The organism is Enterocloster sp. HCN-30185, assembly GCF_037890305.1.
Taxonomy (GTDB): Bacteria; Bacillota; Clostridia; order Lachnospirales; family Lachnospiraceae; genus Enterocloster.
This window is the reverse complement of sequence record NZ_JBBKBT010000018.1, coordinates 1-53,445: the sequence shown is the minus strand read 5'-3', so window position 1 is coordinate 53,445 and position 53,445 is coordinate 1. Positions and strand designations below refer to the sequence as shown.

The window sequence follows — 53,445 nt, the reverse complement described above, 5'->3', positions numbered from 1 at the left end:
CAGGATAAATATAAAGAAGTTAAACAACTTCCAGAAACAAGAATGGTTTTTGATTATATTGATTTATCAAAGAAAGCGATCCTCATAAGGTTCGTTCCAGAAGATGAACAGTCAGCTGCAAATTTAAAAAATTTTAGAGATGAGGTTTCTGATAAATTAGGTGTGCGTTTTCCGGATCATGACAGCTATGGATTTCATATCAGTATTGCATATCAGTTGTGGGAAATGACACAGGATGAGAAAGAGAATATTCAAATAGTCTGCGAAACATTATCACAGGAAATGAAAAATAATAAAGCTTCTTTTACTCTCCGACAGCCGGAAATGACATATTTTTATAATATGTATAAATTTCATTCTACTCGGATTTTAAGAGAGGATTGATTCCATGCAGGAGCTTCGGGAACTGACATATGCCAGCATGAGTGCTAGGATTTTGCTTCGATCATTATAGGATTTCTGTATTTCTCACATTAAAGAGTATTCAAAAGTATGAGCATGCAGAGCTGATTCAAAAACTGTCGAATACAGATGGGATTCAATATATAGGGGAAGTTTGATATTGGTGGTATAATGGTTCAATAAAGTATAAAGGAGACTTAGCCAATGGAACTTCAGAAAATAAATATCCAAAAGCAGCTTCTGCGCAGGCAGATAAAGGAGAAAATCGTCTACCTTGATCCGGCTTACTGTCATCAGGCAGATAAACAGATCCGACAGTGGATTTTAAACTGGAAATATTTTCAAAAGGCAGAAACGATATTCTGCTTTGTGGGAACTGCCGGGGAGATTCATACCAAACCGCTGATTCAGGCTGCTTTGGATCAGGGAAAGCGGGTGGCTGTGCCAAAATGCATTTCAAAGGGGATCATGGAGGCACGGCAGATCCGTTCTCTTGGCGAATTGTATCCCGGAAGCTATGGCATTGAGGAGCCGGAGAAAGCTGCCGAGATCATAGAGCCGGAAGAAATTTCGCTGGCACTTGTTCCGTGTCTGACCTGCTCTGAGGACGGCCGGCGTCTGGGATATGGAGGCGGTTTTTACGATAGGTTTCTGCGATCCGTTCCTGGCCCTTGGGCCGTGCTTTGCAGAGGGCGTCTGATGGAGGCGGAAATCCCCTGGGAAGCCCATGATCTTTTAATGGATGTCGTCATCTGGGAAGAAGGAATCTTGGAGTTGAAATGAGGACAGGACAGAAAAAACAGAGCGGTTTTTCTTATTTGAAGTCATAATCAGGAAAAATTTGCTTATATTGTAAGTAAGCAAGGATTTTTTGAGGTTTCAAATGGTAAAAGCTCAGGAAACAAATTCCAGAGGTTTCTTACAGGTCAATGTAGTCAATATTCAGAACAACTTTCCAATTAAAAATGCAACTATAAGTATCAGCACAAAGGGAGAGCCGGATCGGGTGATGGAGGAAGTAAGCACCAATTCCTCCGGACAGACAGAACAGCTCTCCCTTCCTGCGCCTCCGGTGGAATACAGCCTGAATCCAGGAATCATCCAGCCCTATTCAGAGTACGATCTCATCGTCCGCGCAGAGGGATTTGAGCCTCTGGCGATTTCCGGCACAGAGATTTTAGCAGATTCCAATGCGATCCAGCCTGCGGCTATGACACCCTTGGCGCAGGAGCAGCCTCCCGAAGATCCGGTAGTGATTCCGGATCATACCCTTTACGGTAATTATCCGCCCAAGATTGCGGAGGATGAGGTCAAACCGGTCAATGAAAGCGGAGAAATCGTATTAAGCCGTGTGGTAATTCCCCAGACCATAGTGGTTCATGATGGCGTTCCCACTGACTCTACCGCTAAAAACTATTACGTTCCCTATCGGGACTATATTAAAAATGTAGCCTGCAGTGAAATTTACTCTACCTGGCCGGAAAGCTCCATTACCGCTAATGTACTGGCGATCATGTCCTTTACCTTAAACCGTGTGTACACTGAATGGTACAGAAATCAGGGCTATGATTTTACCATCACCTCATCTACAGCTTTTGACCATAAATGGATTTACGGCAGAAATATTTTCCAGAGCATTTCTCAGGTAGTGGATGAAATTTTTGACGCCTATCTGTCCCGTCCCGGCGTCCGTCAGCCGATTCTGACCCAGTACTGCGACGGAAGGCAGGTCAGCTGTGAAGGCTGGATGACGCAATGGGGATCCTGTGATCTGGGAAAGCAGGGCTACAGTCCTATAGAGATTTTACGGTATTTCTATGGAGACTCTATTTATATCAATACTGCCGAGCAGATTTCAGGCATTCCTGCCTCATGGCCCGGTTCTGATCTAAGCCAGGGAAGCTCCGGCTCCAAGGTGCGTCAGCTTCAGGAACAGCTGGACGCCATAGCCACTGTTTATACAGCGATTCCCAGAGTAGCGCCCGACGGCATCTACGGCCCGCGCACAGCGGCTGCGGTGCGGGAATTCCAGAGCATCTTCGGCCTTCCCCAGACAGGAGCGGTGGATTTTGCTACCTGGTACCGGATTTCCCATATCTATGTGGGGATTACAAGGATGGCGGAGCTTATATAGGGGCAGTGAGCCAGATCATACAAAATAATCTCCAAATCTGTTTTTCAGATAGGATACCATTTCCGCCTCTGTTTTTCCGGCCAGATCAAGAGCGAGAGAATTGGCGTTAAAACGATGTGTCTGGGCAGAAAATCCCAGCTTAAGCAGCCGGTCAATATCTTTGTTTTCCAGAAAAAAGTTCACCCTGATTACCGGAAGTTCCCGACTGTTGAGAATATTGAAAATTCGGGTAGAAAAGCAGAAAATACAGTCATATGACAGATCATTTAATCGGTGTATTTCGTTCAGGTTCAGGGTTTCTACCCACTGAAATGCAATGTATTCTCTTAACTGCTCCAGAAAAAAACTGATTCGTTCAAAGTTAATGCTGGTCATAATAATGATTCGCTTTCTTCTGCGGTCGGCAGTCCGGTTTTTTATAATATGTTTTTCCACCATAAGGGTCAGGGTGGACAAATGCTCATCCAGAAGGGAAAAATTATATGCAGCCTGAAAATATATTCCGTATCTGCGGATCTGTTCGTAGAGTACGGGAAATTTTCCGGCTGTATTTTCTACTGTTTTATCTACAAACGTACAATGAAAATAGTCCAGGGTGATTTCTCTGTAAAAATATTCGTAAAGTTCTGTCAGAAAATCCTCGCTGATGGAAAAAGGATGTGCCAATCCGTTTACAACATCTTCTGCAAAACGCTCTGTAATCTGCCAAAGGCGGGCATCAAAGGGAAGTGTGGGATTTTTTGAAAAGTTCTGCATACTTAAAGCTACATTATAGAGCTTATTTTCCATGGGTGAGTCTGTGAAATGGAGATCCAGAGGTTTAAAAGGCAGACGGCAGGAAAATGTTGTGTCCGGTTTTAAGGGACGGGTTTCCATGATACAGATAAAAAGCAGAAGGAATTTTTTAGATGGATAATTCAATGCCAGGTGGTTTTCTTCAAGAAAATGAGTCAGTTTTTCAGCGGCAGGGGAAAATCCTTTTTCCAGATATATCATAGCCGTTTCGAAACTTTGACGTTCAATGGGAGTATTGGCAAAACGGGCATGAACCCGGTTTTCCGGTGTGAATTCCAGCAATGGGTGGAGAATATCGATCACAAGAAAACAGAGCTGAAGCTCGTCTCCGGTTATGGTAAGTCCCTTTTTGTGGAGGGTTGTCAGAAACAGTCTGTATTTTTTCAGAAAAGATCGCAGCTGCCCTGTATCCTGTTTTTTTGTTGTCAGAGACAAGCCCCACTTTTCATACAGTTCCGAGGCATTTACGTAGCCGCAGAAGAAAATAGTGACAATCATAACCATAATTCGCTCACTGGATGAGCTGGCGTAGTCAGAGGGACTCATACTGCGGATGAGAGATACAAGCTCTTCGTAGCTTAAACGGCTGGAGCAGATTCCCTTTTCGATTTCAATGACTGGAGAGGGAAAGGAAAGGTTGATTTGTTCTACTGCCCGCCGGATTGAGGTTTCATTTTTTCCAAATTGAAGGGCAGCCTTGGCAAGGGGAATGGAGTGGCGCTTTTGTATAAAGCGAAGGAGTGTAAGATCATTGTAATTAAAGCCCATATAGATACCTCTTTTTATATACTGAATCAGATAAATATATTATAAAAATAAAGGTAACTAAATGCAAGAAATTTCTATACGTTTTCTGCCTTGAAGCTTCCGCATTCCTCTGGCATAATGGACACAGTTCACAAGCGCGCTATGGGTGAAAAAAGGCAGATGTAAGGCCTGCGTCTGTATTATGCAAATGAAATCACATCTATGGAGGAGAACGGTATGAACAAGAAAAATTCAAGCTGGAAAGAGGGAATACAGACCTTTGGACGTTCCCTGCTTCTTCCGATTGCTCTGCTGGCACCGATCGGTATGGTAATGGGTATCTGCAGTGCTATGGGACAGTCGTATATGATCGATAAATTTCCTTTTTTGGGAAATGAAATCGTAAGGCTTATTTTTTCCAGTCTTCAGTCAATTACCAGTATTATTTTTAACAATATTCCACTTTTGTTTGCTATGGGTGTAGCTCAGGGAATGGCAAAACAGGAAAAGGGAATTGCAGTATTTGCATCTACGGTTGGATATCTGGCATTAAACATAGTAATGAATGTTTATTTAAAAGCCACAGGAACTCTGGCAGATCCTGCAGTTGCTGCTCAGGTGGGACAGGGTACTGTACTTGGAATTCAGACATTAAAGATTGAGGCTCTGGGAGGCCTGATTGCCGGTCTTGTAGCGGCAAAAGTGGCAGACCGTTTTTACCGTCTGGAACTTCCTCTGGCATTTGCCTTTTTTGGAGGAAAGAAATCCATTCCGATTATTACGTTTGTATGTATGATCCCTATTGGTCTGGTTCTTCCTGTAATCTGGAATGCACTGACAAATTTTTTAATCAGTATTTCATTTATTTTTACAGCACCTTATATCGGAAGCTCTGTTTATTATACTTTAAACCGTGCGCTGATTCCTTTTGGCCTTCATCATGTTCTGGCTTCTCTGGTACGTTTTACAGAGGCAGGCGGTACCTATATGCTTAATGGACAGGAATATGTTGGTATTTTAAATGCAACCAATGAGATTCTGTTCAACCTGGGTCCTACAAGCGAATACTGGACACAGCTGATGCCAAAGCTCACCAGCTATCTGGGTGGTGCACAGATGCTTACAACTCTGTTCCGTGTTCCGGCGATCGGACTGGCTATGTACCATACATCCTATCTGAAGAACCGCAAGATTGCGAAGGGCGTAATCCTGACCTGCTGCCTGACAGCATTTCTTGGAAATATTACAGAACCGCTTGAGTTTTCCTTCCTGTTTATTTCACCGGCGTTGTTTATCCTTTATTGCGTAATGTGTGGAATCGGACTTCTTCCATATCAGTTATTAAAGATCAGTATTGGTTACATCCGCGGAACTATTTTTGACTTTGGTATTTTTGGTCTTCTGTATGAGAATACACACTGGATTGGTCTGGTTGTTTTAGGAATTTTTAACTTTATTGTATTTTATTTTGTATTTAAATGGTTTATCTTAAAGTTTGAACTGGAAACACCGGGAAGAGAGTCCTTTGAGGTAGAGGAGTCAGCAAGCATTCTCTTAAAAGAAAAGAACTGGCCGGCTATTGCTGAGATTGTAATCGATGGTCTGGGCGGAAAAGAAAATATTTTAAATGTGGAAAACTGTATTTCACGTCTGAGAGTCGACCTTTCTGATCCCAAGAAGGTAGATCAGGTGAAATTAAAGGATTCCGGCTGTGCGGGAATTTTCTTCCCGTCAGAGAAGCACATCCATGTTGTTTTTGGACCTCATGTGGAATTTGTGCGCCATGCAGTGGATGATAAGTTAAAACAATAAGGGGTGGAGACCATGAGAGCTTTATATGATTCAAAAAGTAAGCTGGATGACAGGGGAATTAAGAAGCTTTTGAGTGAGGAAAATAAATACCGTACATGGCTGAAGATTGAGCAGGCTCTGGCATATTCACAGGCAGAAGAGGGCTTTATTCCGAAAGCAGCAGCAGAGGATATAGGAAGTGTAGCTTTTGCAGATCTGGATATGGAAGAAATGAGCCGGATTAAAGAAAAGGTGGGACATGGATTTGTGCCCTTTGTAAAAGTGCTTGTAAGGGCCTGCAGGGGAGAAGGAAAAAAATATGTTCATTACGGTGTGACTACTCAGAATATTCAGCAGACCTCCCAACTGTATACAGCAAAGGAAGTGACAGAGATCTATAAAAGCTTTCTGGCAGATATATTAGAGCACCTGGCAGCTCTTGCCAGGGAAAATGCCCATACGGTTATGGCGGGAAGAACCCATGGAAAACATGCTATTCCTATTACATATGGTTATAAAGTATCTGTCTGGATCAGTGAGCTATTAACCCATCTGGAGCGCTTTGAAGAAGCAGAGAAGCGGATCTTTACGGTGATGATGGGAGGAGCTGTAGGAGGCTTCAATGCCACAGGACTTGTGGGAAGAAGAGTTCAGGAGCAGGTAGCCGAACGGTTAAACATGTCTTCCATGGAGGTTCCCAGTCGTAATATGAGTCAGATGAAGGTTGAATATCTGATGAATCTGTGTCTTCTGTGCAATACATTTCACAAGATGGCAGAGGAAGTGTATTATACGGGAATTGAAGAATTTTCTGAGGTGTGCGAAGGTTTTACGCCTGGAACGATTGGGAGTTCCACCATGCCTCAGAAGATCAATCCCAAGCTGGCAAAGGGAATCATAGCGAATTCCCAGAAGCTGTATTCTCTTCCGGCAACGGGACTTTATTCGGCTGTGCGGATGTTTGAGGGTGACAGCAGTTCCTATATGCTTTTTGATGGTCTTATGGAAGAAGCGATGGAGCTTACTGCTGAGGTACTGATCCGTGCTGAGGAGCTTACAAGAACTTTGAATGTCAATAAGGAGCGAATGCTTGAAAATGCCAATATTAATCATGGACTGGATAACAGCGAGTATGTGATGATGAAGGCAGCAGAACGTCTCGGGAAAGATAAAGCTCATGAACTTCTTTATGATAAGGCTATGAAGGCAGAACTGGAAAACAAGGACTATTTTACTGTTTTGACAGAAGATGAAACACTTTCATCCATGTTTACAAAAGAGGAATTAAAGCAGTTGATTGACCCGGCCAGCTATACAGGCTTGTGCAGTGTTCTGGCTGTGGAAATGGCAGATAAAGCTGAAAAGGCAGCTGCAATCATAAAAGAAGAGCATAAAAATCAGGACTCTTGGGAGGAATTGAAATGAGAGAATCACATATTATTACCATTGCAGGAGCAGGGAGCGGACGTGTACCGGCGCTGGTAGGTACTTTGGTACAGTATAAGGAACGATTTCCATTAAAGAAGATTATTTTTTATGATATAGATGAAGAACGTATGGGAAAGATGGAAGCTTATGACCGTCTGGTGTTAAAATGCTACTACCCGGAGTGTGAGGTAGTATTTACCACAGATGAAGATGAAGCTTACAGGGAAACAGATTTTGTGTTCTGTCAGATGCGTGTAGGAAAAACCCGGATGCGCTCCTATGATGAAAAGCTTCCGCTTAAGTATGGTCTGGTAGGTCAGGAAACCTGTGGGCCGGGCGGATTTGCCTATGGTATGCGGTCTCTTGGAGCCATGAAGAAAATGGTGGAAAAGGTTCGTTCCTATTCAAAAGACACATGGATTTTAAATTATACGAATCCCGCTGCCATTGTAGCTTTGGGACTGGATCAGATGTTCCCGGACGATAAGCGGATTTTAAACCTTTGTGATCAGCCATTTTCCATGATGAAGAGCTTTGCGAAGATTCTGGGCGTTCCGCAGGAGAGTCTGAGGGCCAGATATTTCGGTCTGAATCATTTCGGCTGGTTTACAGAATTAAAAGATACGGAGGGGAAGGATCATTTTGAAGAGCTTCGTACCTATTTAAGAGATCATGATTTTAAACCTTTTAATGCGGAGCAGCGTTCCAAATCGTGGCTGGATACTTATATGCGTGTAAACCAGTATATGAAATATTTTGACGAGTATATACCAACCACCTATATGCAGTATTATATGTTCCCTCAGGAGATTGCTGCTGAAAGTGATCCAAATTATACAAGAGCAGATGAGGCCCGGGATTCCAGAGAAAAGCAGGTATTTGATGCGTGCGCTCTGGCAGAGGGACGGGAAAATATGGATGGAATAGAGATGCTGACCAACAGTGTATTTGGAAACCTGATGGTAGAGGTGGCAGAGTCCATTGCATACGATCTTAATAGAGAATTTATTGTTCTTGTACGAAATGAAGAAATTATTCCGAATTTTGAAAAAAATGCTATTATTGAAGTGGCAGGAACCATTGGAAAGGATGGAGCCAAGGGTTATCCTTATGGAGAGATTCCTCTGTTTTACAAGGGATTGATGGAAGGGCAGTATGCTTATGAGCAGCTGACCGTGGATGCATTCAGGGAAAAGAACTATGAGAAGGCTTTGATGGCTCTCACAGTCAATCGTACGGTGGTAGATCCCGGTAAGGCAAAGGCTGTTTTGGATGACCTGATGGAGGTTAACCGAGAATACTGGTATCTTCAGTAACAGGAGGAAAGACAGATGGTTCTGTATTCAAAACACATTATTTTGGAAAGTGAAGAATTTGATGGTTTTTTAGAGCTGGAGCATGGGAAGATTCAGGGAATCCATAAAAGCTGGGAAGGTTCTTATGAAGATTACAGTAACTGTGTGATTCTTCCGGGATTTATTGATATCCATGTTCATGGCTGGGCTACCGGTTCTTTCTGGTATGAAAAAACAGAGGAGTCGTTGCGGAAAATGTGCCATACTCTTCCATTCTCAGGAGTTACATCTTATCTTGGAACAACGGGAGCGGACAGTGTTGAGGAGATTAAGAGATGTATTCATGCAGCAGATCAGGTATATGAGGAAAATGAAGAGGGGGCAGAACTTCTTGGCGTTCATCTGGAGGGACCGTTTATTAATCCCAAGTACAGAGGAATGCAGAAAGAGGAATGCTGTCTGAATCCGGATATACAGGTAATGAAAGAACTGTATAATACATTTCGTCATAAAGAACTCTGCCGACACATGACTCTGGCAGTTGAACTGCCCGGAGCCAGGGAGGTTTTGGAATTTTGCCGGGAACACAGAATACAGACAGCTATTGGCCATAGTGCAGCTACATTTCAGGAAATCAGGGATATAAAAGATGTGGGAATCGGCGGTTTTACACATACGTTCAGCGGAATGAAAGGCTTTCATCACAGAGAGCTGGGAGTAGCGGGTGCTGCGCTGTATTTCGATGACATGTTCTGTGAATTTGCAAAACAGACAGGTTTGACAGTATCCCATGAGGCCTTTGATATTGCTTTTCGTATTAAGGGAAGTGAGCGTATTATACTGACAACAGACTGTACAGGACTGGCACAGACCCAGACTGAATTTGAGCATTATGTGAGAAAGCTGCGTTTTGTGAAGGATGGAAATAAGGTTCGTATCGAACATTTTGACGGACGAACGGAATGGCTTGATCCGGAGGACTACAGTGCAGTGAAAAATGTGGAAATGGGTTATGCTGAGTCTGTGAAAAACATGGCTGCCCATACAAAAGCAGACTGGTTTGATATTATGCGGATGACAAGTTTAAATCCAGCTAGATATATCCATGTAGATGATAGAAAAGGAAAAATTGCTCCCGGAATGGATGCGGATCTTACTATTATGGATCAGGATAAAAATCTGATCTGCGTGTACTGCAGAGGAAGGGAGATCCGGGAAGCATGAAATGTGCGGTAAGTGATTTTGACCGGACTCTCTATGTGAACGGAGCAGTCAGTGAAAGAAATATAGAGGCTGTAAAGCAATGGCAGAGGAAGGGAAATCTGTTTTTTATCGCGACAGGAAGAAATCTGGCATCTATTAAAGAGCAATTGGGATTTTTTGATCTGGAACCGGATGGGCTGATTCTGAATAATGGAGCAGCTATTATGGATAAAGAGGGGAAGCTTCTGCTGTGCCGTATCATAGAGAAAAAAACAGCTCTTAAAATACTCAGGTTTCTTCATGAATTAAATGAGGATGGAAGCGGCGTTTCCATGACAGATAAAAAAATCAATGTACTGTCTTCTTCTGGAACAACGACTCAGAAAGCCTGTGATGGAGTATGCAGGATTGATCAGATTGAAGGCCTTGAATCAATTCTCCAGATTCATCGGCGGAATAAAGATGAAGCATATATCCGGAGGCTTTGCAAGGTAATTAATGAGAGATTTGACCAGGTAAGTGCATTTGCGAATGTATGGAATGCAGATATTGTAGCAAAGGGAGTGGATAAGGCAGCTGCAGTGCACTGGATTTTAAACCGCAGACCGGATATTGATGAAGTTCGGGTAATGGGAGACAGTGCCAACGATGCAGGAATGATACGTGAATTTCACGGTGCAGCGCCGGTATGGGCTTCCGCAGAAGTGCGTCAGACGGCAGCAGGAGTACTTAATGATGCAGCAGAGCTGCTTGAAGATTCATGTCCATCAGCAGTATGTTTTGAGTTTAGGAAAAATTAACTACCCATTCCTCCCAAAATGAGTTATACTGTTAAGGAACGAATAAAGGGAAATGATTCCTGCAGGGTGCGCTGCATCCGTTGGAGCAGGAGATCAGGAAAGGGAGCAATATGGGATTTTTATTTGGAAAAAAGAAATCGGAGTTTGTATCACCGGCAGGAGGAACACTGATGGATATCACAGCAGTGGCAGATCCGGCATTTTCTTCCAAGATGATGGGAGACGGCTTTGCCATTGATCTGACAGAGGGCGAGGTAGTTGCACCCTTTGACGCAGAGGTAACGGCAGCTTTTCCAACCGGTCATGCATATGGCCTCAGAAGAAAGGACGGGGTAGAGTGCCTGATCCATATCGGTATGGATACAGTAGAGTTAAACGGCGAGGGCTTTGACGTAAAGGTAGAGCAGGGCGCCAAGGTAAAGCAGGGCCAGACTCTGGTAGTGGTAGATTTAGAGGCAGTAAAGGCAAAGGGCAAATCTCTGGTGACTCCGGTGATCTTCCCAAGCGGAGCCGCATTTACTATGAACAAAAAGGATGGAATCGTTGCAAAGGCTGAGGAGAATATTCTGAAATTTTCATAAGAAATCCAAAACAGGGCAGAGACGTTAAAACAGTGCGTTCTGCCCTGTTTTTCTGCCTTGATCTGTACAAGCAAGTTTCATGCCAAAAAAGATTAGATTACCACAAAAAAATTTAGGATTCCAAGCCATTGAAAAATAAAATGAAATAAAGTATAATCTTTACAATTTGGGCTGACGCAGAAATACGGTCCCTGGAGATGCTTAACACATTTCCAATCCCCAACAAACACACATAAGAAAGGACAGGTACCCCCATATGAAAGCATACCTTATATTGGAAGACGGCACTGTGTTCACCGGCACCAGCATTGGAGCAGAGCGTGAAGTGATCAGTGAGATCGTGTTCAACACTTCTATGACCGGTTATCTGGAAGTGCTCACTGACCCGTCTTACGCAGGCCAGGCAGTAGTTATGACCTATCCACTTATTGGAAACTACGGAATCTGCCGTGAAGACATGGAATCAGAGAGAGCATGGCCGGACGCTTACATTGTCCGGGAATTATCCAGGATCCCAAGTAACTTCCGCAGCGAAGACACCATTCAGAATTTCTTAAAGGAGCAGGATATCCCAGGTATCAGCGGCATTGATACAAGAGCACTTACAAAGCTTTTGAGAGAAAAAGGAACCATGAACGGCATGATCACGACTAAAGAGTATACAGACCACTCTGAGGTTTTAAAGCGGATCAGAAATTACTCCGTAGAAGGTGTTGTTTTAAAGACTACCACAAAGGAAAAATACGTTCTTCCCGGAACCGGAAAAAAAGTGGCTCTCATGGATTTTGGAGCAAAGAAAAATATTGCCCGTTCCTTAAATGAGAGAGGCTGTGAGGTAACGGTTTACCCGGCGGACACACCGGCAGAGGAGGTGCTGGCAGCAAACCCGGATGGCATCATGCTTTCCAACGGCCCCGGCGATCCAAAGGAAAATACGGCTATTATTAAGGAAGTAAAGAAACTTTATGACTCCAATGTGCCGATTTTTGCCATCTGTCTGGGACATCAGCTCATGGCCCTTGCAAACGGCATGGACACCTATAAGTTAAAATACGGCCACAGAGGCGGAAACCATCCGGTGAAGGATTTGGAGACAGGACGAGTTTACATTTCTTCCCAGAATCACGGCTATGCGGTTGATAATGCAACTATTTCCCCTGAAATCGCAGAACCTGCATTTATCAATGTCAATGACGGAACAAACGAAGGCTTAAAATACACAGGAAAGAACATTTTCACCGTGCAGTACCATCCGGAGGCCTGCCCAGGCCCCCTGGATTCCGGATACCTGTTCGACCGTTTCCTGAAAATGATGGAGGTAAATGACTGATGCCAAAGAATCCTGAGATCAAAAAAGTTCTGGTGCTGGGCTCCGGCCCTATCGTAATCGGCCAGGCGGCTGAATTTGACTACGCAGGCACACAGGCCTGCCGCTCTTTAAAAGAAGAGGGCATTGAGGTTGTGCTCTTAAACTCCAATCCCGCGACTATTATGACAGATAAGGATATTGCAGATCGGGTATATATTGAACCCCTGACTGTAGAGGTGGTAGAGCAGTTAATCTTAAAGGAGCAGCCGGACAGTATTCTTCCTACTCTGGGTGGCCAGGCAGGCTTAAATCTTGCCATGGAGCTGGAAGACGCAGGCTTCCTTAGAGAGCACAATGTGCGCCTGATCGGAACTACAGCCCTGACCATCAAAAAGGCCGAGGACCGTGAGATGTTTAAGGAAACCATGGAAAAGATCGGTGAGCCGGTGGCTCCTTCTGATATCGTGGAGGATGTAAAGACAGGTCTTGAGATCGCAGCAAAGATCGGCTATCCGGTAGTGCTTCGTCCGGCTTATACCCTGGGCGGATCCGGCGGCGGTATTGCCCACAATCCGGAGCAATGTGCGGAAATCCTTGAAAACGGCCTCCGCCTTTCCCGCGTGGGACAGGTGCTGGTAGAGCGCTGCATCGCAGGCTGGAAGGAAATCGAGTATGAGGTTATGCGCGACGGAGCCGGAAATGTGATTACTGTCTGCAACATGGAAAACATTGACCCGGTAGGCGTACACACCGGAGACAGTATCGTTGTGGCTCCTTCCCAGACACTGGGAGATAAGGAGTACCAGATGCTTCGTACCTCTGCTTTAAACATCATCAGCGAGCTGGGGATCACCGGCGGCTGTAATGTACAGTATGCCTTAAATCCCGACAGCTTTGAATACTGCGTCATCGAGGTAAATCCCCGTGTGAGCCGTTCTTCTGCCCTGGCTTCCAAGGCGACCGGATATCCCATCGCAAAGGTGGCTGCAAAGATAGCTCTGGGTTATACTCTGGATGAGATCAAAAATGCCGTTACAAAGAAAACCTACGCAAGCTTTGAACCTATGCTGGACTACTGCGTAGTAAAGATGCCGAGACTTCCATTTGATAAGTTTATCAGCGCTAAGCGTGCTCTGGGAACCCAGATGAAGGCAACGGGCGAGGTTATGAGTATCTGCACCAACTTTGAGGGCGCCCTGATGAAGGCCATCCGCTCCCTGGAGCAGCATGTAGACTGCCTTCTGTCCTATGATTTTACAGAGCTTTCCTATACGGAGCTGGTAAATGACCTCTATAAAGTGGATGATATGCGGATCTGGCGAATTGCCGAGGCGCTGCGCCGTGGCTTCCCATACGGCCTGATCCATGAGATCACCCGCATTGACTTCTGGTTTATTGACAAGCTGGCGATCCTGGTAGAGATGGAGAAGGAGCTTCAGGCAGTAGGAGAAAGAAAGAAGGAGCTGACTCCTGAGCTGCTTGCTGAGGCAAAGCGCATTGAGTATCCTGACAATGTGATTGCCAGACTAACAAAGATGGAGCAGAGCGCTGTCAAGAAGCTGCGCTATGACAATAATATCCGTGCTGCCTATAAGATGGTAGATACCTGTGCCGCAGAGTTTGCCGCAGAAACTCCATACTACTATTCCTGCTTTGGAAGCTTCAATGAGGCAGAGAGAACAGAGGGCAGAAAAAAGGTTCTCGTTTTAGGCTCCGGTCCCATCCGTATCGGACAGGGAATCGAGTTCGACTTCTGTTCCGTACACAGCACCTGGGCGTTCAGCAAAGAAGGCTATGAGACCATCATTATCAACAATAACCCTGAAACCGTAAGTACGGACTTTGATATTGCGGATAAGCTGTATTTTGAGCCTCTGACACCGGAAGATGTGGAGAGCATTGTTGATATCGAAAAGCCAGACGGAGCAGTGGTTCAGTTTGGCGGACAGACAGCCATCAAGCTCACAGAAGCCCTGATGAAAATGGGCGTTCCGATCCTTGGAACAGCGGCTGAGGATGTAGACGCGGCTGAGGATAGAGAACGCTTTGACGCCATCCTGGAGCAGTGCGGTATCCCGAGACCTGCTGGCCATACGGTATTTACTGCCGAGGAGGCAAAAGAGGCTGCTCATAAGCTGGGGTATCCAGTTCTGGTCCGTCCCTCCTATGTGCTTGGCGGACAGGGAATGCAGATTGCCATCAATGATGAGGATATTGATGAATTTATCGGCATCATCAACCAGATTGCTCAGGAGCATCCGATCCTGGTAGACAAATATATCATGGGTAAGGAGATTGAGGTAGACGCTATCTGTGACGGTACAGACATCCTGATCCCCGGCATCATGCAGCATATCGAGCGTACCGGTATCCATTCCGGCGACAGTATCTCTGTTTACCCGGCACAGGATATTACAGAGAAAAATGTGGAAACCATTGTGGACTACACAGCCAAGCTGGCAAGAGCCCTTCATGTAAAGGGAATGATCAATATCCAGTTTATTGTAGACGGCGAGGATGTATATATCATCGAGGTAAATCCACGTTCCTCCCGTACGGTGCCTTATATCAGTAAGGTAACAGGTATCCCCATTGTTCCTCTGGCAACCCAGATCATCTGCGGACATACCATTAGAGAACTGGGCTATACGCCGGGCCTGCAGCCTGCAGCTGATTATATCGCCATCAAGATGCCTGTATTCTCCTTTGAGAAGATCCGGGGCGCAGATATCAGCCTGGGACCTGAGATGAAGTCCACCGGAGAGTGCCTCGGTATTGCAAAGACCTTTAACGAGGCTCTGTATAAGGCATTTGAGGGTGCAGGAATCCGCCTGCCTAAGTATAAGAAGATGATCATGACTATCCGTGAGAGCGAGCAGGAAGAGGCTGTAGAGATTGCACGCCGCTTTATTGCAGTGGGATATCAGATTTTCGCTACCAGAGGCACCGCCCGCACCTTAAATGCCCACGGAGTAAAGGCATATGAGATCCGCAAGCTGGAGCAGGAATCTCCGAACATCCTGGATCTTGTACTGGGCCATCAGATCGACCTGATCGTGGATATCCCGGCTCAGGGAGCAGAGCGCAGCCATGACGGCTTTATCATCCGCCGCAATGCCATTGAGACAGGCGTAAATGTCCTGACTGCCCTGGATACGGCAAGAGCACTTGTGACCAGTCTGGAGAACCGGGCCAAGGATCTGACACTGATTGATATTGCAACAGTGAAGAACGCTTAAAATTTTCAAAGGATGCTGCAGAAACAGAACATATAAGTTTTGTTTTGCAGCATCCTTTTGTTGTATGGTAAAATTCTAAAGCAGAAAATAAAGGGAGCCCTATGGGCTCCCTCAGAATTGACAGTATATCCAGTTATCCGTTTATAGTCGTTCCTGCCTCGCCCTTCAAAGCCTCTTCGGCCTTGTCAAGAGAGGTGATAATTGCCTTGCGTCCCTTTCCGCACTCTAAAAAGTCTACGGATGCGGAGATTTTTGGAAGCATGGAGGCAAATTCAAACTGTCCCTGGCTGATGTAATCCTTCGCCTGGTCGATGGTCATGTTTTTGATGGGCTCTTCATGGTCTGTACCGTAATTTAAGGTAACATTGTCCACGCTGGTAAGGATCATCATTACATCGGCATCGGTTTCCTTTGCCAGAAGGCCTGTTGCCAGATCTTTTTCAATGATCGCGCTGGCACCCCGGAGATTGTACCCCTGTTCCATAACCGGAATACCGCCGCCGCCGCAGGCGATGACAATCTGATCAGCATCTAAAAGAGCCTTGATGGCGTCGATCTCTACAATGGCTACAGGATGGGGAGATGCCACGATACGGCGGAAGCCTCCTTCCACCTCCTTCACATGATTTCCCTTTGCCTCTTCCTCATCTGCCTCTTCACGGTTCATCACTCTTCCGATCACCTTTACAGGAGTATAGAAGGCTTCATCATAAGGATCTACCGTTACCTGAGTTAAAACAGTGCTTACAGGCTTATAGATGCCCCGGCGGATCAGCTCGGCGCGGATGCCGTTCTGCAGATCATAGCCGATATAGCCCTGGCTCATGGCGGAGCAGACAGACATGGGGGCAGAACTGTAGCCGTCATGCTGGCGTCCGAACTCGTTCATCGCAGTGTGGATCATGCCGACCTGCGGGGCGTTGCTGTGCACGATAGCGACCTGCCAGCCCTCCTGGATAAAGTCGGCGATCACCTTTGCAGTGCGCTGTACTGCTTCCTTCTGTTCCGGAAGATTAGTTCCCATATCCTTGTGGCCAATAGCCATTACAATGCGTTTTTTTGCCATATTCAGTCCCTCTCTTTGTATGCGGTGTTGTTATATCTATTTTAATTTATTATCTCTGAAAATGCAACGAAAAAAGATACTGGAAAAAGAAATGCACCCGTGATATACTGGCATCATGCAGCAAAATACAGACATACTGAGGAATACACAGATGGTGGAAAAGAAATCATTTCTCCCTCCGGGGTGGCAGAGGCTGCTCCTTGGGACGGTGCTTGCTGCTTTGGCAGGAAATATACTGGTACGCCTGATCCCCTGGCCTGAGAGCTGGCTGATTTCTTATGGGGAAGTACAGACAGCAGAGCGTATGAGCCAGTCGTATTATCTGGCGCTTACCCTGGCGGCGGCACCGGTGATGGAGGAGGCGGTATTCCGGCTGGGCATTTATGGACTTCTAAGAAGAAAGCTTAGGCCGAAAGCAGCAGCTTTTCTTTCAGCTTTGGCCTTTGGCTTTTACCACGGAAACATGATTCAGGGCCTTTACGCTTTTTTACTGGGCTTTGTTTTGGCATGGGGATATGAGAAATGTCCCTGGGGAAAATACAGGATGGCGGTGCTGATGCACGCGGCTGCCAATGGGGCAGCCCTGCTGGCCTTCGGCTAAAGCTGCCTGCCGTCCTTATCTGCATACATGCAAGGAGGAAAAAACGTGAAATTACTTTCAGTAGCGATACCCTGTTATAATTCAGAAGCTTATATGGAGCACTGCATCCGTTCTCTTCTCACTGGAGGGGATGAGGTGGAGATTCTGATCGTAGATGACGGTTCCACAAAGGACCGGACGGCTGAGATCGCAGATGAATATGAAAAGCGCTATCCCGGTATCTGCCGCGCGATCCATCAGGAAAATGGCGGTCATGGCGAAGCTGTCAATGCGGGATTGAGAAATGCAACGGGCGTATTTTTCAAAGTCGTAGACAGCGACGACTGGGTAAATGAGGAAGCATATCAGAAGGTTCTGGAAACCCTGCGTCGGTTCGTTTACCGGGGGGAAGCTCTGGATATGTTGGTGACCAATTTCGTATACGAAAAAGAGGGAGCAAGACGTAAAAAGGTGATGAAATACCATACCGCCTTTCCAAAGGACTGCGTCTTTGGATGGAAGGATGTAAAATTTTTCATGATCGGTCAGTACATACTCATGCATTCCGTAATTTACCGGACACAGCTTTTAAAGGAATGCGGGCTGGAGCTTCCCAAGCATACCTTTTATGTAGACAATATTTTCGTCTACCAGCCCCTTCCCCATGTAAAAAATATGTACTATCTGGATGTGAATTTTTACCGCTATTTTATCGGAAGAACGGATCAGTCTGTCAATGAATCTGTGATGATCGGCCGCATTGACCAGCAGCTCAGGGTTACGAGGCTCATGCTCGGTTACTATGATGCCACTAAAATATCCAATCCAAAGCTGCGCCATTACATGATCCAGTATCTGGAAATTATGATGACTGTCTGCTCCGTTTTGGCGATCAAGTCAGGGACTGCGGAGAATCTGGCTAAAAAGAAGGAGTTGTGGAATGAGCTCAAAAAGCAGAATTTCCCTCTGTGGCTGCGTCTGCGCTGGGGATTTCTGGGACAGGGCTGTAACCTGCCGGGAAAGGGCGGAAGAGAGCTGCTGATCCTGGGATACAAGATCACACAGAAGTTTTATGGATTTAACTAACTAAAGTAAAAGAGCCGCCGGGGAAGCGAAATGATATGCTTTCCCGGCGGCTTATTTGGTTTATTTGCAGCCATGATCCTTATTCTAAAATTTTTTCCACAATCTTTTTTTCTTCTTCCACAGGGCTGCAGGCATAAACAAGATGATACATCATAGCAGCCATAATTCCTGCGCCGACTCCGTCGATCACGGAATGTTGCTTTAAAAATACAGTAGAAAGACAGATCGCTGCGGTTAAAATGGCTGCGCCTGCCTTTAAGGCAGTTTTTCCCTGAAACAGAGGGCTTTTATGGATGGCAATATAGGTACCGATGGAATTGTATACATGGATGCTCGGAAATACGTTTGTACAGGTATCGGTACGGTACAGAGCAGCCACGGCAGCAGTAAAAATATTTTTATCGGGGTCAAGAATCGGACGCAGACTGGTACCATTTTCAAAAAAGGTACAGATGATCAGGCTGATGGTCATGCCTGAAAACAGAAAGGTGCACATCCGGTAATAATCCTCTTTGCTTTTAATAAGGAAGTAAATCAGCGTCACTCCTACAAAAGCAAACCAGAGAAGATAGGGAATGATAAAATATTCATTAAAAGGAATCAGATCATCCAGAGGGGCGTGCATGAGATGATAATCGCGTGTCACTGTTTTTTCCAGATAACAGAACCAGGGAATATAGATAAAAAAATAACTTAAAAGCCATATATGGCTGTATTTGCGGAAGAAATCACAAACTCGTTTCATAGAACTGTTTCCCTTTCTAAGAGTTTAAAACGAATGTAAAGGAACTGTTAAAATTTGTAGATGTGCAAAATTATAGCACGGTAAAAATGGAAAAACAAGAGCTGGACAGAAATCTTAATAAAGTTTCGACAGCTTTAAGAAGTTGCCCTGCAAACTGCGTCTTTTCATTTTATGTATCTTGTGTTATCATTATTATATGAAATAAATTTACATGTAAATGAAAGGACATGGCATGAGTGAAGCACGAAGCGTATTAGGCGTGATCTGTTCTTTCTATGACAGCTTTTTTGAGGCGGAAAAGAAGATTGCGGATTATATCATGGAGCACAAGGCCCAGGCAGTAGATATGACGGTGGGGGAGCTGGCAAGAGCCAGCGGCACAAGCGACGCTACGGTATCCAGATTTTGTCGCAGATGCGGGTTTAAGGGATTCCAGAGCCTAAAGCTGGCTTTGGCCAGAGAGGTGCTCAGGGAAGAACAGGACAGCCGGAAGGTGACAAATGATATTGACCGGGAGAATCTGTCCCAGTCACTTAACAATATTCTGGCAAATAAGGTTGCGGAGCTGACAGAAACGGTCCGTATGATGGATATACACAGCCTGGAAGAAATCCTTAAAAAGCTGGAAAAGGCCCGTATGGTTCAGCTGGCTGCAGTGGGAAATACGATCCCTGTGGCTCTGGACGGCGCTTTTAAGTTTAATCAGCTGGGGATTCCGTCTGTGGCCGGAGACATCTGGGAAACGCAGGCAGCTTATACCTTTAATCTGGGGCCGGAGGATGTGGTGCTCCTTATTTCCAATTCCGGTTTTTCCAGGCGGTTAAACACACTGGCTCAGGGAGCAAAAGAAAATGGGAGCACGCTGGTGCTGATCACGAATAACCCGGATTCGCCTCTGGCTTCGATCTGTGATCATAAAATTATTACGGCCACCAGAGAAAAGCTTCTTACAGAAGAATTCTGGTTTTCACGGGTCACAGCCACGGCGGTGATTGAAATTTTATATCTTCTTTTGCGGGCGGGAAAGAAGGATGCTATGGAACATATCCGCCGCCATGAGGAAGCTATTTCCTCGGATAAAAACGAAATATAGGTAAAATGTACAAAAAAGAGACGGTATCTGACAGGCAGAGACCGTCTTTTTGTTTGAAGTGATGAAAATATAAGAGAAACAAAATTTCATAAGAAATAATATTGACGAAAAACAAATATCGTACTATAGTATAGGTGTGAAATTAAATTTCTTATAAATAAGGGGAGATGACATATGATTTACACAGTTACCTTTAATCCGGCTCTGGACTATGTGATCGCTGTGGATCATTTTGCTCAGGGAAAGGTCAACCGTACAGTAAAGGAAGATATTTTCTGTGGAGGAAAAGGAATCAATGTTTCTGTGCTGCTGGCAAATCTGGGAGTTGAGAGCACAGCGCTGGGGTTTGTGGCCGGATTTACGGGAAAAGAAATTGAAAGGGGGTTAAAAGCATTTGGGATCTCATCCGATTTTATCCATGTAAAAAGTGGAATGTCACGTATCAATGTGAAACTGAAATCGGAGGAAGAAACGGAGATTAACGGGATGGGCCCGGATATCCGGCCTGAGGATGTGGAAGCGCTGTTTGAAAAGCTGAACCGTTTAGGGAGTGGGGATGTGCTGGTGCTTTCCGGAAGCATACCGGCTGCTGTGGGAAATGATATTTACCGTAGGATCATAGAACAGTTAAAGGATCGGGGCGTGTGCATTGCTGTAGACGCAGAACGGGATCTGCTGACAGAGGTACTTCCATTAAAGCCTTTTTTGATCAAACCTAATAACCATGAGCTGGGGCAGATCTTTGGAAAGGAACTAAAGACGGAGAAGGAGATCATCGATGGCGCCATGAGCCTAAAAGACCGGGGAGCGGTCAATGTGCTGGTGTCCATGGCAAAGGACGGAGCAATCCTGGTCGATGAAAATGGAAAAGTCCACAGACTGGGAGTGTGCCGCGGAACGGTGAAAAATTCCGTAGGAGCAGGCGATTCCATGGTGGCGGGATTTCTGGCAGGATATTTAAAAACAGGAGATTACGATTATGCGCTGCGTCTGGGAACGGCCAGCGGAGGAGCGACGGCATTTTCAGATGGTATGGGAAGCAGAAAAATGATCATGGAGCTGTTTGCACAGCTTACAGAAAATGGAGGGAAGTAGAGGATGCGGATCACAGAATTGTTGAAAAAGCAAAGCATTGAACTGGGAGTGAAGGCAGCTTCCAAGGAGGAGGCTATTGATCGTCTCATCGCCCTTATGGATGCAGGGGGGAGGCTGAATGACAGAGTCGGTTATAAGGAAGGGATTCTTGCAAGAGAAAGCCTGGGGAGCACAGCAATCGGGGAAGGGATTGCCATTCCCCACGCAAAGGTAGAAGCAGTAAAGGAACCGGGGCTGGCAGCTATAACAGTGCCTGAGGGTGTGGATTATGAGGCGTTTGACGGCTCTCTGTCCAATTTGATTTTTATGATCGCAGCTCCGGCAGGAGGAGAAGACGTACATCTGGAGGCATTATCCCGGCTTTCCACCCTGCTGATGAATCCCGGTTTTAAGGAAGCTCTGATCCATGCAGGATCAAAGGAGGAGTTCCTGGAGGTTATCGATCAGGCGGAAACGGAGCGGTTTGGGAAGAAAGAAGAAATGGATGAACCGGAAAAGGCAGCAGAACCGGAAAAAACAGGCTTTCGCGTGCTGGCAGTCACTGCTTGTCCCACAGGAATTGCCCATACCTATATGGCTGCTGAAAATCTGGAAAATACAGGGAAAAAACTGGGGATTTCCCTGAAAGCAGAAACGGATGGTTCCGGCGGCGCTCAGAATATTCTTACGAAAGAGGAAATCAGGGAGGCAGAAGCAATCATTGTTGCGGCAGATAAGAATGTGGAAATGGCGCGTTTTGACGGAAAGCCCGTTATCATGGTTCCGGTGGCAGACGGCATCCACAAGGCAGAAGAGCTGATCCGGAGAGCAGTCAGCGGTACAGTGCCGGTATATCACCATGAGGGCGGAACCTCCGAGGCAGAAGCGGAAGGAGATAAAAGTATTGGAAGAACCATTTACAAGCATCTGATGAACGGCGTATCCCATATGCTTCCCTTTGTGATCGGTGGCGGCATCCTCATTGCGTTAGCGTTTCTGCTTGACGATTATTCCATTGATCCGTCCAATTTTGGAAAAAATACCCCTCTGGCTGCATATTTAAAGACCATCGGCGAACAGGCCTTTGGAATGATGCTCCCGATCCTTGCAGGCTTCATTGCCATGAGTATCGCAGACCGTCCGGGACTTGCAGTAGGAATGGTAGCTGGTATGGTGGCGAAAATGGGCTGTACCTTTGCAAATCCTGCGGGTGGTGATGTAAATGCAGGCTTTCTCGGAGCTCTCTTTGCAGGCTTTGCGGGCGGTTATCTGGTGTTGGGGCTTAAAAAGATTTTTTCCAGACTGCCCAAATCCTTAGAAGGTATCAAGCCGGTGCTTCTTTATCCGGTGCTTGGGATTTTTGTGGCTGCTGTAATGACTACACTGATCAACCCATATATGGGTATGATCAATGATGGACTGACACATTTCTTAAATGGAATGGGCGGTGCCAGCCGTATTGTGCTTGGAATGGTACTGGGGGCTATGATGTCTATTGATATGGGAGGCCCCTTTAATAAAGCGGCCTATGTATTTGGTACTGCCCAGCTGGCAGAGGGGAATTTTGAGGTAATGGCTGCAGTGATGGCCGGTGGTATGGTTCCGCCGATCGCGATTGCCCTGTGCACCACATTTTTTAAGAAGAAGTTTACAGAAAAAGAACGCCAGTCCGGCATTGTAAATTATATTATGGGACTATCCTTTATCACAGAGGGAGCGATTCCCTTTGCAGCACAGGATCCCCTTCGCGTGATTCCTGCCTGTGGGATCGGAGCGGCGGCTGCAGGAGGCCTTTCCATGGCATTCGGCTGTACCTTAAGGGCGCCTCACGGCGGCATCTTCGTACTCCCTACCATTGGAAATCCTCTTATGTATCTGGCTGCTGTGATGGGAGGAGCTGTCGCAGGATGCCTGATTCTTGGGATTCTTAAGAAAAATACAGAAGAATAACAGATAGAAACAAGCCCGGCTGATCAGGTATGGCCGGGCTTTTGCTGTGCAAAAATTCAGTTAGATGCGGTCGGCGCTGTCGCGCATATACTTGTACTCTGCCACAGAACGGTCAAAGCCTTTGATGTGGTAGTAGAGCCAGTCTCTTACATTTTCTGCCACCTTGGAAACAAAGGCGTCAGAAGGGCCTTCTTCGTCTGTAAGCATATCGTGAAGCTCCTGTACGGTACGGCGCAGCTCCTCATGCTTTTCAAGGTGCTCCTTCAGGCCCGGATATCCGATTTCCTTCTGGAATGCCTCTTCCTCTTTGAAATGGAAATCCGTATAGTCTGCCAGATAATTTAATAATCTGGCAGCTCCGCTCTGGTTGGAACGGTTCTCACAGCTGACTAAGAGGTCATTGATCCGGCTGATCAGCTCTCTGTGCTGGCTGTCGATCATTTCATTTCCTGTGATCAGGTCATCTGTAAATTCTGCATACATGGCTTAAATCCTCCTGCTTTCATGGTATAGCAAAAGTATACCACGGGGAGGCGGGAAAGTCTACGAATGATTTGAGGTACTTAAAGGTACTCAAACCAAAAACAAAGAAACCCTTGATTCTTCAAGGGTTTCAGAGTAGCGGAAGGGAGATTCGAACTCTCGACACCACGGGTATGAACCGTGTGCTCTAGCCAGCTGAGCTATTCCGCCATATTTAATTGAAATGGATGGGGCCTACAGGGCTCGAACCTGTGACCCTCTGCTTGTAAGGCAGATGCTCTCCCAGCTGAGCTAAGACCCCGTATCCAGTGTGTCGCTTGTTTGTTTTTGTCTCACTCGCGACTGCTTGTACAGTATATGATAAATTGTGGTAATTGTCAACACTTTTTTGAATTTTTTTTAAAAAAGTTTTTTTGCCCTTATTTTTGCTGGTTTTCCGGCATTTTCAGAGCTGGGAGAGCATTTATTTTTTCGATATTTTATAGAAAATTTTTTAATGGTTTATATTCATTTGGGGGCGGGCGTGGTATACTTATTCCAGAGTAGATGCTGCCATCGGCGGACGGGCGCAGGCTTGTGCTTTCCGCTGTGTGGACGAAAGGAAAGGACCCTACGCCCCTATGTACTATTTTATTGTAAATCCCAGTGCAGGCTCCGGCAGAGGCAGGAGAGTGTGGAAAGCCATTGCCTGCTATATGGATCTGCACAATATTGAATATGAAGCGGTACTTACCGGCAGCGTCGGTGATGCGAGGATTGCTGCCAGAGAACTGACGGAGAAGAAACGCCAGCCAGGCCTGTTGATCGTGGTCGGCGGAAGCGGAACGGTCAATGAGGTTCTTGATGGAGCTGTCCTTCATGGGATTTTTGATCTGGGTTATATTCCGGCAGGCACGGGAAATGATTTATCCCGCTGTCTCCACATTCCCAAACGTACCGTACGCTGTCTGAAAAAACAGCTGTATCCCAGACATTTTTCAATGGTAGATTACGGGGTGCTCTCTCTTGGTTCCAGTGAGATTTCTCATCGGAGATTTATGGTAAGCGCCGGTATGGGATTTGATGCTGCTGTGTGTTGTGCGGCATCCGCTTCCAGGCTGCGGGGCATTATGGGGCGGCTGGGTCTTGGAAAACTTTTTTGTTTTCTTCTTGGACTCTGCCAGGCGGCAGGATGCCGGTCCAGCCGGGGATATATCCTTTTGGATGGTGTAAAAAAAGTGGAATTTAATCATATCCTGTTTATATCCTGTCACATTCAGCCATCAGAGGGAGGCGGTTTTGTTTTTGCTCCCAGAGCAGACGGAAGCGACGGCAGGATGAATGTCTGTGTGGTAAGCCATTCTTCCAGAAAACGGCTGATCCCTGTGATGCTGCAGGCTTTGACCGGCCGTTTTAAGAAGCATAAGGGAGCACGGATGTTTGAATGCAGAGAGGTTTCCATTCACACAGACGCCCCTCTTCCCATTCATGTGGATGGAGAATTCTGCGGTACTCAGACAGACCTGCGGGCAGAGTGCATTTCGCGGCAGATCCGAATGGGGATATAATACGGCTGTTCCGGCCGGTAATATGAACTGTTAAAAAGAATTGTGATCAAAAGAACGAAATAGAGGAGACAGAAACATGAGAATCGGACAAGGCTATGATGTTCACAGGCTCACAGAGGGCCGTAAGCTTATTCTGGGAGGCGTGGAGATACCTTATGAAAAGGGGCTTTTAGGCCATTCGGATGCAGATGTGCTGATCCATGCCGTGATGGATGCGCTCTTAGGGGCAGCGGCTCTGGGAGATATCGGACAGCATTTTCCGGATACAGATCCTGCTTATAAGGGGATTTCCAGCATAGAGCTTCTGGGTAAGGTAGGTGCACTTTTGGAGGAAAAGGGCTATGTGATTGAAAATATTGATGCTACGATCATCGCTCAGAGGCCAAAGCTGGCCTCCTACCGTCCTCAGATGGAAGAGAATATTGCAGAGGCCCTTCATCTGGATCCGTCCAGAGTCAGCGTAAAAGCCACTACAGAGGAGGGGCTGGGATTTACGGGAAGCGGAGAGGGAATTGCTTCTCAGGCAATTACATTATTGACGGAAACAGCGGATTACTGCTATGATAATAAAATAATGACAGAAGGCTGTCCGGGCTGCTCAGGCTGCGGCTGCGAGCAGAAGTGAACAGTGTTTCTGAATGATCATAAGCGAGGAGAAATCGTATGAAAATATTTAATACATTAACCAGGAGAAAAGAAGAATTTAAGCCGATTACACCGGGAGAGGTGAAAATGTATGTGTGCGGCCCTACGGTATACAATCTGATCCATATCGGAAATGCCCGTCCCATGATCATGTTTGACACTGTGCGCCGGTATTTTGAATACAAGGGATATAAGGTGAAATTTGTTTCCAACTTTACGGATGTGGACGACAAAATCATCAAAAAGGCCAATGAAGAAGGCGTAGATGCCCATATTATTTCCGAGCGCTATATTGCAGAGTGCAAAAAGGATATGAAGGATATGAATGTGGAGCCTGCTACGGTACATCCGCAGGCAACTCAGGAGATTCAGGGAATGATCAATATGATCCAGACCCTGATCGACAAGGGACACGCCTATGTGGCAGAGGACGGCACGGTGTACTTTAAGACGCGTTCCTTTGCAGAATACGGCAAGCTGTCCCACAAAAACCTAGATGAGCTTCAGTCTGGCTTTCGTGAGATTAAGGTAACGGGTGAAGAAGGCAAGGAAGACCCTAATGATTTTGTGCTCTGGAAGCCCAAGAAAGAGGGAGAGCCTTACTGGGAGTCTCCATGGTGCCAGGGCCGTCCGGGCTGGCATATTGAGTGCTCTGTGATGGCAAAGCGCTATCTGGGAGATTCCATTGATATCCATGCAGGGGGCGAGGATCTGATCTTCCCTCACCATGAAAATGAAATTGCACAGAGTGAGTGCGCCAATGATAAGCCCTTTGCCGCATACTGGATGCACAACGGCTTTTTAAATATTGATAATAAGAAGATGTCCAAATCCCTTGGGAATTTCTTCACTGTCCGGGATATTGCGGAGAAATATGATTTGCAGGTACTGCGTTTCTTCATGCTCAGCGCCCATTACCGCAGTCCTCTTAATTTCAGTGCCGAGCTGATGGAGGCTTCCAAAAACGGCCTGGAACGCATTATGACCTGCATGGATAAGCTGCGGGAACTGAAGGCAAAGGCTCAGGCCGGTGATATGACAGCAGCCGAGACAGAGAAAATGGCAGAGGCTGACAGGCTCAGAGAGAAATTTGAGGCTGCCATGGAGGATGATTTTAATACGGCGGATGCGGTTTCCGCTGTGTTTGAGCTGGTAAAGCTTGCTAACTCTACAGCAGATGCTGATTCCACCGCAGCTTATGTAAAGGGCCTTGAAGATCTGATTTCACGTCTGTGCGAGGTGCTTGGTATTATCACAGAGCGGAAGACAGAGGTGCTGGACGAGGAGATCGAAGCCATGATCGCAGCCAGACAGCAGGCCAGAAAAGAGAAAAACTTTGCTCTTGCCGATGAGATCCGCGGAAAGCTTCTGGATATGGGAATCGTGCTGGAGGATACCAGAGAGGGCGTAAAGTGGAAGAGAGCATAACATTAAAGGACTTCCTTGCATACTATAAAAAGACCATGAGACTGGAACCGGTAGATGCCGGTTCCTATTCTCCGTTGGTTCTTGCTTACATTGGAGATGCGGTGTATGAGGTGATGATCCGCGCCAGAGTAATTAACCGTGGAAGTATGCAGGTAAATAAGATGCATAAACGAAGCGCGATGCTGGTAAACGCAGGCACGCAGGCACAGCTTATCCGCTCCATTGAAGAGGAGCTTACGCCTCAGGAGCACGCGGTCTATAAACGGGGGCGCAATGCCAAATCCGTTACCATGGCAAAACACGCTACTATGGCAGATTACCGTACTGCTACAGGCATGGAGGCTTTGGTGGGCTGGCTGTTTCTGGAAGAGAGATTTGAGCGTCTTGCAGAGTTGATCAGCCTGGGGCTTGAAAAAATAGGAGCCTTTGAGGAAATATAAAGGAGAAACATTTCATGAGATACGAAGAACTGACCATCGAGGGACGCAATGCAGTGCTGGAGGCCTTTCGTTCCGGAAAGACCATTGACAAGCTGTTTGTGCTGGACGGCTGCCAGGACGGCCCGGTGCGCACCATCGTAAGGGAAGCGAAAAAACACGACACAATTATCAACTATGTGGCTAAGGAGCGTCTGGATCAGCTTTCTGAGACGGGAAAGCATCAGGGAGTGATCGCTTATGCGGCTGCCTATGAATACGCCCAGGTGGAGGATATGCTTAAGCTGGCAGAGGAAAAAGGAGAGCCGCCCTTTTTGTTTTTGCTGGATGGCATTGAGGATCCCCATAATTTGGGAGCGATTATCCGTACAGCCAATCTGGCTGGTGCTCACGGCGTCATTATCCCAAAGCGCAGGGCAGTGGGGCTGACTGCCACGGTGGCCAAGACTTCAGCCGGTGCGCTTAATTATACCCCTGTGGCAAAGGTGACGAACCTTACCGCAGTGATGGAGGATCTTAAGAAAAAGGGGCTGTGGTTTGTCTGCGCCGATATGGGCGGGGACGTGATGTACCGCATGAATCTTACAGGCCCCATCGGCCTTGTGATCGGAAATGAAGGCGAGGGCGTCAGCAAGCTGGTTCGGGAGCACTGTGATATGACAGCTTCCATTCCCATGAAGGGAGATATTGATTCGTTAAATGCCTCTGTGGCAGCAGGTGTTCTGGCCTATGAGATTGTCCGCCAGAGGCTGGCAAAATAGCAGTTTGGAAAGAGGAAGAAAGAATGGAGAGAATCCGAAAAAACAGAAGAAACATTTCCGGGGCAGCGGTTCTGACAGCCGCTGTGGTAGGTGTCTGTGGCCTTTTTGGAGCATTTCCGGCAAAAGCGTCTCAGACAGCAGTGATCGAGGATACACAGGTGCCGCTGTATGATAAGCCTGCCGGAAGCTATGTGCGTACTCCCATTGCTTCCGGTGTGACGGTATATAAAAATGATAAGGCCACTCTGGATGCGTCCAATACATCTGAGGGCTATCTAATGGTGAAATATACCGGCAGTGTAGGAAAAATTAAGGTTCAGATTTCCAAAAACGGTTCAGAAACATATACATATGATTTAAATAACAGCGGTGTTTATGAAGTTTTTCCTCTTTCGGAGGGAAACGGCTCCTATCAGGTAAAGGTGTTTGAAAATATTCAGGGGAATCAGTATTCCCAGGCCTTCAGCCAGAATCTGGACGTATCCATTTCCAATCCCTTCGGTCCTTTTTTGTATCCCAACCAGTATGTGAATTTTAATTCTGCCAGTGCGGCAGTTCAAAAGGGAGCAGAGCTTTCGGCAGGCGTTACAGATCAGCTTGGCGTGGTATCGGCTGTTTACAACTATGTGGTTAAGAATCTGACTTATGATACGGCAAAGGCCAGTTCCGTACAGTCCGGCTATCTTCCCAATGTGGATCTGGTGCTGGCCCAGAAAAAAGGAATCTGCTTTGACTATGCGGCTCTTATGACGGCTATGCTCCGTTCTCAGGACATTCCCACCAAGCTGGTGGTGGGATATACAGGAAACCTGTATCACGCCTGGATCAATGTATATCTGGAAGGCCAGGGCTGGGTGGACAATATCATTTATTTTGACGGAACCAGCTGGAAATTGATGGATCCGACCTTTGCATCCTCCGGCAACCAGAGCCAGGAGATTATGCAGTATATAGGAAACGGAGCCAATTACCAGGCGAAATACAGCTATTAGTCAGGAGGACAGAGAAAATGGAAAAACAGGGGGAGAAATACGATCGGTATTCCTATGAGGAGCTGTCCGCCTTCTGCTTACAGATTGCCCTTTTGCTGGAGGCGGCTGTGCCTTTGGAGGAAGGGCTGACGATCATGGCAGAGGATGCGGCAGAGGAAAAAGAAAAGGCCATGCTTCTTTATATGGCAGAGGGCGCAGAACTTGGAGATCCTTTCTTTAAGGTGCTGGAGGATACAGGCGTGTTTCCCCCCTATATCGTCCGTATGGCCAGACTGGGGCAGCAGACAGGTACGCTGGATCAGATGATGAAATCCCTTTCTGATTATTATGAGAAAGAAGCCAGGCTTTTAAAGGCGGTAAAAAATGCGGCCACTTATCCCGCAATGATGATTCTCATGCTGTTAGTGGTTCTATTCGTGCTTTTTACAAAGGTAATGCCGGTGTTTTCAAGGGTATATGAGCAGCTGGGAGCCAGCCTTCCGCCTGCGGCTGCAGCAGCAATCCGTCTGGGAGGCATTTTAAGCGGCGCAGCATTGGTTCTGGCAGCTGTAACTGGTGCAGCTGCGGCCGTGATATGGATTGCTGCCCGTTTCGGAAAGCGTTTTTCACTGGTGGAAAAGGGCGTCGCAGCAGTAAAAAACCGCAGCCGTATTGCCAGAGCAGTTGCGCTGCGCCGCTTTACCTCTGTGCTGGCTCTGACCTTAAAGAGCGGGCTGGAACTGGAAAAGAGTATGGAATTAGCCAAAGAGCTGGCTGAAAATGAAACAGTGGCCGGTCAGATCGATGACTGCTCCAGACGTCTGGAAGAGGGAGAAAGCTACTATGACGCCATGAAGGCAGCAGGGCTTTTTTCCGGTTTTTATATTCAGATGATTAAGGTGGGAAGCCGCAGCGGCCATCTGGATCAGGTAATGGAGGAAATTTCCGGGGATTATGAGGAAATGGCGGATTCTGCCATTGACGGAATGATCGCCCGGTTTGAGCCTACGATCGTAGCTGTGCTGGCTGTATCAGTGGGACTGGTGCTGCTTTCCGTGATGCTGCCTCTGGTAGGCGTGCTTTCTGCAATCGGTTAGGAGGAGCTGGATATGAGAGTAAAACGCGGGCAGGACCGAAGAGGACGGGGCCTTGCGGGCATGATCGGCTCGATGCTCCTTATGATGGCAGCAATCCTGTTTTTTACCCTGTTCTCTGTACAGTTTGGAGAGAGGACCACAGCCGGAGATCAGGAAACCCTGAAAAAGGCCGTAGCAAGAGCAAGCGTGCAGTGCTATGCCATTGAGGGGAGATATCCGCCAAGTATCGAGTATCTGGAGGAGCATTACGGGGTAATGATCAACCGGAAAAAATACAATGTGTTTTATGATGGCTTTGCCTCCAATGTGATGCCGGATATCACAGTAGTGCCTGTTATGGAATAGGAGGGAAACGTATGGAGCGGAAAACGGGGAAAAGAGGTCAGCTGATGGGCGGCCTTTTTACCATGCTGCTGTTTCTGGTATTTATTTTAAGCGCTCTTTTTACCGTGCTGACAGGAAGCCGCGTGTATGAAAATATCACTGCCAGAAGCGATAAAAATTTCAGCAGCTCCACTGCCTTAAGCTATATAGCAAATAAGGTACGTCAGGGAGACCGTGCCGGGATGACAGACATAAAAGAAATAGAAGGAACACAGGTACTGGAGCTTCGCCAGCAGATTGGCGGGACAGATTATGTGACCTGGATTTACTGGCTGGACGGCAGTATCAGGGAGCTTTTTACTGATACCGGCAGCGGCCTTGGACTGGAGGATGGTCTGGAAATTTTGGAATGTGAAGGACTGTCTTTTTCCAGAGAGGGAAATGTTCTCCATATCCGTACGGAAGGGGAGAACGGGGGAACTCTGTCTCTTTCTCTTAGAAGCGGCAGTCTGGCTGAAAATCCTGTTTTTGGTGAGTCGGAAAGCGGGGGGATAGAAGGATGAACAGAAGAAGCGGGTCCGGTTCAGAACCGTTTTTGATGGAGATGCTGGCAGTCGTCGGTTTTTTTATTGTCTGTGCCTCCATCTGTGTTTCCGTATTTGCAGGAGCAGACCGGTTGAGCCGGAAGGCAGATGATCTGAATCATGCTGTGCTTGCGGCCCAGAGCCTGATGGAAGAGCTGAAATCCGGGAAACGAGAGGAAGAGCTTCAGACGGTCTGGGATAAGGACTGGAAGGCATATACGCAAAGGGAGGCGGCAGAGTCAGGAGCTGTTTTGGCCTATGAGGCAGAGATCACAGTAGAAATGGATGATTCTATGAAGCAGATCCGGGTGGATGTGACAAAAGGGGATAAAGAAACAGACGGTACTGTGATCTACAGCCTGGAAGGCAGCCAGTATGAGCCTTGAAAAAAGAAGCGGGAGGAAATAAGCCATGGCGGAACAAACATCCAGAAATAAAGTGAATATAGGGCTGTCATCGCTGATCCTGATCTTTATCGTGCTTTGTCTGTCTACCTTCGGCCTTCTTTCTTTAAGCAGTGCCAGAGGCGATCTGGAGCTGGCAGAGAGGGGCGCTCAGGCTGCAAAGGAATTTTATGAAGCAGATTCCAAAGGACAGCAGTGGCTGGCTGGATCAGACCGGATGCTGCAGCAGATGGCAGGGCGGTCTTTAGAGGAAAAGTTGGAGGCTCTGGCGGCCAAGCCGGGAAATGGTTATGATGAGCAGACCGGCCTTATTTTTACAGAAATTCCCATGGAGCGGGGAGAGTCCCTGCACATTGATCTGGAGTTAAAAGAGGGGGACAAACGGTATGAGATCCGGTCCTGGTATGTATATGACAGCGGTGAATATGAAATTGATGATACAGTGAAGGTCTGGGACGGCAAAGATCGTTCGGGTACATAATAAGGAGGAAACGATATGAAGGTAATGGAGCTTCTTACAGCGGCAGTGGAGCAGGAGGCAGCTGATATCTTTTTGATACCGGGCCGTCCTTTTTCCTATAAGATTGGCGGCAGGATCATCTGCGAGGGAACAGAGAAGATCATGCCGGATGAAATGGACGATATGATCCGTCAGATCTATGAGCTGGCCGGCGGCCGGAGCGAAGAACGTGTATTAAATGAGGGAGATGATGATTTTTCCTTTGCAGTACCGGGGGTATCGCGTTTCCGCGCCAATATTTTCCGTCAGAGAGGTTCTCTGGCCGGCGTTATCCGTGTTGTGCGATTTGAGCTTCCGGATGCGGATGCGCTGCATCTTCCAAAGGAGATTATGAATGTTTCAAGGATGACGAAGGGAATGGTGCTGGTTACAGGGCCGGCGGGAAGCGGCAAAAGCACCACTCTGGCCTGTATCATTGACGCCATTAACGAGTCAAGAGAAGCACATGTGATTACCCTGGAAGATCCCATTGAGTATCTTCACCGCCACAAAAAGAGCGTGGTAACGCAGCGAGAGATCGCTACAGATACAAGCAGCTATGTAACCGGCCTGAGAGCTTCTCTGCGTCAGGCTCCGGATGTGATCCTGCTGGGAGAAATGCGTGACTATGAGACTATCAGCATCGCAATGACGGCTGCAGAGACAGGCCATCTGATCTTGTCTACCCTTCATACCATCGGCGCGGCCAATACCATTGACCGTGTCATTGACGCTTTTCCTCCGGCTCAGCAGCAGCAGATCCGCACCCAGCTTTCCATGGTTTTAAATGCGGTCATTTCCCAGCAGCTGGTACCTACTGTAGATGGAGGCGTACAGCCTGTTTTTGAGATCATGTTTTTAAATAATGCGATCCGCAATATGATCCGCGAATCCAAAATCCATCAGATTGACGGCATTATCGCCACTTCTCAGGAGGAGGGAATGATTTCCATGGACAACAGCCTGATCCGCCTGTTCCGCCAGGGAGTTATAAGCAGGGAAACGGCTGTGACCTACAGCAGCAACGGAGAACTAATGGAACGAAAGCTGTCCAGATAAGCATAAAATCATTATGAAAAGGAGATACCATTTATTGAATGAGGTATCTTCTTTTTTAAATCTGGAAAGGAGCTTTGCATGAGGTCGGATAAAAGAAAAGTGGCAGTTGTCGGAACGGGAATGGTGGGTATGAGTTATGCTTACAGTCTTTTAAACCAGTCTGTCTGCGATGAATTAACGCTGATCGATATCAACAAGACAAGGGCGGAGGGAGAAGCCATGGATTTAAACCACGGGCTTGCGTTTGCAGCTTCCAATATGAAAATATCAGCAGGAAATTATGAGGACTGTCGTGATGCAGATATTGTTGTCATAGCGGCGGGAGTGGCCCAGAAGCCGGGAGAAAGCCGTCTGGATCTTTTAAGGCGAAATACAGAGGTCTTCCGTTCGATCATAGAACCCGTGATTTCCTCTGGCTTTAACGGTATCTTTCTGGTGGCTACCAATCCGGTGGATATTATGACAAGGATTACCTGTGTACTGTCGGGATTTAATCCCGGAAGGGTTCTGGGAAGCGGAACGGCTCTTGATACGGCACGTCTTAGGTATCTGGTGGGAGGATATTTGAGGGTTGATCCCAGAAATGTCCATGCGTATGTAATGGGAGAGCATGGAGACAGCGAATTTGTTCCCTGGAGTCAGGCCTTTCTTGCAACCAAGCCTATTTTAGAGTTGGGAAAAAATGGGAAAAATGAGTTGAGAAGCTGTCTGGATCATATTGAAGAAGAGGTGCGGACGGCAGCGTATCGGATTATCGAGGCAAAACAGGCCACCTATTACGGCATTGGAATGGCTCTTACCAGAATTACCAAGGCTATTTTGGGAGATGAGCACAGTGTCCTTACCGTATCTGCTATGCTTCGGGGAGATTACGGTCAGAGAGACATCTATACAGGCGTTCCCTGCATTATCAATCAAAATGGAGTCCAGCGTGTTTTGGAGCTTTCATTGTCGGAACAGGAGATGGAAAAGTTTGGGAAATCCTGTAAAACCCTGAGGGAAAGTTTTGAGGGGATTGTGTGAGCAAAGCAGGCCGCGGCATATGCAGCGTTTGGGAAGGGCATACCTGTACAATATGCAATATTTATGTTATTGTATAGAGGTATCAACATCATTGTCTTCCCATAAAGAAAGGATGGTTTTATGCAATATTGAAAGAACGGTATACCTCAAAGGATTACTGGGCGCTGCCTGAAGGATGTCGGTCTGAACTGATTGACGGACAGCTCTATGATATGGCTCCGCCAAGCAGGATTCATCAGGAGATTGTTTCCGGTATTCTCTATCTTTTAAAAAAACATATTGAATCAAAAAAGGGCGGCTGTAAGGTCTATCCCGCTCCATTTGCAGTTAATCTGGACGCTGATGATAAAAACTGGGTGGAACCGGATATTTCCGTCATCTGTGATCCCGACAAGCTGACAGACCGCGGATGTTCTGGAGCTCCTGACTTTATCGTAGAAGTAGTATCGCCCGGAAGCCGTCGGATGGATTACGCCCATAAGGTTTCCCTGTATCTGGAGTCTGGAGTCCGGGAATACTGGATTGTTGATCCGTTAAAAAAATGTACAACAGTATATCTGAATGAACAGGATCCGTCAGAGTTTGCTCCCATTATTTTTCCTTTTGAAAGTAATATCAAGGTGGGAATCTACGCCGATCTGTCTATCAACATCAGTCAATTACTGTGACGGCTGCCGATGGGAATTTTGCCCGGTTTTGTACCGGGCATTTTTGATAAAAGAAAAAACCCTTGCAAACACAAGGGTTTTTCACAGCTACTGACGGGAATCGGACCCAGATCGGCTCAAAAAACCCAGTAAAACAGGAGGTTTGAGGAAAGCTCTTCCGTACTCGACCCCAAACTCGACCCCACAAAAATGAAAATAAAAAGTAGGGAAATAAGGAAGTCAAGGGTGCCAAAGGCACAACGCTTGCCCTTGACCTCCTGATCTAAAGATGAGATCCTTTCCCATCATTAAATAAGCCAGAAAGGACAAATTGCCTTTCTGGCTTGATTGTATATTTGTAACACTTATATCGGAGCCATAGTTATCCGGAATCCCCAGTTCTTATACGTTGCAAAAGTCGGATTACCACCACTACCTCCTATAATAGGCGGCGGTGTAGTAGGCATATAACTATTACCTAAATTATCAGCGAAAGCTATTAATGTATTACCACATAGCAGCAATACTGAAAGTATAAAAGCTAATAAGCGTTTACTCCTCGACATATCCCAGCGATACTGCCTCTTCTTCTGAGATAGGTATTAAATCACTACCAACGCACTTATAGAATTTAGCAGTACCAGTCAAGGCACTAGCCATGATTGATGGATCTACGCTATACAGAGTACCATCTGTGTCGTGCATGTAAACATAATTAACCATATCAGTGAACTTATAAAAAGTACTCTTAGCTACTTCAACTTCTTGTTCTCTTGGAGCAAATGGATTACCAATCTCTATACCATTAAAATTATGGTCTATAAACACATATGTATCATCCATTCCCCATAATTCTAATGCCGCCCAACTGTAGCAATACACAGTATCATCGATTTTAACATAAGCTGTCGAGTTCGGATACCCATTCTGCAAATACCCACCTTGTATCGCTTCAATTCCAGTATTATCACACATACGTTTAACCACGTAGGATGCCTGATCACCTCCTATTTCACCGCGCAGGTAAGCATCCACAGCGTCTTGACCGCCAACCATCTCTTTAACTGGATCCCAGCTAGTTACGACTAACTCGACGATACGACGATACCTATCTTTCGGATTTTCAATTTTATTGAGTTCGTCTGTGTACTGATCTGCCCAGTAATTAAAAGCTTCCGTATCTTTGAATCCATTACCAGCCTCCACATCAGTAGAAGCGTTAGCCGGTAGAGCAGCGTAAGCTGGGATGATTGATGACGATGCGAGCATTACGGATAATGCCAAAATAACCATATTTCCTTTCTTCATTTTGAATTTCTCCTTTTGCATTATTGAAATTTAAAATATAAATATTTTTATTTTCTAGTGTTTATTATATAGCATATAATATATAATTACAAGAGCTTTTAATAAAAAAGTCCCTTATTTGCGACCGCTTCACCCATAAAGATTTCTATAATGACTGTATTATAGATTTTTGGAAGGGGCGGTATTTTAATGTCTGAAACTAAAATAAAATCAGATCATCATATAGCTTTAGGCCATAATATACAGCAGCTCCGAGAACAGCGTGGATATACACAAGCATATATGGTGCGTGAATTACAATTACTGGGGTGTAAAACCACCAAACAGGCTTATTCTAAGTACGAAAAAGAACAAGCACATATTACGGCATATGAGCTTGTTGCAATTTCTAAAATATTAGATGTTTCTTTATTAGAACTCTTCGGATTGTCCTGTAGGGGATAACTCATCAATATTAAAGCCTAATTCAAACTCATTGTATAAAATATTTATCAACTCAAAGGCTTTTTGCTGTACGGGAGAGAGCTCTGTTGTATCACATGGGTTATATCGAGTACCTAATTGAATAAAATAAAGGATAATTTCCCATTCATCTGTCTCAATTTCGGAATACAACACCATATCTTCTAAGTAAGCCGGTGCCGGTATATTTAAATCTAATAACTTCTTTGAAAATGAATCTGTTATTGAATCAATATCTGTATTTTTTGGAAATTCTTTTAAATTATAAAAATCGAATTTTGCCATTTTTTTAAAAAGAGACAAACTCATCTCTTCTTCTTGCGAAAATGTAACTCGTTGTTTTTCTATAATGGAAAATTTCCTTTTCATATAATCAAATATTAGAGTTTGTCCTTGATCATTAAGGCATGAGTATTCTTTTGCAAATTCCCATGCCATTTGTGGTATTCTATTATAGACCTCAAAAAAAGTACATAGTATATATTTTTTTAAGGGGGAAAGCTCCGTAAAATTTTCAAAAATGACAGGAATATAATTATCCCACCCTATTGCATCATCGTATGATGCTTGTTCTTGTTCAATATCGTATTGTGTTACGGAATCAGCAGCAGTCTTACGGCGCTCTTCTTTTTCAGTATTTGAAAGTTTTTTATTTGGCTTTTTTTGGTCTTTGCTTACTATAGAATGTATACTTCCATATGTTGTTAAAAGTTCTGTATAGATAACTCTTTCGTGATATGTAGGATTAGATGGTAAATTGTATAACTTTAAAATGTCTTCTACATACTCTTGTGGTATTTGCCTGCCAGATCCAGAAAGCCATTTTTTAATATTATCAGTTGAAGTATTTAATGCAGAACTCATTTCGTCTATCATTTGCGTTTGGGAGTAATTCTTATCAAGCCGATATATTTCAAGACGTTCCTTTAAAGATGGAGATTTAAAACGTAATTCTAATACTTGACCTAGCCCATATCTTAAGGGCTTTTTTTTATTGGTGCTGATTTGAATATTCTTCTTTTTTGTGCTCATTTGTCCCTCATTTGAAAATAGTGGTTAAATATTATACTCTAAAAATTGTGATTTGTATAGTCCCATTTTTTCTTGTTTTTTCTTGCTTGGATTGTCTGAATCTTTTTGAAGGGGTTTGAGGTACGATATATCTACGCTAGCTACAAAAAAACGTAAAGCCCTAATGGGTGCGCACACACTAGGCAAAGGAGCGATATGAAAACTTCTACACAGATGAAGAAATTAACGAGTAGAGCAGTAGATTGTAAGTATTCAGAGGAGGCTGAAAACATCGGAGACAGGATACGAAAATTTCGTCTGCCTAGATCACAACGTGAATTTTGTGATGATCTTAGTAAAGTAGGATATGTAACATCTGTAGCAACAATCAGCAAATATGAAACTGGAGAATCCATGATTCCTAGCGATTTTCTTTGGGTTCTCGCTCACTATTTCGAGTGTGATGTTAGATACTTATTAACAGGTAAAGAAGAAAAAGATATCGAACTTAGAACAAAAATATCTCATCTACTTCAAAAATAACTAATTTTAGGAGCAGAACCAGCTTTATTAGGTTTCTGCTCCTTTTGCGTTTGTATGAAAAATTATCGTTAGATGCAAAGAAATTATCGTGCATGCTATATAAAAAATATAAAGAGTACTGTATCATTTAAACATACAAAGAAACAACAAAAGCACGCGTGCTTATTTAAATAAATGCCAAAGGCTCCGATCAAGCTTTTGGCAGCGTAAATAAACATATGTAATATGAGGTGAAATAATGATTGTAATGATATTAACAGACGAGCATATTGGAATTATGATTCGGGACTGGACTGGACAGAAACCCGTTGTTGAAGAAACATTGCAGGAAATGAAGAATGTCAATGATTCGTTGGAAACTTGTTCGCCATATGAAATTCAGGAGACAGTTTTTGAATGGAAGCACAAGGTTAATAAAATTCTGAATCCGTATTTGAATCAGTACCGTTTACATCTTGCAAATAGTCTGAATAATGAGGAGTTTTTAGAAGCTGCCCATTTGAGCGAGGATACAATTCATAAATTACAAGTGATTGTAACAGAGGCAACAGAGCTTTATGAAAAGATCAAAGAGCAAAAGAAGATTATGGTAGGGTGTGCACAAAGAAACCGTATCCGGGTAAAAGCGAAACCGATACTGATAGATAGGGAAACCTTTAAAAATAGATTTTTAGACATAGTCGAAAAAACAGGCCGATGACTTTGGCGAAGGGGCTCCTTTTTCGGGAGCTCCTCCATTCAAAACAATTAAACAGTAGGAAGGGAATTTATAAATATGGATAGTAATAGTTTAAAAAATATCAATTTACTTACATTTTCTGCACCTAAGATTCAAGGGATAAAAAAAGATATCGCTATGATGGAAAGAGCATTGGTTTATTTAAAGAATGGCGAACGTCTTAGTTCATGTTATGCTTATGAAGTGTTTCATCTTATTTTTACAGACCTTGAGGTTTTGCAGGAAGCTCTCAAGAAAGCAGTATTGATTGAAACTGATCCAAACATTCTTTGTACACTGCAAGAATATTTAAGTGAGTTAGATGCGTATCTTACCAAGGCGATAACACTGCAAAATCTGTTTCAACCATATTTATATTGTCCGGCGTTAGAAGGAAGTAACGGATCATAAAAAACACTGGGAGGACAGGGCGTTCCTGCCTCCCAGCATATTCTAAAATATTTTCTGAAATCCTAGGTACAGAAAATAGGAAGGAATTTTATGAAAATCATAAGAGAATGTCGGGCGATTATACCGACCCCTAAAAAATGGAAAGATGAGGTAAATTCAATGAGAGTAATGTCAGTAATGAAAACTATGGGTAAGAAGGTAATTCCCTATGTGATTGATGGAAAACAGGGAAAGACTTTTAGAGTGATTGTCAGCCAGAATGATGATTCTGAATTTGGCGAAGAAAGAGTCACAGAAGAAGTCTATGCAGCTCTTGAAAAAGGTGTGGTGTATGAATTCCGTGGTACGAAGCGGACAACTCGCGATCGAGGGGATCGTGTGATTTATGATTCAATTAAGCGAGTTGCGAATAACGATAAGGCCATCATGGAGTAAGAAAGGAGAGTACATAAGATGGATTCTTTGAAAGAAGCAGTACGGAAAGTAAAAGAATCCTTGCGGATCGGGCTGGAAACGGCCCGTTCCAAGGGGATCATCCGCAAATCATTGCTTGGCTTTGCTGCGATTATAGCTATTGTAGCGGTGCTGATTGTTTTTCTGAAAGCCATGGGAATATTGTTTGATTCCATTTATCGCTTCGTAGATCGGCATTTTTTCGGTCTGGCTGCCTCCTGTGCCGGGGGCAGCTATCTGATCTACCGCCACAACGAGAAGAAGGCGGAAAAAGCACGGATGCAAATGGAGATGAACCGGGCCACTGATGCACAGAAAGAGCGTTTTGCGAAAGGTGCTTACACCATTGTTGGGCGATTCCTGTTCACAGAAATTGCTAATGCACCTAATTTTAAAGAGCTGTGTTCCTGCGACAGACCGATCCGGGTAGAGGATATGGGGTCTCCTTCATTGGATTCCTATATTAGGAGCGGAATCATATATCTGCGCTATGCACTTCCTAAAGTATGTGTAGAGCCCTTGGATGTAACTATGGTTAAATCAGTTCTTCAAGGGCTTGTCGATCAAAAGATCAGAACCAGAGGACTGCCGCCATTGATAAGCGTAGGGGATGATCATTTCCTTTATGTTGATAAAGTAGAGGATATGAAAACTTACATCCATGTCACTTTTGCTCTGGATTACAGTGATAGCTATATCCAGAAAATCGCCTATGACAATGCTATGGCTGAGGTGCTTGGGCGGTCTGGAAACAACAGCGTATTAAGGGATCGGGACTATGACTGAGGAGAGAAACGGGATCATATACCCATTTGTTGATGAGAACCATTTTCAATATGGGGTAGAAAACTGGATCCAGTGGGATATGGCAAAGGACGGTTACCGGATTTTATTATCTGGGCCGTCCGGCTCTGGAAAAACAACTTTGGCCCAAGGGCTGCTCTCCCGCATTGCCCGCCATTTACACGGGTGTGAAATTTATGTTTTAGATTATAAGAACATAGATTTTGCATATTTGGATGGTGCCAAGCGATATTTTGTGTTTGATGACACCACCGATGGATTTTTAGAGTTCTATTCTATCTTTGAAGATCGGCTAAGACGAAATGACGAATTTCCCTGGCTTGTACTTTACATAGACGAATATCCAAGCTGGATCGGTTCAATGGCATCCAAAGAGCAGAAAGACATTATGGGGAAAATGGCCCGACTTCTTAATTTGAGCCGTGCAAAGAAAATCCATGTTGTTGTGAGCTGCCAGAAGCCGCTAGGAGAATTATTCAGCAGCGGATCCAGAGAGTCCTTTTCCCATAAAGTATTATTGCAGGCTCCATCCAAGGAAACCATCAACATGATTATGCCTAACTTCAAGGATGATATAGAAACCTGTCCTACCGGAGTAGGATATTGTACTGTAAATGACACTAATCTTACCAAGATCCGTGTGCCATTTCCAAGGGCCATTGAAGCTATGCACAGGGATCTATGGGATGCAGTCAACCGATAACAACACAAAGGTGCCAGAGCGCTGCCATGCGGAGCATGGCAAGCAAGCTCTGGCAAGCCCTAAAGGCTAGTATTAACCTTTAGGGCACATATGTGTTATGTGTTTTAGCATTTTACACTACTAAAGTAAAGGGAGTGATCATTGTATGTCAACAGCCCGTACAAGGCGTATGCAGATTACCTGTAATAATCCAGAAGAAAAAGGGCTATCTTCTGATAGGATCAAAGAGATCATGCAGCGTTGGAAAACAGAGTATTACTGTTTTTGTTTTGAAACTGGGGAACAGGGAACGGATCATTTTCATTTGTATGTCAAATTTGTCAATCCCCAGTCAACCAGAGTATTAAGCAAGGCATTTGGAAATGCCCATGTGGAAATCATTAGATCATCTTCCAGCAGTCAAAATCGGGATTACATACGCAAGGAAGGGGCATATCTCGATTCTGAAAAAAAGGAAACGAATCATATTGAGACATTTTATGAATCTACAGAGTGTCCCGACGAATCCGAAGAAATACAGGGCAGACGCACAGATATTGAACGGATGATCTCATTAGTCCAGGACGGAGCTTCTAATGTAGAAATTGTTCAGGCGGTTCCCTCTATGGCCCTAAAGATTTCTGCGCTGGATCAGTACCGGCAGGCTTTCTATGAAGAACAGGGAAAACAGTACAGGGATGTTACTACTATTTATATTTATGGCCGCACAAGAACAGGAAAAACCAGCTCTGTCTATGCGAACCATGATCCCTCTGAGATCTGCTCTGTGATGGACTATAAAGGTACAGGGGTCTGGGATCAATACGATACAGCCCGGACAAGGGTTCTCCTGCTGGATGAATACAGAAGCTCTTTGAAAATCTCGGAGCTCCTTGCAATCTGTGATGGACAGCCCCACACTTTACGATGCCGATATTCAAACAGGGTGTGCCTGCATGATACTGTATATATTATAAGCAATATTTCGTTATTACAGCAGCATAAAGAGATACAAAGGGATGAACCGGAAAGCTGGGAAGCACTGTTGGCACGTATAAAAATTGTACGGCATTATTATGATGTAGGAAAATACAGAGATTACAGTGTACAGGAATATTTACAGGTTGAGGCTGACGGGATGATAGAGAATCCATTTGTTTTCTGTGATTCTTCTGATACGCCTTTTGTTACAGAAAAGAAAGAGGTACAGAATGGAAAACATAGTATTATATTTTAGTCCGACACAATATTCAAATGTGACAGGGATTTCCATAGAAGAAATTTTTAAGAGGATCCGTGAAGGTTCTATTCCTTATCAGATCACAGATGAAGGGATCAGGATACCTGTTACTTATCAAATTGATACATAAAAGATACAACTTGCTTTTACTTGAAATAATATAAATAAACATACTTTTTAATCAGAATACAAACGAATCGATCTATTAAAAATAAGCATACATTCACATAAGAAAACTTTTATTAGAATTATCCGCAAGCTGTATCATCTTTGAAAGGATGGTACTTTTTTTGTGCATAAAATTAGCAATGAAAAAGCTGAAACCATATGGTCTTTCCTAGAGCAGAGTGGTATAATGAATCTTGATACGGGAGAGCTTTCCGAACTGATAGAAATGACAAAACAGCAAAAATTAGAGAAAGCGATCTTAAAAGAGCACATTGAAAATTTTTACCATATCTGGCAGAACGATAAGGGTGTGTACTTAACCTATCTTCCGGCAAAAGACAAGCCCAAGGGCCGAAAAGCCGTATCTGCTTCCACACAGGAGCGTTTGGAACGAAAGATCATAGATTTTTATCTTGAACAGAAAAAGGAAGAGGAACAGGGGGCAATTACTTTGCGTAAGCTGTATCCTCAGTGGTTAAAAATTAAATCATTGGAAACCACGGCCTCTACTTATATTCGGCGAATAGATAATGATTGGAAGCGCTATTATGAAGCGGATCCCATTATTGATAAAGATATAAAAAAATTTACAAAGGCATATCTGAAAGAATGGGCTTTGTCAAAGATCCGCGAAAAATCTCTTACAAAGAAGTAGTATTATAATATGGCGGTAATCATTCGCCATATACTGGAATATGCAGTAGAAAATGAGTGGATTCCGACAAATCTTTATAAGTCCTTCAAGATAGAGGGAAAGTTATTCCGCAAGGTAAAAAAGCCTGAGGATGAAACACAGGTTTTTTTGATCACAGAGCAGCCAATGATTGAGGCTGAGGCTTGGAAGGATTTCTATGAGAACGGGTATACAACAGCGCTGGCAATTCCTCTTGCTTTCCAGATCGGAGTACGGTTAGGAGAATTAACAGCGCTTAAGACAACGGATCTTTGCAGAGATGGAAAGTATATCCATATTCAGCGCATGACCCAGAAGGTGGAACGCCAGCGGCCAGATGGAACCTGGTATCCGACTTCATGGGCTACGGTAGATCATGTAAAATCATCTGCCGGGGATCGGTATGTATATTTGACAAAGGAAGCACGGAGGATCATCAAAATTATTATGGATTACAATGCAGAAAATAATTTGCATGAGGATAATTTCCTATTTTTCCAAAGAGGTAAACATATCACTCCTACAGCTATTATCACTCGGCTCCGCAAATACTGTAATCATATTGATACAAAGCAGAAGGGGGTACATAAAATCCGCAAAAGCTATATCTCAGCTTTGCTGGATGCCGGAATCAATATCAATGAGATCCGAAAGCAGGTAGGGCATGAAGATGAACGCACCACGTTGCACAATTATGCATTTAATCGTGTGGATCCGTTGCAGAATGAGGCAGATATGGAAAGGGCATTAGCTATATAAAAGAATAAAAAAGAGGTCGACCCTGATCGACCCCAAACCAACAAAAAGAAAAAACGCCAGAACCCTTTAAAATCAAGGTTCTGGCACACTTTAGAGAGAGCTACTGACGGGAATCGGACCCGTGACCTCCGCACTACCAAGGAAAATTTTTTTAACATCACATAGAAAATTTATTGTAATTACGTTCTTTTTAAATCATTGTAATTACGTTTCGTGTGATTATTTTGGGGTCAAACAACGAAATTATTGAATCTTAGTAGTCAAATAGTAGTCATTTATGGGCATATGGGAGAGTAGCTGCTGCTCCATAACAGAAGAGGCTTCTATACCCTTGTTTTTGAAGAAGTAAGAATAAATGTTTAGAGTGGTGGATGGATCTGCATGACCGAGTATTCCAGCAACCGTCCGGACATCAATATTGTTAGCAATTAGGATGGCGGCAGCAGAGTGGCGGAGTCCGTGGGGAGGTATGTTTTCCGGAATATGCTGCTCTGGCGATTCTGCCACATACTGATTGTACATCCGGATGATTCTTTTATATTCCCCGGCAGGGCTGCATATATGCATCTGCTTTCCATTGGCCTGTGTAAACACAAAATTTTTGTTATAGTCCTTTCCGTGATATCCCTTCCAGTCTTCTCCAAGTTTGAGGGCCTGCTGCATCTGTTCGACTTTCCACGCTCTAGCCAGGCTGATTACATAAGCTGGGACGGCGTTTTGCCGCTCATTGTGCGTTTTAGTGTCCTTTAGCTCCATAGTACCGTCCACATAGTCTGTGGATTTATTGATATTGATCTCATTGGTATCCATATTGATATCCTCCCAGGTGAGAGATATATTCTCACCTCTCCGGTCTCCTATGAAAAGGGATATATAGAAATACAGCTTCCATTTGAGTTTAACGCGTATTGTCTGGGTGTAGGCTTTGACGGTATGCGTTTTTCCATTTTGCCGCGATTGGTGTTCACGGTGCACAACATCGATAGGATGCTCTAAGGCATCTATAAAACGGATCAGCTCTTCCATGGTAAAATACCTTGGCTTTGCCTCTTTGCGTGGTTTGCGGTGACCTGATATTTTGCCGGAGTAAATAAGCATATTCATGTTAAGCATCCCCTCAGATACCGCATAGCTTAGGAGTGCACTGATAACAAGACAGTCTTTTTTGATGGATGCAGGTGATAAAGGCTTTTTGGTAATGGGGCTGATATAATTTTCTTCCAGCATCTTCCTGTAATTGTTGATATCCTTCTGGCGGATATTTTCAATCTGAATGTGCCCCATAGCCGGAAGAATCCGCATTTCAAGACGCTTTTTATAATCGGCATAGGTTGTCCGGGCCAGAGTCGGGGGAGTCATATCCTTTAAGTAAGGTCTGGAGAGCTCCTGTAGGGTCATTCGGCCACCTTTTACATTTTTCCCGGATTTTACGTCACGTTCAAAATCCACAGCAAAGGCATTAAGAGCCAGCTCCAGTTCCCGCTTTTTCATTCCTGGATCGGGAGTCCATGTGGCGGTTTCCAGTATCTTTTTTCCAGTGATATCATATCCGTTGCTTACGGTGATCTGGTAGCTGTTTCCGCGTTTTCTAATTGATGCCATAACTATTCCTCCTATTTTGTTGCGACGTCGCACATTTTTTGGTATAAAAAATACACCTGTACAGGTGTAAGGAGGTATGGTACAATGTAGGTGTCTAAGCTATATTGTATCAGACCTCCGTGGCCTGTACAGAATTTATCTAAAAGCCGTTCCTGTTGGCGCAGGGGCGGTTTTTGCGTTATTAAGCAGACTGTTCCTGTTTTAAAATTTCAAGAGTTTCATTATATTCTTTAGCCACTGGAATTCGTGTGAATTTGACTGTATTATTAAAATTTTCTTTAACTACCTTTTCTATATCATCCAAAGATACTTTAAAAAATTCTTTTCTTAAATTTACTCGATTTACACTTTGTTTTTCAAAAGCTTGATGTAAAGCTGTTTCAAGAGCAGGGGCATCGTCCGAGAATATCATGGCGTGTACATCAAATTCAAAGGGGACAGAAGCACTTCCAAGTTCTTTTATACGATCCATAGGCTCTAGGCGACGTGTCATTCCTATTTTATATACATCCTGACCAAAAGAGCCAAGATTAGAAATAATATAGACATAACCTGCACGAGCATTGGCCTCACGTTCCAGAACGGTTGCTTTGTCAGCTTCTAATTGTTTTAACTTATCATTTAATTCTTTGATTTTATCGATGTATAATTGTTTTTCCACATCATCTTGGGTTTTTTGCATATACTGTATAAGACGATTGATTTCATTGGAACATTGGGTCTGGTCTTTTTCGAGTTTGGCCTTTTGACGTTCTATTTCTCTTCGAACCTTCTCTTCCTCTATCATTTGCTCTTTGATAGCCTTTTGCTGTTCGCGTTCCTGCTCTTTTTTTAATTCATATGTGTAAACAAGATTCAGTTCATCTAATTTATATTGTAGGAGTTTCTGATTCAGTTGTACATTATCAACGTCAAATAATTTATTGAGAGTTTCAAAGGATTTTGTTATTTTGTTTCTTGCAGAATCAATGGTTTTAATGGAAAGATTTAATAAAACATTATCGCATTCAGCATTAAAGCAGCGCAGTATCTGTTTGGTATTGGCATTTAACATTTTTTTAGGAGAATTTCCGTATGTCTTTATAAAATTGGAATTTTTGATATAATTTTGCTCCTCCAATTTTAGAACAGCTAAATTATTTTTGCATTCTTCAGATGAAATCCCATCATAATCAGTAAAACAATAATGCTGGCACAAAACATCACCTTCTAAGACATTGATTGCATCACATAGATTATTGTAGTCTGTTTTTTTATTATCAATTTCCTTTTCAAGATTAGTGATTTTATTATTTAAGGAATCGATATCCCCATATTTTTTTTTCAGTTTATTATTTTCAATCATTTGTAATGTGAGCAATACTATTCCTACAATAATAGAAATAATAGAGGGCCAAAACATAAATAGAATACAAATAAACCATGTTTGAAGATACCACTTTCTTTTTTTCATACCACATACCTCTTTTGCTTTTATTTATTAAAACGCCATTGGCTATTTTAATCTCAATTCAATCAATTCTTTTTGATAACCCAATACACGTGCTGCCTGTTCGATCGTATAGTCCTGATATCTGAAATATTCATATAGAACTTCATCGGAAATTAAAAATTCAACGGCAAATTTGTTGGCTTCCTGCTCTTTACGCGAATTAAGAAAGAGAGTTTTATGCTTTATGAAATAGCAGTTTTCACGAGGGTGAAGAATTGCATGACCTAATTCATGCGCCATGACAAATAAGCGCTCATTTCCTTCAAGATTTTCATTTATCCAGATACATTTATTACGCTTTAGATACATATAGCATCCTGATCGCGTGCCGATATCACCAATTGCAACTTCAATTCCGAGTGCTTCAGCTAAAGTAAAAGGATCGTTTGTCTGATATTTTTTTATGTAATAAGCAACTTTCTTTTTAATCGTGTTATTCAAGGCTGGACTCACCTACTTTTTATTTTTGTTGCCATATTTTACTTTGTTCTTTACTTTTAATCTATGTAACATAAGATCCACTTGGCCTAAAAAGAGTTCGATATCATCATCAGGTATATCTTCCCCATCATACGCAGCAGGCCCTAAATCTTTATTAAGTAATTTTTCTCTTAGCGAATCAAGATCCTTTTTTATATCTCTTTCATCTCTGGCGGTTAACATAGGGGGCTTTTCTTTTATCATATCATTATTTCCAGTTGTTAGATAGTCTAATGTTACGCCAAAATAGTCAGCTATCTTTTGCAGCTTATCATTTTTAGGTTTACTTCGCCCACTTTTCCAATCAGAGAAAGTAGATTTTGTAATTCCGGTTGCTTTTACAACGTCAGAATCTTTAACACCTTTTTCATTTCGTAACTTGCAATAAATTTCGTACATAATGAACTCCTTAAAAGTTTGAAAATCCGTACAAAAAACTATTGACAAGTTCTGAAATCCGTCTTATAATACAAATACAAAGTTCGGAAATCAAAACAGCCAAGTGTTGTTTGTTATTTTATGTCTGGTAAATGTATTATAACTGATTTCCGAACTAAAATCAATAGAAAAGTTCGGAAAGGAGAAAAATATGTATGAAAAATATGTTACATTACGAGATAAAAGAAATGTGACAGATTACAGAGTATCAATAGATACTGGAATTACGAAGTCTACTTTTTCTGATTGGAAGAGTGGTCGAAGTAATCCAAAACTGGATAAACTTCTTATCCTCGCCAAGTATTTTGATGTTCCGGTGGAGTATTTCGCAGAGACTGAGGACGGGAGGTGAGAGTATGAGTTCCATTCCAAAAATGAGAGGGATTAACGAGTGTTATGAGTGGTTGAAAAAACAGGACCCGGAAACCCAGATCACAAAATGGTGCTTCCGAAATCTTGTGAACAAAGGAATCATCCCATCCAGTAGAAGTGGGAGGTGTATTCTTATTAACCAGGATATGCTTCCAGAGTATTTGAGCCGTTGGGCCGAAAACATGGAAAAGGAAGCAGAGGTTATAAGAGAACAGGCAGAAGCAGAAAAAGAACAGGTTCTTCCAAGAGCTTCTGCGGAACAACTGCCGCACAGTGGCAAATATGGACAAATTAGAGCTATATGAGGCAATGAGAGGAGAAGAAAATGCAATCAGAAGCAATTAAGTACCAGCCCCCAGTGGAGGGTGTTGTAGTCACCCAGGAAGAGGAGCAGCAGATCCTGAAGCTGGGGCGGATCGCCGGAGAGCAGATCAGGCAGAGCCATAAGGATGTGCGGTTGTTTGGCAGGCTGTCTACGGTGATGGCGTTCCTGCTGGGGATGGAATCAGCGGTGCTGTTGTTGGTGGCCTGTGGAATTGTAACACTGTGAGAGGAGGTGAGAAAAGGATGGTTAGAGGAGCAAAGACAATAGCGGAATTTAAGATCCGTAAACATCTGGAAAAACTGGAAGAGAGAGGCCTTGTGATGGACAATATATCATTTGAGATGAAGAGCCAGAATGAAGCAGAGCTGACAGATGTGAATGGAGACAAACTGAGATTGATCTACGATCAGGAAACACGGACGGTTATAGAAATATGAGGGAGAGGAAAAGAATAAAAAAGGACCTGCACAGCGGCAACTGTGGTAGGTCCAGAAAATAAAAAACAACACTCTCTATTATGGGGGAGAACTGAGGGAAAATCAAGATGGCAAATCGAAAAAATGATGTTTTTTGTGCGGACAACCAGTATGAAGAGGCCCTGATGCTCATGGGACGGGTCAATGCGCTGGCTGGAATCATTAAGGCAAGCAGGTATACGATGATCGAATGTGAGACTGTGGCGGCAGTATTGGGGTTCGATTTGGGTGCTGAATGTGACGAGAAGAAGGAGAAAGAATGTACTACAAAGGAATAGGCCCTGAGGCTGGGACGATCGTGGAGGAAGATCAGGCATATCAGTATGCTTTAGAACGCTGCTTGCACGGGACGTTGGAAGAACAGAAAGAATTTAAGGAAGCGCTTGTGGAGTGGTATTATTCCGGGAACTGGGATGAAATAGAGGAGGAAATGTGATGGAAAATGTAATGAACATCTATGAAGGCGTGGAAAACAGACAGGTGGCTGGCAGAGGCGTGGGTACCGAGATGATGGTTTCCCGTCAGGCGCAGGAAGTACAGGCGGCTATGGTGATCGCCAAAAAGTTCCCCCGTAACGAGGTCGAGAGCTTCAACCGTATCATGCAGGCCTGCAAGCGCAGGAGTCTTGCAGAACAGGCTATGTATGAGTACCCCAGAGGTACTACAAAGGTAACCGGGCCGTCCATCCGTCTGGCAGAGGCCATGGCGCAGAACTGGGGCAACATCGATTTCGGCATCACGGAGCTGGAGCAGAGAAGCGGAGAAAGCCAGGTCATGGCGTATGCCTGGGATCTGGAGACCAATACCCGCCAGACCAAGATCTTTGCGGTGCCCCATGTGCGCAGCACAAAGCAGGGAAATAAGGCGCTGACAGATCCGAGGGATATCTATGAGATGATCGCCAACCAGGGCGCAAGGCGGCTCCGTGCGTGTATCCTGGGCGTGATCCCCGGAGACGTGATCGATGCAGCCATCGCCCAGTGTGAGGCAACGCTGACAGACAGTAATGGAGGTGTTCCGCTGGAAGACCTGATCCGTTCATCAACTGCTACTCTTCAGGAAAAGTACGGGATAACCATTCCGATGATCGAGGCTTATATAGGCTGCAATGTCAAGAGTTTTACCATGAATGACCTGATGCGTCTGAAGCGGGTGTACAAGTCCCTGGAGGACGGCATGGCAAAGCGGGAGGATTATTTTGACCTGGCAGACCATTCCCAGGATGCAGTATCAGAGGTCAATAACCCGTTTGAGAAGGATCCAGGAAAGCTTTCCGGGAAGAAAAAAGCCGAAAAAGCGAAAGAAGCTGAAAAGCCGCAGGCAGAAGCCGGAACCCAGCCGCCGGATGAAATCCCGGAGACCCCGTTCCGGTAGAAGGAGTGAGTGATGGTACTTACAGAGCATAATTATTACGGGAAAGAAGCAAATGAGTGCTTCTTCTCCGTTTCCCAGTACAAGGATTTTATGAAGTGCGAGGCCATGGCCATGGCAAAGATCCACGGGGAATATGAGAGACCTGTTACAAGGGCCCTTCTGGTCGGCTCTTTTGTGGATTCCTATTTTGAGGGGACGATGCCGGAGTTTATGAAAGAGAATCCCGGAATATACACCCGTAAGAATGAGCTTAAAAGCGAGTTCAGAAAAGCCAATGAGATCATTGGACGGGTGAAGTCAGATCCTTTGTTTATGCAGTTCATGGGAGGGGAAAAGCAGGCCATTATGACCTTTGACCTGTTTGGGGTTCCATGGAAGATCAAGATGGACAGCTATCTGCCGGGGGTCTGCATCACAGACCTTAAGGTAGTGGCAAATTTCAAAAGCCTCCCCCTCTGGCGGTATGACCTGCAGGGGGCTGTCTATCAGGCCGGCGTGCTTGCTGTGACGGATGAGTTGCTTCCGTTTTATCTGGCGGCGGCAACCAAGGAGCGTGTGGTTGATCTGGATATATTCCAGATCCCGCAGACCACCTTAAACCTCGCGCTGGATGAGATCCGGTATAATATAGACCATTTTGCGGAGGTTAAGGCCGGTCTGGTCCCGCCGAAATACTGTGGGAAATGTGATTACTGCAAATCCATAAAAGCGGCTGCCATCCGCAGTTATAATGAACTTTTGGACGTATAAGGAGCATGAACATGAAACTGGTAAAAATATTGACAGACTGCGTGCAGATCCGGACGAACCTGGCGGAATTTAAGGATATCCGGATCAATGACCTGATGAAAGTGTCGGACGGAAGGGCTTCCCTTGTGACAATGGTTACAGGGCTTACAGACACGGACGGAGAGGAACGCATCGGGGAAGAGGATTTCCTGGCAGAGATTACAGGTGTAAAGAGTATTGATTGCACGATCATCGGAAGCCTTAAGGACGGGAGATTTTTAAAAGCTATCGACACATACCCAACCACCTGTGTGAAGATTGAGCAGATCGGGGCGGATGAGTTCGAGCGGATGATCGCAGGCCCGGAAGGTTCTGGGTTCCGGATCGGGGAGTATGCATCCTATGGCTGCGGGGCCTGGGTGGATGGAAATAAGTTTTTCCAGCGCCATGCCTGCATTGTAGGAAATACTGGCTCCGGCAAATCGGAGACCGTGGCAAAGATCCTGGAAGAGACTGCAAAGCTTCCGGGGGCCAATGTGATTGTGTTTGATATCCATGGGGAGTACAGCAGCCTCTCTTGTGCATCCAATATCCGGATCGGTGAGGAATTCCACTTTCCTGTATGGATGTTCGGTTTTCAGGATATTGTGGCGAATATTCTCAAGATCCGGGAAGAATCCGCTACTACAGTCATGACAGCGCTCAGGAAAGCCTATTATGCGGTATGCCCGGACGGGAAAGAGAATAAGCCGGTGTATTTCAGTTACAGGGCGCTGATCCGGAAAATGGAGGAGATGGACAGTCAGGTGACAGAAACGGGGGAGTATTACAAGACCGGGGATAAGGCAGGAATGCCGAAAACGGTTAAGGGAGAGTACAATGGCAAGCTTACAGGCACGGTGAATCTTTTGAGGGACCGGATACTGGACAGCCGTTATGGTTTCCTCTTCCACGGGGAGCCGCAGTCCTACCTGTACGATCTGGCGGAGGCACTTTTAGGAGGGGATAAGCCTGTAAAGAACATAGATCTTTCCGCCGTTCCCCATGATGTGGCGCTGACAATCATCGGGGTGCTGACAAGGCTGGTTTTTGACTTGCAGCGCCAGCAGGACATGGACTATATTCGCCCGGTGACGATTGTATGTGATGAGGCACATGTATATATCCCTGATAATTTCCAACTGACGGCCAGCCAGCGCCGCATGGTGGAGGTGTTTGAGGATATCGCCAAGGAAGGCCGTAAGTTCGGGATCACGCTTTTCCCGGCGACCCAGAGGCCCTCGGAGCTTAACCGTACCATCGTGGCTCAGTGTGCCAACATGATTATCGGCAAGCTTAATAATGACAATGACAAACAGCTCATTAAGGGGATGCTTCCGGACGGGGACGACCAGATCATAGATTCGGTTACGATGTTCAACCCGGGTGAGGTCCTGATCGTTGGGGATGCGGTGCCGATCCCGCTTAAGATCAAGGTGGAGCTTGCAAAGGAGCGCCCGGTATCCCGTACGGTCGATTTCTGGGATGAGTGGAGCCGGGGCTGCGATGTAGATGTGACAGAGCTGGTAGACAGGTATCTGTGAGAGGAGGTGAGCAGAGCATATGGCGATCACGTTTGATTCGATAGCAAACGGGGAACTGGCGGAAAAGTTCCAGATGGCCCTGGCCCAGATCGGGCGCAACATCATGGACCCCAAT

At 44.8% G+C, this 53,445-nt stretch carries 59 protein-coding genes and 2 tRNA genes; 49 read left to right on the top strand and 12 right to left on the bottom strand.

Annotated elements, in window-relative coordinates; genetic code table 11:
- From WKT10_RS14590 to WKT10_RS14580, 3 genes are all read left to right on the top strand, one after another.
- Positions 1 to 384: hypothetical protein (locus WKT10_RS14590; protein ID WP_340277932.1), on the top strand; the 384-nt coding region annotated here is incomplete at its 5' end.
- 222 nt (positions 385 to 606) lie between these two features.
- Positions 607 to 1,185 (top strand): 5-formyltetrahydrofolate cyclo-ligase, encoded by a 579-nt coding sequence (locus WKT10_RS14585; protein ID WP_340277931.1) that lies wholly within the window; start codon positions 607 to 609, stop codon positions 1,183 to 1,185.
- Positions 1,186 to 1,285: 100 nt separating this feature from the next.
- Positions 1,286 to 2,536 carry a peptidoglycan-binding protein gene (locus WKT10_RS14580; protein WP_296035124.1) on the top strand — a complete coding sequence of 417 codons (1,251 nt, stop codon included), beginning with the start codon at positions 1,286 to 1,288 and terminating at the stop codon, positions 2,534 to 2,536.
- A 15-nt stretch (positions 2,537 to 2,551) separates the two neighbouring features.
- Here WKT10_RS14580 and WKT10_RS14575 read toward each other — a convergent pair whose 3' ends face one another.
- Positions 2,552 to 4,099 carry a helix-turn-helix domain-containing protein gene (locus WKT10_RS14575; protein ID WP_296035127.1) on the bottom strand — a complete coding sequence of 516 codons (1,548 nt, stop codon included), beginning with the start codon at positions 4,097 to 4,099 and terminating at the stop codon, positions 2,552 to 2,554.
- 216 nt (positions 4,100 to 4,315) lie between these two features.
- Between WKT10_RS14575 and WKT10_RS14570 the strand changes: the two genes are divergently transcribed.
- From WKT10_RS14570 to carB, 8 genes are all read left to right on the top strand, one after another.
- Positions 4,316 to 5,890: a PTS transporter subunit EIIC gene (locus WKT10_RS14570; RefSeq protein ID WP_296035129.1), complete on the top strand. Its 1,575-nt coding sequence runs from the start codon at positions 4,316 to 4,318 to the stop codon at positions 5,888 to 5,890.
- Positions 5,891 to 5,902: 12 nt separating this feature from the next.
- A complete protein-coding gene (locus WKT10_RS14565) occupies positions 5,903 to 7,294 on the top strand; it encodes a class-II fumarase/aspartase family protein (RefSeq protein ID WP_340277930.1) in 1,392 nt (463 codons plus the stop codon).
- Complete coding sequence (locus tag WKT10_RS14560; RefSeq protein ID WP_340277929.1) at positions 7,291 to 8,613, top strand: family 4 glycosyl hydrolase; 1,323 nt, start codon at positions 7,291 to 7,293, stop codon at positions 8,611 to 8,613. The genes WKT10_RS14565 and WKT10_RS14560 overlap by 4 nt, the downstream gene beginning before the upstream one ends.
- 15 nt (positions 8,614 to 8,628) lie before the next feature.
- Entirely contained in the window at positions 8,629 to 9,816 is a 1,188-nt protein-coding gene (gene nagA / locus WKT10_RS14555; protein WP_296035136.1) for an N-acetylglucosamine-6-phosphate deacetylase, read from the top strand.
- Positions 9,813 to 10,595 carry an HAD family hydrolase gene (locus WKT10_RS14550; protein WP_296035139.1) on the top strand — a complete coding sequence of 261 codons (783 nt, stop codon included), beginning with the start codon at positions 9,813 to 9,815 and terminating at the stop codon, positions 10,593 to 10,595. The genes nagA and WKT10_RS14550 overlap by 4 nt, the downstream gene beginning before the upstream one ends.
- 110 nt (positions 10,596 to 10,705) lie before the next feature.
- Positions 10,706 to 11,176 carry a PTS sugar transporter subunit IIA gene (locus tag WKT10_RS14545; protein ID WP_337433710.1) on the top strand — a complete coding sequence of 157 codons (471 nt, stop codon included), beginning with the start codon at positions 10,706 to 10,708 and terminating at the stop codon, positions 11,174 to 11,176.
- A 256-nt stretch (positions 11,177 to 11,432) separates the two neighbouring features.
- Positions 11,433 to 12,506, top strand: a complete 1,074-nt coding sequence (locus WKT10_RS14540) for a carbamoyl phosphate synthase small subunit (protein WP_066546429.1) — start codon at positions 11,433 to 11,435, stop codon at positions 12,504 to 12,506.
- Entirely contained in the window at positions 12,506 to 15,724 is a 3,219-nt protein-coding gene (carB, locus tag WKT10_RS14535; protein WP_337433711.1) for a carbamoyl-phosphate synthase large subunit, read from the top strand. The genes WKT10_RS14540 and carB overlap by 1 nt, the downstream gene beginning before the upstream one ends.
- 133 nt (positions 15,725 to 15,857) lie before the next feature.
- Here carB and arcC read toward each other — a convergent pair whose 3' ends face one another.
- The gene (gene arcC / locus WKT10_RS14530) at positions 15,858 to 16,790 is read right to left on the bottom strand and encodes a carbamate kinase (protein ID WP_337433712.1); all 933 of its coding nucleotides are present in this window, start codon (positions 16,788 to 16,790) and stop codon (positions 15,858 to 15,860) included.
- A gap of 151 nt (positions 16,791 to 16,941) precedes the next feature.
- On the opposite strand from arcC, the gene WKT10_RS14525 reads away from it, so the two are divergent.
- Both WKT10_RS14525 and WKT10_RS14520 read left to right on the top strand, forming a co-directional pair.
- Positions 16,942 to 17,391: a CPBP family glutamic-type intramembrane protease gene (locus WKT10_RS14525; RefSeq protein ID WP_340277928.1), complete on the top strand. Its 450-nt coding sequence runs from the start codon at positions 16,942 to 16,944 to the stop codon at positions 17,389 to 17,391.
- A gap of 45 nt (positions 17,392 to 17,436) precedes the next feature.
- Positions 17,437 to 18,456 (top strand): glycosyltransferase family 2 protein, encoded by a 1,020-nt coding sequence (locus tag WKT10_RS14520; protein ID WP_296035152.1) that lies wholly within the window; start codon positions 17,437 to 17,439, stop codon positions 18,454 to 18,456.
- 79 nt (positions 18,457 to 18,535) lie between these two features.
- On the opposite strand, the gene WKT10_RS14515 is transcribed toward WKT10_RS14520, so the two are convergent.
- Positions 18,536 to 19,201 (bottom strand): phosphatase PAP2 family protein, encoded by a 666-nt coding sequence (locus WKT10_RS14515; protein WP_066546445.1) that lies wholly within the window; start codon positions 19,199 to 19,201, stop codon positions 18,536 to 18,538.
- A 232-nt stretch (positions 19,202 to 19,433) separates the two neighbouring features.
- Here WKT10_RS14515 and WKT10_RS14510 point away from each other — a divergent pair, with 232 nt between their 5' ends.
- From WKT10_RS14510 to WKT10_RS14500, 3 genes are all read left to right on the top strand, one after another.
- Positions 19,434 to 20,294 carry a MurR/RpiR family transcriptional regulator gene (locus WKT10_RS14510; protein WP_066546447.1) on the top strand — a complete coding sequence of 287 codons (861 nt, stop codon included), beginning with the start codon at positions 19,434 to 19,436 and terminating at the stop codon, positions 20,292 to 20,294.
- Between the two features lie 174 nt (positions 20,295 to 20,468).
- Positions 20,469 to 21,389: a 1-phosphofructokinase gene (pfkB, locus tag WKT10_RS14505; protein ID WP_340277927.1), complete on the top strand. Its 921-nt coding sequence runs from the start codon at positions 20,469 to 20,471 to the stop codon at positions 21,387 to 21,389.
- 3 nt (positions 21,390 to 21,392) lie between these two features.
- A complete protein-coding gene (locus WKT10_RS14500) occupies positions 21,393 to 23,318 on the top strand; it encodes a PTS fructose transporter subunit IIABC (RefSeq protein WP_340277926.1) in 1,926 nt (641 codons plus the stop codon).
- Between the two features lie 60 nt (positions 23,319 to 23,378).
- Here the strand turns inward: WKT10_RS14500 and WKT10_RS14495 are convergent, their stop codons facing one another.
- The 3 genes from WKT10_RS14495 to WKT10_RS14485 form a co-directional block, all read right to left on the bottom strand.
- A complete protein-coding gene (locus WKT10_RS14495; RefSeq protein WP_066546460.1) occupies positions 23,379 to 23,801 on the bottom strand; it encodes a bacteriohemerythrin in 423 nt (140 codons plus the stop codon).
- A 136-nt stretch (positions 23,802 to 23,937) separates the two neighbouring features.
- A tRNA-Met gene (locus WKT10_RS14490) sits at positions 23,938 to 24,011 on the bottom strand.
- Between the two features lie 18 nt (positions 24,012 to 24,029).
- Positions 24,030 to 24,102: transfer RNA gene (locus tag WKT10_RS14485), tRNA-Val, on the bottom strand.
- 319 nt (positions 24,103 to 24,421) lie between these two features.
- Between WKT10_RS14485 and WKT10_RS14480 the strand changes: the two genes are divergently transcribed.
- From WKT10_RS14480 to WKT10_RS14415, 14 genes are all read left to right on the top strand, one after another.
- Positions 24,422 to 25,348 (top strand): diacylglycerol/lipid kinase family protein, encoded by a 927-nt coding sequence (locus WKT10_RS14480; RefSeq protein WP_337433715.1) that lies wholly within the window; start codon positions 24,422 to 24,424, stop codon positions 25,346 to 25,348.
- 76 nt (positions 25,349 to 25,424) lie between these two features.
- Positions 25,425 to 25,973 (top strand): 2-C-methyl-D-erythritol 2,4-cyclodiphosphate synthase, encoded by a 549-nt coding sequence (gene ispF, locus WKT10_RS14475; protein WP_296035165.1) that lies wholly within the window; start codon positions 25,425 to 25,427, stop codon positions 25,971 to 25,973.
- A 38-nt stretch (positions 25,974 to 26,011) separates the two neighbouring features.
- Positions 26,012 to 27,421 (top strand): cysteine--tRNA ligase, encoded by a 1,410-nt coding sequence (cysS, locus tag WKT10_RS14470; RefSeq protein WP_337933499.1) that lies wholly within the window; start codon positions 26,012 to 26,014, stop codon positions 27,419 to 27,421.
- Complete coding sequence (locus WKT10_RS14465) at positions 27,406 to 27,861, top strand: Mini-ribonuclease 3 (protein WP_066546474.1); 456 nt, start codon at positions 27,406 to 27,408, stop codon at positions 27,859 to 27,861. The genes cysS and WKT10_RS14465 overlap by 16 nt, the downstream gene beginning before the upstream one ends.
- A gap of 14 nt (positions 27,862 to 27,875) precedes the next feature.
- Positions 27,876 to 28,619, top strand: coding sequence for a 23S rRNA (guanosine(2251)-2'-O)-methyltransferase RlmB (rlmB, locus tag WKT10_RS14460; protein WP_066546476.1), 744 nt, complete (start codon positions 27,876 to 27,878; stop codon positions 28,617 to 28,619).
- 23 nt (positions 28,620 to 28,642) lie between these two features.
- Positions 28,643 to 29,611: a transglutaminase-like domain-containing protein gene (locus WKT10_RS14455; protein WP_337433717.1), complete on the top strand. Its 969-nt coding sequence runs from the start codon at positions 28,643 to 28,645 to the stop codon at positions 29,609 to 29,611.
- A gap of 17 nt (positions 29,612 to 29,628) precedes the next feature.
- On the top strand, positions 29,629 to 30,687 hold the full coding sequence (locus WKT10_RS14450) for a type II secretion system F family protein (RefSeq protein ID WP_296035176.1): 1,059 nt from the start codon (positions 29,629 to 29,631) through the stop codon (positions 30,685 to 30,687).
- Between the two features lie 12 nt (positions 30,688 to 30,699).
- Entirely contained in the window at positions 30,700 to 31,032 is a 333-nt protein-coding gene (locus tag WKT10_RS14445) for a hypothetical protein (protein ID WP_445293030.1), read from the top strand.
- A gap of 11 nt (positions 31,033 to 31,043) precedes the next feature.
- Positions 31,044 to 31,574: a DUF4860 domain-containing protein gene (locus WKT10_RS14440; protein WP_066546491.1), complete on the top strand. Its 531-nt coding sequence runs from the start codon at positions 31,044 to 31,046 to the stop codon at positions 31,572 to 31,574.
- Complete coding sequence (locus WKT10_RS14435) at positions 31,571 to 31,981, top strand: hypothetical protein (RefSeq protein ID WP_066546492.1); 411 nt, start codon at positions 31,571 to 31,573, stop codon at positions 31,979 to 31,981. The genes WKT10_RS14440 and WKT10_RS14435 overlap by 4 nt, the downstream gene beginning before the upstream one ends.
- A gap of 25 nt (positions 31,982 to 32,006) precedes the next feature.
- Positions 32,007 to 32,480 carry a hypothetical protein gene (locus WKT10_RS14430; RefSeq protein WP_337433718.1) on the top strand — a complete coding sequence of 158 codons (474 nt, stop codon included), beginning with the start codon at positions 32,007 to 32,009 and terminating at the stop codon, positions 32,478 to 32,480.
- Between the two features lie 15 nt (positions 32,481 to 32,495).
- Positions 32,496 to 33,557 carry a type IV pilus twitching motility protein PilT gene (locus tag WKT10_RS14425; RefSeq protein WP_337433719.1) on the top strand — a complete coding sequence of 354 codons (1,062 nt, stop codon included), beginning with the start codon at positions 32,496 to 32,498 and terminating at the stop codon, positions 33,555 to 33,557.
- Positions 33,558 to 33,635: 78 nt separating this feature from the next.
- A complete protein-coding gene (locus WKT10_RS14420; RefSeq protein WP_296035186.1) occupies positions 33,636 to 34,580 on the top strand; it encodes an L-lactate dehydrogenase in 945 nt (314 codons plus the stop codon).
- A gap of 128 nt (positions 34,581 to 34,708) precedes the next feature.
- Positions 34,709 to 35,248, top strand: a complete 540-nt coding sequence (locus tag WKT10_RS14415) for a Uma2 family endonuclease (RefSeq protein ID WP_340277925.1) — start codon at positions 34,709 to 34,711, stop codon at positions 35,246 to 35,248.
- A 531-nt stretch (positions 35,249 to 35,779) separates the two neighbouring features.
- Here the strand turns inward: WKT10_RS14415 and WKT10_RS14410 are convergent.
- Positions 35,780 to 36,535 carry a hypothetical protein gene (locus WKT10_RS14410; RefSeq protein WP_340277924.1) on the bottom strand — a complete coding sequence of 252 codons (756 nt, stop codon included), beginning with the start codon at positions 36,533 to 36,535 and terminating at the stop codon, positions 35,780 to 35,782.
- A 189-nt stretch (positions 36,536 to 36,724) separates the two neighbouring features.
- On the opposite strand from WKT10_RS14410, the gene WKT10_RS14405 reads away from it, so the two are divergent.
- Positions 36,725 to 36,979 (top strand): helix-turn-helix domain-containing protein, encoded by a 255-nt coding sequence (locus WKT10_RS14405; protein ID WP_081422909.1) that lies wholly within the window; start codon positions 36,725 to 36,727, stop codon positions 36,977 to 36,979.
- On the opposite strand, the gene WKT10_RS14400 is transcribed toward WKT10_RS14405, so the two are convergent.
- The gene (locus WKT10_RS14400; protein ID WP_340277923.1) at positions 36,947 to 38,029 is read right to left on the bottom strand and encodes a hypothetical protein; all 1,083 of its coding nucleotides are present in this window, start codon (positions 38,027 to 38,029) and stop codon (positions 36,947 to 36,949) included. The genes WKT10_RS14405 and WKT10_RS14400 overlap by 33 nt on opposite strands.
- Before the next feature lie 195 nt (positions 38,030 to 38,224).
- On the opposite strand from WKT10_RS14400, the gene WKT10_RS14395 reads away from it, so the two are divergent.
- The 9 genes from WKT10_RS14395 (at position 38,225) to WKT10_RS14355 (ending at position 44,459) form a co-directional block, all read left to right on the top strand.
- Positions 38,225 to 38,551 (top strand): helix-turn-helix domain-containing protein, encoded by a 327-nt coding sequence (locus tag WKT10_RS14395; RefSeq protein WP_066546538.1) that lies wholly within the window; start codon positions 38,225 to 38,227, stop codon positions 38,549 to 38,551.
- 238 nt (positions 38,552 to 38,789) lie between these two features.
- Positions 38,790 to 39,251 (top strand): hypothetical protein, encoded by a 462-nt coding sequence (locus tag WKT10_RS14390; protein ID WP_066546541.1) that lies wholly within the window; start codon positions 38,790 to 38,792, stop codon positions 39,249 to 39,251.
- 75 nt (positions 39,252 to 39,326) lie between these two features.
- Positions 39,327 to 39,680 (top strand): hypothetical protein, encoded by a 354-nt coding sequence (locus WKT10_RS14385; RefSeq protein ID WP_317439509.1) that lies wholly within the window; start codon positions 39,327 to 39,329, stop codon positions 39,678 to 39,680.
- A gap of 90 nt (positions 39,681 to 39,770) precedes the next feature.
- Positions 39,771 to 40,115 (top strand): hypothetical protein, encoded by a 345-nt coding sequence (locus WKT10_RS14380; protein WP_066546547.1) that lies wholly within the window; start codon positions 39,771 to 39,773, stop codon positions 40,113 to 40,115.
- Positions 40,116 to 40,133: 18 nt separating this feature from the next.
- Positions 40,134 to 40,919, top strand: a complete 786-nt coding sequence (locus WKT10_RS14375) for a hypothetical protein (protein WP_066546549.1) — start codon at positions 40,134 to 40,136, stop codon at positions 40,917 to 40,919.
- Entirely contained in the window at positions 40,912 to 41,640 is a 729-nt protein-coding gene (locus WKT10_RS14370) for an ATP-binding protein (RefSeq protein ID WP_066546551.1), read from the top strand. The genes WKT10_RS14375 and WKT10_RS14370 overlap by 8 nt, the downstream gene beginning before the upstream one ends.
- A gap of 145 nt (positions 41,641 to 41,785) precedes the next feature.
- Positions 41,786 to 42,856, top strand: coding sequence for a hypothetical protein (locus WKT10_RS14365; protein WP_066546553.1), 1,071 nt, complete (start codon positions 41,786 to 41,788; stop codon positions 42,854 to 42,856).
- A gap of 358 nt (positions 42,857 to 43,214) precedes the next feature.
- Positions 43,215 to 43,682 (top strand): hypothetical protein, encoded by a 468-nt coding sequence (locus tag WKT10_RS14360; RefSeq protein ID WP_340277921.1) that lies wholly within the window; start codon positions 43,215 to 43,217, stop codon positions 43,680 to 43,682.
- A 9-nt stretch (positions 43,683 to 43,691) separates the two neighbouring features.
- The gene (locus tag WKT10_RS14355) at positions 43,692 to 44,459 is read left to right on the top strand and encodes a tyrosine-type recombinase/integrase (RefSeq protein WP_340277920.1); all 768 of its coding nucleotides are present in this window, start codon (positions 43,692 to 43,694) and stop codon (positions 44,457 to 44,459) included.
- A 243-nt stretch (positions 44,460 to 44,702) separates the two neighbouring features.
- Here WKT10_RS14355 and WKT10_RS14350 read toward each other — a convergent pair whose 3' ends face one another.
- The 4 genes from WKT10_RS14350 to WKT10_RS14335 all read right to left on the bottom strand — a co-directional run bounded on the left by WKT10_RS14350 (position 44,703) and on the right by WKT10_RS14335 (position 48,432).
- Positions 44,703 to 46,061: a site-specific integrase gene (locus tag WKT10_RS14350; RefSeq protein WP_340277919.1), complete on the bottom strand. Its 1,359-nt coding sequence runs from the start codon at positions 46,059 to 46,061 to the stop codon at positions 44,703 to 44,705.
- Between the two features lie 181 nt (positions 46,062 to 46,242).
- Positions 46,243 to 47,514, bottom strand: a complete 1,272-nt coding sequence (locus WKT10_RS14345) for a DUF4041 domain-containing protein (RefSeq protein WP_340277918.1) — start codon at positions 47,512 to 47,514, stop codon at positions 46,243 to 46,245.
- Positions 47,515 to 47,556: 42 nt separating this feature from the next.
- Entirely contained in the window at positions 47,557 to 47,994 is a 438-nt protein-coding gene (locus WKT10_RS14340) for an ImmA/IrrE family metallo-endopeptidase (RefSeq protein ID WP_340277917.1), read from the bottom strand.
- A gap of 12 nt (positions 47,995 to 48,006) precedes the next feature.
- A complete protein-coding gene (locus WKT10_RS14335; RefSeq protein ID WP_340277916.1) occupies positions 48,007 to 48,432 on the bottom strand; it encodes a helix-turn-helix domain-containing protein in 426 nt (141 codons plus the stop codon).
- A 190-nt stretch (positions 48,433 to 48,622) separates the two neighbouring features.
- On the opposite strand from WKT10_RS14335, the gene WKT10_RS14330 reads away from it, so the two are divergent.
- The 9 genes from WKT10_RS14330 (at position 48,623) to WKT10_RS14290 (ending at position 53,330) form a co-directional block, all read left to right on the top strand.
- Positions 48,623 to 48,823, top strand: a complete 201-nt coding sequence (locus tag WKT10_RS14330) for a helix-turn-helix domain-containing protein (RefSeq protein ID WP_340277915.1) — start codon at positions 48,623 to 48,625, stop codon at positions 48,821 to 48,823.
- Positions 48,824 to 48,827: 4 nt separating this feature from the next.
- Positions 48,828 to 49,148 (top strand): hypothetical protein, encoded by a 321-nt coding sequence (locus WKT10_RS14325; protein WP_337933481.1) that lies wholly within the window; start codon positions 48,828 to 48,830, stop codon positions 49,146 to 49,148.
- Positions 49,149 to 49,168: 20 nt separating this feature from the next.
- Complete coding sequence (locus WKT10_RS14320; protein ID WP_340277914.1) at positions 49,169 to 49,393, top strand: hypothetical protein; 225 nt, start codon at positions 49,169 to 49,171, stop codon at positions 49,391 to 49,393.
- Between the two features lie 17 nt (positions 49,394 to 49,410).
- The gene (locus tag WKT10_RS14315; protein ID WP_340277913.1) at positions 49,411 to 49,605 is read left to right on the top strand and encodes a hypothetical protein; all 195 of its coding nucleotides are present in this window, start codon (positions 49,411 to 49,413) and stop codon (positions 49,603 to 49,605) included.
- A 107-nt stretch (positions 49,606 to 49,712) separates the two neighbouring features.
- Positions 49,713 to 49,922, top strand: coding sequence for a hypothetical protein (locus tag WKT10_RS14310; RefSeq protein ID WP_340277912.1), 210 nt, complete (start codon positions 49,713 to 49,715; stop codon positions 49,920 to 49,922).
- Complete coding sequence (locus WKT10_RS14305; protein WP_340277911.1) at positions 49,904 to 50,080, top strand: hypothetical protein; 177 nt, start codon at positions 49,904 to 49,906, stop codon at positions 50,078 to 50,080. The genes WKT10_RS14310 and WKT10_RS14305 overlap by 19 nt, the downstream gene beginning before the upstream one ends.
- Entirely contained in the window at positions 50,080 to 51,018 is a 939-nt protein-coding gene (locus WKT10_RS14300) for a hypothetical protein (protein WP_340277910.1), read from the top strand. The genes WKT10_RS14305 and WKT10_RS14300 overlap by 1 nt, the downstream gene beginning before the upstream one ends.
- 12 nt (positions 51,019 to 51,030) lie before the next feature.
- Positions 51,031 to 51,768, top strand: a complete 738-nt coding sequence (locus WKT10_RS14295; RefSeq protein WP_340277909.1) for a PD-(D/E)XK nuclease-like domain-containing protein — start codon at positions 51,031 to 51,033, stop codon at positions 51,766 to 51,768.
- A gap of 11 nt (positions 51,769 to 51,779) precedes the next feature.
- On the top strand, positions 51,780 to 53,330 hold the full coding sequence (locus WKT10_RS14290) for an ATP-binding protein (RefSeq protein ID WP_340277908.1): 1,551 nt from the start codon (positions 51,780 to 51,782) through the stop codon (positions 53,328 to 53,330).
- The last annotated feature ends 115 nt before the right edge of the window (positions 53,331 to 53,445 follow it).

What these genes read in the sequence shown, in the direction of transcription:
- WKT10_RS14585 (WP_340277931.1), top strand. Translation starts at nt 607, where the DNA reads ATGGAACTTCAGAAAATAAATATCCAAAAGCAGCTTCTGCGCAGGCAG.
- WKT10_RS14580 (WP_296035124.1), top strand. Translation starts at nt 1,286, where the DNA reads ATGGTAAAAGCTCAGGAAACAAATTCCAGAGGTTTCTTACAGGTCAAT.
- WKT10_RS14575 (WP_296035127.1), bottom strand. Translation starts at nt 4,099, where the DNA reads ATGGGCTTTAATTACAATGATCTTACACTCCTTCGCTTTATACAAAAG.
- WKT10_RS14570 (WP_296035129.1), top strand. Translation starts at nt 4,316, where the DNA reads ATGAACAAGAAAAATTCAAGCTGGAAAGAGGGAATACAGACCTTTGGA.
- WKT10_RS14565 (WP_340277930.1), top strand. Translation starts at nt 5,903, where the DNA reads ATGAGAGCTTTATATGATTCAAAAAGTAAGCTGGATGACAGGGGAATT.
- WKT10_RS14560 (WP_340277929.1), top strand. Translation starts at nt 7,291, where the DNA reads ATGAGAGAATCACATATTATTACCATTGCAGGAGCAGGGAGCGGACGT.
- nagA (WP_296035136.1), top strand. Translation starts at nt 8,629, where the DNA reads ATGGTTCTGTATTCAAAACACATTATTTTGGAAAGTGAAGAATTTGAT.
- WKT10_RS14550 (WP_296035139.1), top strand. Translation starts at nt 9,813, where the DNA reads ATGAAATGTGCGGTAAGTGATTTTGACCGGACTCTCTATGTGAACGGA.
- WKT10_RS14545 (WP_337433710.1), top strand. Translation starts at nt 10,706, where the DNA reads ATGGGATTTTTATTTGGAAAAAAGAAATCGGAGTTTGTATCACCGGCA.
- WKT10_RS14540 (WP_066546429.1), top strand. Translation starts at nt 11,433, where the DNA reads ATGAAAGCATACCTTATATTGGAAGACGGCACTGTGTTCACCGGCACC.
- carB (WP_337433711.1), top strand. Translation starts at nt 12,506, where the DNA reads ATGCCAAAGAATCCTGAGATCAAAAAAGTTCTGGTGCTGGGCTCCGGC.
- arcC (WP_337433712.1), bottom strand. Translation starts at nt 16,790, where the DNA reads ATGGCAAAAAAACGCATTGTAATGGCTATTGGCCACAAGGATATGGGA.
- WKT10_RS14525 (WP_340277928.1), top strand. Translation starts at nt 16,942, where the DNA reads ATGGTGGAAAAGAAATCATTTCTCCCTCCGGGGTGGCAGAGGCTGCTC.
- WKT10_RS14515 (WP_066546445.1), bottom strand. Translation starts at nt 19,201, where the DNA reads ATGAAACGAGTTTGTGATTTCTTCCGCAAATACAGCCATATATGGCTT.
- WKT10_RS14510 (WP_066546447.1), top strand. Translation starts at nt 19,434, where the DNA reads ATGAGTGAAGCACGAAGCGTATTAGGCGTGATCTGTTCTTTCTATGAC.
- pfkB (WP_340277927.1), top strand. Translation starts at nt 20,469, where the DNA reads ATGATTTACACAGTTACCTTTAATCCGGCTCTGGACTATGTGATCGCT.
- WKT10_RS14500 (WP_340277926.1), top strand. Translation starts at nt 21,393, where the DNA reads ATGCGGATCACAGAATTGTTGAAAAAGCAAAGCATTGAACTGGGAGTG.
- WKT10_RS14495 (WP_066546460.1), bottom strand. Translation starts at nt 23,801, where the DNA reads ATGTATGCAGAATTTACAGATGACCTGATCACAGGAAATGAAATGATC.
- WKT10_RS14480 (WP_337433715.1), top strand. Translation starts at nt 24,422, where the DNA reads ATGTACTATTTTATTGTAAATCCCAGTGCAGGCTCCGGCAGAGGCAGG.
- ispF (WP_296035165.1), top strand. Translation starts at nt 25,425, where the DNA reads ATGAGAATCGGACAAGGCTATGATGTTCACAGGCTCACAGAGGGCCGT.
- cysS (WP_337933499.1), top strand. Translation starts at nt 26,012, where the DNA reads ATGAAAATATTTAATACATTAACCAGGAGAAAAGAAGAATTTAAGCCG.
- rlmB (WP_066546476.1), top strand. Translation starts at nt 27,876, where the DNA reads ATGAGATACGAAGAACTGACCATCGAGGGACGCAATGCAGTGCTGGAG.
- WKT10_RS14455 (WP_337433717.1), top strand. Translation starts at nt 28,643, where the DNA reads ATGGAGAGAATCCGAAAAAACAGAAGAAACATTTCCGGGGCAGCGGTT.
- WKT10_RS14450 (WP_296035176.1), top strand. Translation starts at nt 29,629, where the DNA reads ATGGAAAAACAGGGGGAGAAATACGATCGGTATTCCTATGAGGAGCTG.
- WKT10_RS14445 (WP_445293030.1), top strand. Translation starts at nt 30,700, where the DNA reads ATGAGAGTAAAACGCGGGCAGGACCGAAGAGGACGGGGCCTTGCGGGC.
- WKT10_RS14440 (WP_066546491.1), top strand. Translation starts at nt 31,044, where the DNA reads ATGGAGCGGAAAACGGGGAAAAGAGGTCAGCTGATGGGCGGCCTTTTT.
- WKT10_RS14435 (WP_066546492.1), top strand. Translation starts at nt 31,571, where the DNA reads ATGAACAGAAGAAGCGGGTCCGGTTCAGAACCGTTTTTGATGGAGATG.
- WKT10_RS14430 (WP_337433718.1), top strand. Translation starts at nt 32,007, where the DNA reads ATGGCGGAACAAACATCCAGAAATAAAGTGAATATAGGGCTGTCATCG.
- WKT10_RS14425 (WP_337433719.1), top strand. Translation starts at nt 32,496, where the DNA reads ATGAAGGTAATGGAGCTTCTTACAGCGGCAGTGGAGCAGGAGGCAGCT.
- WKT10_RS14420 (WP_296035186.1), top strand. Translation starts at nt 33,636, where the DNA reads ATGAGGTCGGATAAAAGAAAAGTGGCAGTTGTCGGAACGGGAATGGTG.
- WKT10_RS14410 (WP_340277924.1), bottom strand. Translation starts at nt 36,535, where the DNA reads ATGAAGAAAGGAAATATGGTTATTTTGGCATTATCCGTAATGCTCGCA.
- WKT10_RS14405 (WP_081422909.1), top strand. Translation starts at nt 36,725, where the DNA reads ATGTCTGAAACTAAAATAAAATCAGATCATCATATAGCTTTAGGCCAT.
- WKT10_RS14400 (WP_340277923.1), bottom strand. Translation starts at nt 38,029, where the DNA reads ATGAGCACAAAAAAGAAGAATATTCAAATCAGCACCAATAAAAAAAAG.
- WKT10_RS14395 (WP_066546538.1), top strand. Translation starts at nt 38,225, where the DNA reads ATGAAAACTTCTACACAGATGAAGAAATTAACGAGTAGAGCAGTAGAT.
- WKT10_RS14390 (WP_066546541.1), top strand. Translation starts at nt 38,790, where the DNA reads ATGATTGTAATGATATTAACAGACGAGCATATTGGAATTATGATTCGG.
- WKT10_RS14385 (WP_317439509.1), top strand. Translation starts at nt 39,327, where the DNA reads ATGGATAGTAATAGTTTAAAAAATATCAATTTACTTACATTTTCTGCA.
- WKT10_RS14380 (WP_066546547.1), top strand. Translation starts at nt 39,771, where the DNA reads ATGAAAATCATAAGAGAATGTCGGGCGATTATACCGACCCCTAAAAAA.
- WKT10_RS14375 (WP_066546549.1), top strand. Translation starts at nt 40,134, where the DNA reads ATGGATTCTTTGAAAGAAGCAGTACGGAAAGTAAAAGAATCCTTGCGG.
- WKT10_RS14370 (WP_066546551.1), top strand. Translation starts at nt 40,912, where the DNA reads ATGACTGAGGAGAGAAACGGGATCATATACCCATTTGTTGATGAGAAC.
- WKT10_RS14365 (WP_066546553.1), top strand. Translation starts at nt 41,786, where the DNA reads ATGTCAACAGCCCGTACAAGGCGTATGCAGATTACCTGTAATAATCCA.
- WKT10_RS14360 (WP_340277921.1), top strand. Translation starts at nt 43,215, where the DNA reads ATGAATCTTGATACGGGAGAGCTTTCCGAACTGATAGAAATGACAAAA.
- WKT10_RS14355 (WP_340277920.1), top strand. Translation starts at nt 43,692, where the DNA reads ATGGCGGTAATCATTCGCCATATACTGGAATATGCAGTAGAAAATGAG.
- WKT10_RS14350 (WP_340277919.1), bottom strand. Translation starts at nt 46,061, where the DNA reads ATGGCATCAATTAGAAAACGCGGAAACAGCTACCAGATCACCGTAAGC.
- WKT10_RS14345 (WP_340277918.1), bottom strand. Translation starts at nt 47,514, where the DNA reads ATGAAAAAAAGAAAGTGGTATCTTCAAACATGGTTTATTTGTATTCTA.
- WKT10_RS14335 (WP_340277916.1), bottom strand. Translation starts at nt 48,432, where the DNA reads ATGTACGAAATTTATTGCAAGTTACGAAATGAAAAAGGTGTTAAAGAT.
- WKT10_RS14330 (WP_340277915.1), top strand. Translation starts at nt 48,623, where the DNA reads ATGTATGAAAAATATGTTACATTACGAGATAAAAGAAATGTGACAGAT.
- WKT10_RS14325 (WP_337933481.1), top strand. Translation starts at nt 48,828, where the DNA reads ATGAGTTCCATTCCAAAAATGAGAGGGATTAACGAGTGTTATGAGTGG.
- WKT10_RS14320 (WP_340277914.1), top strand. Translation starts at nt 49,169, where the DNA reads ATGCAATCAGAAGCAATTAAGTACCAGCCCCCAGTGGAGGGTGTTGTA.
- WKT10_RS14315 (WP_340277913.1), top strand. Translation starts at nt 49,411, where the DNA reads ATGGTTAGAGGAGCAAAGACAATAGCGGAATTTAAGATCCGTAAACAT.
- WKT10_RS14310 (WP_340277912.1), top strand. Translation starts at nt 49,713, where the DNA reads ATGGCAAATCGAAAAAATGATGTTTTTTGTGCGGACAACCAGTATGAA.
- WKT10_RS14305 (WP_340277911.1), top strand. Translation starts at nt 49,904, where the DNA reads ATGTACTACAAAGGAATAGGCCCTGAGGCTGGGACGATCGTGGAGGAA.
- WKT10_RS14300 (WP_340277910.1), top strand. Translation starts at nt 50,080, where the DNA reads ATGGAAAATGTAATGAACATCTATGAAGGCGTGGAAAACAGACAGGTG.
- WKT10_RS14295 (WP_340277909.1), top strand. Translation starts at nt 51,031, where the DNA reads ATGGTACTTACAGAGCATAATTATTACGGGAAAGAAGCAAATGAGTGC.
- WKT10_RS14290 (WP_340277908.1), top strand. Translation starts at nt 51,780, where the DNA reads ATGAAACTGGTAAAAATATTGACAGACTGCGTGCAGATCCGGACGAAC.